Source organism: Pedobacter sp. Leaf132 (assembly GCF_920984695.1).
In the GTDB taxonomy this organism is placed as follows: Bacteria; Bacteroidota; Bacteroidia; order Sphingobacteriales; family Sphingobacteriaceae; genus Pedobacter.
In genome coordinates, this window is sequence record NZ_CAKLBO010000002.1 from 634,387 (window position 1) to 692,057 (window position 57,671).

Genomic DNA, 57,671 nt, shown 5'->3' on the forward strand with positions numbered 1-57,671 from the left:
CGCTGCAAGCGATGTGTATAAAGGTTGTATTGCCGATTTAGATAAAGCAATTGTTGACATTACAGCCGGACAGGCAAATGCTGCAACAGCAAAAGTTGCTGCCAGTGCCGACCCACTTTTTGCAGGCGACATGAATAACTGGAAAAGATTGGCCAATACGATAAAATTAAGAATGCTGATTAAAATGGCTGGTGTACCAAGTTTACAAACTTACACAACTCCAGCATTTAGCAGCTTTAATACAACTATTGGTGTGCTTACAGCAGATGCGATTGTTCAACCTGGTTATGTTAAAACAGATAGACCAAATCCAGTTTACAATTCAATAGGATTTACGACAACAGGTACCAACACAACAACAAGCAGAATTCCTACAAAATGGATATACAGCTTTTACGACGGTAACAAACTTTCTGATGCTTTCAGAGGAAAAGTTATCTACAGAGGTTTCCCATCTAACATTATCAACCAGTTAGGTGATGAATCATCTTCAGTTCCTGCTGCTGCTGCTGCTGGTTCTGCATGGATTACCGGAGGTGCTTCTGATGGCGTATCTGGAACACCTCTGTTTGGTGTTGTTAAAGGCCCAACAATGGGAACACCAATAATTTTAGCAACTGAGGCAAATTTCTTATTAGCAGAAGCTTACACCAGAAATTATCTTGCCGGCAACGCGGAAACTGCTTTCTACAATGGTATTACCCAATCGTTTAATTATTTGTACAAAGATTTTTCAAATACTGTTCCTGGCACAAAAGATGTTGCTACTGATGTAGCCTCATACAGAACGCTGAATGCAACAAGTCCTTTGGTAAATTTCTCGTTGGCTGCAACTACAGACCAAAAAATTGAAGCAATCATCACTCAAAAATATATTGCTTTAAATATGATTTCAAATGATGAAGCATTCAATGAATTTAGAAGAACAACGTATCCTAGAATTGTAAATACTTCAACTAATCCGATTGCAACATTTGCATCATTAAAATCTATTTCAACCCACGTTGATAAATTGCCTACCAGAGTTTTATATCCTCAACAAGAGTATAATTTAAACCCAGCTAATGTTCCGGCTAACATCAATAAATTTACATCATTAATTTTTTGGGATCCTAATTAATCGAAAAATGAAAAAAATCATATTTAATACACTATTAGCACTTACAATTGCTACAACACTTTCTTCATGTTTGAAGGATAGTGTAACAGATCTTGACCCTTCTAAAGGTGTAAATGTTATCGAGTTTGCTAATCCGGCTGCTATTGTAAAAACCGGTGCACCATACTCTTTATATACCTTTGCTTATGCAACAACTGAAACACCTAGTTTACCAATTACGGTAAGCTATTCTGGTCCGCAGGAATTTGCGCCGCAAGATATTACAGTTAATATTGGCTTAGCCCCGGCTAGTACAATTGATACTTATAATACAGCGATAGGCACAACTTATTCAATGTTAAACGGCAATGGCTATACCTTTACCGGAACAAGTGTAGTTATTAAACAAGGTACTAACAAGGCTACATTTACAATTCCTTTAAAACCGGGTCAGTTCGATTTTAGTAAACAAGAGGTTTTGCCTATTACCATTTCTTCAGCATCATCAGGAGTAATTAGCGGTAATTTTAGAACCATACTGTTAAACGTAAACGCAAAAAATGCTTACGACGGCATTTATACACCTCAGGAAGGTAGTTTTGTTCAGCGTTATTCAAACCCGACCACACCAACTACCGGTGATGCATTAAACGGCCCGACTGGTACAAACCCTGATGTTACATTAACTACAGTAAGCTTAACGACTGTACAAATTGGTAACTTAAGATGGTCTGGTGGGTCATCAGGTGTAGGTGGTATTGATAACTTACAAGCTACAGTTGACCCGGCTACAAACCTGGTTACAATGAAAGCCCTAGGTAATGCCACATTAGCAAACATACCTGGTTCTGTAAACAGATACGATCCGGCTACAAAAACTTTTACATTAAACTTTGATTGGAATCAAACGTCAACCAAACGCGTTTATTCTTTGAAAATAAAATATAAAGGTTCTAGATAACCGATAAAAAGGATTACCAATATGAAGTTTTTTTAGCTTCAAACATAAGAAAGCGACCAAGTATTTTATTTGGTCGCTTTCTCATTTACTTAGCATATTTTGCGCAACTGTGCACATTGTACACTAAATTTATTCTATCTAAATTATTTAAATTTTAAAATATGAAAAGCTCACTTATTACCACGGTCTCAACACTATTTTTAAGTGTTTTAACATTTAACGTTGACAAAACGGAGAAACTAAAAGATAATTCGGTGGCGAATTATCAGCTCGATGAAAACGGTAAAAAATCCGGACCTTTTAAGATTACAAGCTCCAAAGGAGGAATTTTGCTAAGCGGTAGCTACAAAAATGGCAATCGGGCAAACGATTGGTATTGTTTTGATAGAAACGGAAATGTGACTTTAAGGTATAATTACAACCTAAAAAAACTGATTTTGTTATCAGAAAAGCAAATTGCGGATTACGAATTTAAAGTGGATGACAGCAATGCCGAAGTGCAGGAAAAATTTCAGGCACCCTTTCCTATCTGTTCTGCAGAACAATTTAAAGGCTTATTGATTTCTGAATTCATTCAACAAATTCCTGCAAAGCAGAAAACATCAAAAGCTAATTTAAAGGGTGAAGTTACTGCCCTCATCAGTGAAACAGGTCGTGTAAAATATTTCGTAAAATATGTTTTAGATGGTTACGAATACAAAACAAGTGTAGACCTCGACAATAAAGTTTTTAATGTGGAATGGATTCCGGCTACTTATAAAGATAAAACTTACAAATCAGAAGCTAAGTTTAATATTGACGTGGCAATTGACCCAACAACTGAAAGAAGATTTATTTGGAATTATTGAGAAATTAAGCCAGATTTTTACACTAATAATCAAATTAAGTTATTAAGGCGAAACCATCCGGTTTCGCCTTAATGTTTTTATCAAACTAACATAATTTCAATAATTATAGCGCATAAATAAATCCAAAAAGCTGATACTACAATCTCAACTCCTGTTATAATTTCTTTAAGCTTCTGCCATAATTACATAACAATAATATAGAGAATTTAAATAATATTACATTTTGATATTGCTCAAAATCTATTGCATTTTAACGTGTATAGTCATAATTTTAAATGCATAGGCATCAAGCATTTAACAATTGTTAAAGTGTATTAAGAGCTTGATAGAATATTTAGATTTAAATCAATGCCTCCAGAACTAAAAATTTCAATTTGGAGGATATTTATCTTCCTTCGATAGTATTACAAAGAATTGAGGATGAGGATAACATCTTCAAACATGGATTTTATTTGCCGATACAGAAAGTAGAGTAACTTTGATTATTAGGTAGTTAACTAAGGTACAAAAGTTAAAAATTTACATATTTTTAAATAAAACGTTATATCGGCTTTCTAATAGAATTTGATACTTTTTTTTGTATTCTTCTGATAAAAAGGAACGCCTAATCCAATCTTCTGCTAAAGGTTTAAATTTAACAAAGCGCTTAAACACGTTGTTGATTTGCTTTTTATTAAGCTCAAGCTTATTTCCCAAATACTGAAAATGCTCCACCCCTAGTTTTTTCTTCTTGCCTTCCAATGTTAAAGCTAGTTCTTCTTTATCTTCAGGGTTCACGATTGCCACATTTAATAAATCGTAAGCCGGAGATAAACTCCACCTATCATTATCTAATAGTAACGAGAAATTTTTAAGGTGCATATCATTATTACCTGTCAAAAAACTAAAAACAGTTAGCTCAAAATAATAAAGTTGGTCAAATGCAGTACGATTGGAATATTGCCCTATTGCTTTACCCACCTTCTCCATGGAACCTTTATATTTATCAAAGGCTTCCAAAATTTGAAACATATCAATCATATGTTTCTTTTCACCCAAATCAGTTCGGTCAAATCTTTTGGTGATGTAAGAGAGTTCCCCAGATTTCAAACGAATTAAACTAGATTTTGCAGTTTTCATTCCAAAAGCTTTAGCCATTCGCATTGTTAAATGTTCATTTTGTGGCATCTCTCGAAATATTGACGAAGGTGGTTTAAATATATAATTACCTCCCAAAGCACCAACTACAGTAAGCCTACCGTTCTTGCCATCATCTAAGGCAGAATTTACCATCGTCAAAGATAACTTTGGCTGTACCCCAGGAACTGCGATACTTCTTTCGATAACATGCTGCGCCAACTCGTCCATTTGCTCTAAAGAATATGAAAAATCCGGCTGTTCTTTTGTACCAAAAAAATCTAAAGTACAATCCTCGTGAAAATCTCCTTTTGTTCCTTCTAGCAGTTGATTATAACAATATAAACAGTTCTTATTCATCGGTTGCATTTACGGGTTTAACACTCACAGCACCTATACAATTTTGGCAACAGGCCAAAAGTAGACCCATTCTATCGTTGGGATTAATTTTCCAGTTTTTTGATGCAATGTCCAAAAGCCATCCCTCTGGAATTAAGCCTTCAAAAAATGGAAACAATCTATTCTCTTTATATTTTCCTATAACTACTGGCATAGAAAAAGTAAGAAATTGATTTGGATAGTTTTCGATATAATCCTTATCGTATTCAAACGTATACTCTCCATCATTTGTCTCAATGAGTAATCCTGCCAATATATCTTGATAAAATATTTCAGCTACTCTCATACTTCATTATTTTGAGAAACACGATTTTCTTCAATTGGAACTAACACGTAGCCAAACATTTTTAGTACTTGATTTACGCTAGATAAATTTAGATTTTGTTTTCCCTGTTCAATCTTACGTATCACTGTAAGGGCAACACCTGCCCTATCTGCAAATTCTTCTTGGGTTAACTTTTCTTCTCTGCGCTTCGCTTTTATAAACTGTGAAAGATTTTCCATTATATGCAATTACTCGTATTTCAATCAAATATAGTTAATTATATTCAAAAAGATATAAAATAAAACATTTCACCCAACTATATGCAAATTCATATAATAATTAAGGATAAAATTATTTTTCGTTCCTTCAGTGAAAATATCTAATTCATATATTTACGCATGTCAAGGTCTAAAAGAAAAAATAAAATCTTTTCTATACTACAGCGGAAACCGAAAAACATGATAAGAGACGCTGGAACAAAACGTTCAGGAAAGTATCCAAAAACTCAATAAACAAAGAAAAAAGGCTCATGCTCACCTAATGGCAGTTCACTTATGCAGATGTAAGCTATTGAACCATTGTTTTTAATATTTAATGTTCCAGACATACTCAGAAATAAGAAATTGTTGTACTAAACTTAACTGATAGGGAATGGTTTATTGGTAATTATTTTCCACAGAAAACCTGTTAACAGGTTCTAAAAACCCATCCTTTCAAACATATCACGTTACAGTAATTATCGTATAAACCTTATAACCCTCACCCCCACGCAAGTTTACAGATAAAGCGTAGATAAAGTAGGGATAAAGCATAGATAGAGTACTGTAATAGTACTAAATTGATTTTTCAGCTTTTTAAATCCAATATTTATGGAGATGTGTTCCGCAAAATCGAAGATGATGTTTAATTAATTGGATGCTATTTCCCGATACAAAACTTGGTGAAAATATTTTCCAATAAATCATCCGTAGTTACCGTTCCCGTAATTTCGCCCAGATAGTGAAGTGCCTGTTTAATATCCATTGCTAAAAAGTCAGAAGTAACCGGATTATCTACATTATTCAATACCCTTTGCAAAGCATTTTCCGTTTGTTTTAATGCTTCAACATGGCGGATGTTAGTTACTAATGTTTCGCTGGTATTAATGTGGTGTAAATTCACTTGTTCTAACAAAGTTGCCTTAAGCTCTTCAATACCATGATTTTCCCTTGCAGAAATAAAGACAACACTTAAATCCTTGTAAGCTTTTTGCTGCTCTTCACTGATTAAGTCGGCTTTGTTCAATAAAATCAAATAAGGAATATCAAGCTGAACCAAACCATGGATTTGTTCTTCAAGCTCTGCAATACTTTGGCTGGCATCTGCCATATAAATAATCAGCTTGGCCTGCTTCATTTTTTCGAGCGTACGCTCCACGCCTAACGCCTCAATAATATCAGCAGTATCGCGAATCCCAGCCGTATCTATAAATCTGAACACCACGCCGCCAATCGTCAATTCATCCTCAATTGTATCACGGGTAGTACCGGCAATATCCGAAACAATGGCTCGTTCTTCATTTAAAAGTGCATTCAAAAGGGTCGATTTACCAACATTAGGCTTACCGGCAATAACCACAGGCACACCGTTTTTAATTACATTACCCATTTCAAAAGAAGAAATCAATCTACCTAAAACCTGATTGATTTTAGTAACTAAGGCACGTAATTGTTCGCGATTAGCAAATTCTACATCCTCTTCCGCAAAATCGAGTTCAAGCTCAATCATCGATGCAAAATGAATTAACTGCGCTCGTAAAGCTTTTAGTTCGGTAGCAAAGCCGCCACGCATTTGTTGCATGGCTACATCGTGAGAAGCTTTAGAATTTGAAGCAATTAAATCGGCAACTGCCTCTGCCTGACTTAAATCAAAAGCGCCATTCAAGAATGCCCTGAGCGTAAACTCACCGGGTTTAGCAGCCCTCGCACCTTTACTAATCAGCAGGTTAATAATTTGTTGAATAATGTAGTTAGAGCCATGACAGGAAATCTCCACAACATGCTCTTTAGTATAAGATTTTGGCGCCACATACAATCCCGCAACAACCTCATCAACAATGCTTTCGCCATCTTTAATTAAACCAAAATGTAAAGTATGACTGGCCTGCTCCTCAAGGTTTTTACCATAGAAAACAGCATTACTCAAGCGTATGGCATCAGGGCCTGATAAACGTATAACGCCAATAGCGCCCGAACCTGGTGGCGTTGATAATGCAATGATAGTATCCTGATTGTCCATGTCTTATTTTAATGCAAGCGCAAAAATAATTTAATAAATGATGAATAGTATGAGGATAAAGTAATAATTTAAGGAAAATAAATCGCACTGGGTTTAACTTGCTAATACATCAATTAGGTAAAAGCCAATTATTAATAACCAATTAAACAAATTTTCAATGTACAAAGGAGCAAGTGAACAATAACTAGTTAGACAAATTTTCAATATCTAAAGGATTAAATAAAAACAATATCCTATTAAAAAAAAATTTCAATGTTGAAAGGAATTAAACATTAACAAACTCAATTATCATTATTCTTAAAACATTTAGATGCAATGGATGTTTATCTGAAAACCTCAAAACTATGACTAATAATTTACCTTTAACCGTTAAACGTTCGATTGAATTACTAGGCCTAATCGCTTTGGTAGCGGTAATGGTGGTCGGTCGCGACATTATAATGCCGATTTTAATGGCATTTTTCATAAGCATTATGCTACTTCCGGTTTATCGCTTTTTAAAAAGTAAAAAGTTCCCGGAAACCTTATCTATCATTTTGCCAATTTTATTGATGGTATTCTTTGTCGGATTAATCATCTGGTTCTTTTCCAATCAGATTGGCATCCTGGCAGAGGATTTCCCGCAAATAAAGCAAAACGTTAATCAACATATTTCATCATTGAGCGAATGGATAAGCAGGGTTTCTAAATACGATACCAACCAACAAAAAGCCTTTATCCAGGACAAAAGTGATGATTTGATGAATATGGGCACATCAATGGCTGGTGGTGCGGCAGTAACCTTAAGTGGTGTATTTGTATTTATTGGTTTACTGCCAATTTATATCTACTTAATGCTTTTTTATAAAGATATTTTACTAAGATTTATCTTTATGTGGTTCAACACAGAACACCATCCAAAGGTTAAAGATGCTATTTACGAAACAGAATCTATCATCAAAAGCTACCTGATAGGATTATTGATTCAGATTACTTATATGACTATTTTACTGGGTGGAATTTTGATGTTAATCGGCATAAAACACGCCTTGCTAATTGGTGTAATCTTCGCCATATTAAATTTAATACCTTATGTAGGCGCATTAATCGGAAACCTGATTGGCGTACTGCTAACACTTACCTCATCGCAAGAATTATGGCCGGTATTAACGGTTTTAGGAGTTATCGCATTCGTTCAATTCTTAGATAACAATATTCTGATGCCACGCATTGTTGGTTCTAAAGTAAAAATTAATGCATTGTTTGCTATTTTAGGGGTATTTATTGGGGGAAGTATAGCCGGCGTCTCCGGTATGTTCCTAGCCTTGCCGATAGTAGCGGTGTTAAAAATTATTTTCGACCGCACCGATATATTCAAACAATGGGGTGCCCTATTGGGTGATGAAAGACCTGCAAAAAGCCCGATGAGTTTCCCAACATTCAGAAAAAAGAAGGCTGTAGCTGTAAAACAAGATTAAAGAAGGTTAGCAAAGGTTAACAAATTTAAACTGTTGTGCTCCTAAAATACTTGCCGACAATTAATTGAATGTTGCGCAAATACGCTATCTATTAAAGATTGGAAATTGTTTGCCGCCTTGCGGGCATTGGGTAAGGAGCAACGTGTATTGAATCAATAATAAGTAAAACCTTTGATGTTATATATTAAATATTGATTATTAGATATTGAAAATTGGTTATTAATTATTTGATAATTGATTACAGATCATTTTAATAAAACATCATAAGCAAACCTTAATATTGTACCAAAAACAACGATTAAGAAAAAGATTCGTATAAATTTATTTCCTTTTAGCAAAGCTAATTTAGTACCAAAATATGCTCCACTAATATTAAATAAAGCCATTGGAATGGCATATTGAAATAAAATATGTCCGGTTGAACTAAAGTATAATATTGCAGCTAAATTGGTTGCAATATTTACAACTTTAGCATGTGCACTTGCCGCTACAAAATCAAAACCAAGCACGGCTATAAAAACTACTATCAAAAAAGAACCTGTGCCCGGGCCAATTAATCCATCATAAAAACCAATAACTAGTCCAAAAAGTATAGCCATTAAAACCTGCTGTTTTATAGAATGAGCTTTAGCTTGATGAATACCAAACTGCTTGTTGAAATAGGTATATAACGCAACCAAAATTAAAACAATCAGAATAACAGGCATTATAACCGAATTATCAATCCTGCTCACCAAAAATGCACCAACTAAAGCAGAAAAAAATGCTGTAATTGCACAAGCCACCAAAACCTGGTAATTAAATTTTACAGGTTTAGAATATTTAATGGCAGCTAGAGTGGTTCCGGCAATCGATGGAATTTTAGTTGTGCCCAACAAGGTTGCTACCGGATAATTTGGTAGAATAAGCAAGGTAGCGGGCGTCTGTAATAAACCGCCACCACCTACAATTGCATCTATAAATCCTGCAGCAAAGGCTGCAATGCAAAGCAAAATTAATTCATACATACAAGTTGATTAAAGATTTCAGGAAAAAACTCCCTAAAATACATCTCCTATCAAACATCTTCCATTTTACATCTTCCATCAAACATCATCCATCTTCCATCTTCCATTTTACATCTTCCATTGCACATAAAACAACATGCATACCTCTTACATCCTTTCTGGCGAAGTAATTCCCAGAATCAACATACCTTTATAGATAATATTTGCTGTTTTCTTGCTCAGGTTAAGCCTGAATTGTTTGCTTGCGCCAGCTTCCGTTTTTACAATCGGCGGAATCTCATGGTAAAATTTATTGAATAACTTAGCTAGTTCATATAAATAGTTTGCTAAACTCGCGGGACTATGCGCTTTGGCCGCTATCTCTATCTCTGAGGGATATTTTGCCAGCAACATCATCATTTCCAATTCTACAGGTAACAACGCACCAGCATCCGGACTAACCACTTCAGGTTTGTATGCAGCTTTACTTAACAATGATTTTATTCTGGCATGCGTATACTGGATAAATGGTCCGGTGTTACCCTGAAAGTCAATACTCTCATTTGGGTCGAAAAGCAAACGCTTTTTCGGCTCTACTTTAAGTAAAAAGTATTTTAAAGCACCTAAACCAATATTTTTGTAAAGCTCTGTTTTGTATTCATCCGAAAAATCATTGATTTTACCCAATTCTTCCGTTTTTTCCTGAGCAGTTGCAATCATATCCGCAATCAGTTCATCCGCATCAACTACGGTTCCCTCACGGCTTTTCATCTTACCGTTTGGTAAATCAACCATACCATAAGATAAATGATATAATCCTTTTGCCCAGCTTTTACCCAGTTTATCTAAAATTAAGAACAACACCTTAAAATGATAATCCTGTTCATTTCCAACAACATAAATAGATTCATGCATTTGGTAATCATCATATTTCATTGCAGCAGTTCCTAAATCCTGAGTAATGTAAACCGATGTTCCATCGGCACGTAAAACCAGTTTTTGGTCCAGGCCATCGGCAGTTAAATCAATCCAAACAGATCCATCTTCCTTTTTAAAGAAAACACCTTTCGCTAAACCTTCATCAACCGTATCTTTCCCTAATAAATAGGTATTACTTTCATAATAAAATTTATCAAAATCAACACCCAGATTTTTATAAGTAACGTTAAAACCCGCATAAACCCACTCGTTCATGGTTTTCCAAAGCGAAACTACTGCTTCATCGCCTTGCTCCCATGCCAGCAACATTTGCTGTGCTTCTTTAATTAACGGTGCATTTTTCTTTGCTTCTTCCTCAGTTTTTCCTTCAGCTTTTAGCGCATCAATCTCTTTTTTATATTCCTTATCAAAAATCACATAGTATTTACCAACTAAATGGTCGCCTTTTAAACCCGAGCTTTCCGGCGTTTCTCCATTACCCCATTTTTGCCAGGCCAGCATCGATTTACAAATATGGATTCCTCTATCGTTAACCAGGTTAACCTTTACAACATCATACCCGTATGCTCTTAGCAATTCAGAAACCGAATAGCCTAGTAAATTATTCCGAACATGACCAAGATGCAGCGGTTTATTGGTATTTGGAGATGAGTATTCTACCATTACCTTTTTTCCGTTTGCTTTAAAAACCCCGAAATCATCAGCAAGGGTTTCTTCATTAAACTGTTTTAAAAAATAACTTTCTGAAATGCTCAGGTTCAAAAATCCCTTTACAACATTAAAAGCAGTAACGTCTTCAACATTTGCAACTAAATATTCGCCTATTTCGTTGGCAGTTTGTTCTGGAGATTTCTTAGAAATTTTAGTAATCGGAAAAACAACAATAGTAACCTGTCCCTCAAATTCTTTGCGGGTTTCTTGTATATTGATAACACTTTCAGCTATTTCTTCGTTATAAAGCGCTTTAACAGCATCAAGCGTAGCGGTAATAATAAAATTCATGACGCAAAAATAGGTATTATAGCGGAAAGCTGAAAGACCAAAGCTTGAGCTATAATATTTAAATTTTGGAAAGCAATTTCAGTACGCTTGGCGCACATCAGTCCTCCTATCCGCTTTAGTCCCGATTTATTTCGATGAAAAATCGAAAATCGGGCGCTGCCGTTGCTATGAGGTTTAATTAACCCGGGCTTATGCAATAAACCAAGTACCTTCTTACTGCGTGCATATCCAGCTTTGTGCATCTAAATGCTGAGTTAACGCCTCGGTTTGTGTCTCCACAGACCGAAATACATCTTTTATCAAACTAAATTACATGTAAAGACACAGACCATGGTAATTGAAGGTTTAGTTAATCCGGGCTTGTGCTATAAAGAACCGTTATTGTGCAGCACTATCTCAAATCTATAATCTCAATTCTCATATCTGAATAATTCTAATAAATTTGCAATAACTAACTTATATATGAGCGCAGAAAATCAGAATTTTAAAGTAAACGTAAAAACCGAAATCGGTCGGTTGCGTAAGTTGTTAATTCACAGTCCTGATAGTGGTTTAGGAAAAGTTGTGCCATCAAAAGCACAAGATTGGCTTTTTGAAGACATTGTGCACTTAGATACCATCCGCAAAGGTGAGTACGATTACTACATAAAGTTGCTCATGTATTTCCTCGATCCTGAAAAAATCAGAGGAAAGCTTGCACAAATCGATTCGGAAGAAGGAAACCGAAACTTTTATAAACCAAACCATCCAGATTTTCACAGTTCTAAATCTGTTATCGAGATTCAGAATTTATTAAGCGAAATGTTGGAAAATGAATCAATTAGAAAAAAATTGGTTGCAGCCGTTTGTGCAATAGAAGGTGTTACTTACAAAGTTCAGTTAGAATTAATTGATACCGACCCTAAACAATTAGCCGAAATCTTTATTTCCGGAACTTTAGGCAACGATACGATGATTTTTGCACCAATCCCTAACTTAATTTTTACCAGGGATGTTGGCACCACGATTAACAATCATATACTTTTAAATAAACCGGCAAAAAAAGCCCGCGTTCGCGAAACGCTTTTAATGCGTTATATATTCTTTAACCATCCGCTATTTGAAGCTTATCGCAAAAATGTACTCGAAATACCTGATGTTACCATGCATTTCCTTCGCCCCGGCGATGAACCTGCTTTTAGCACTACGCTTGAAGGCGGCGATGTAATGATGGTGAGCGAAAATCATGTACTGATTGGTTGTAGTGAGCGAACATCAGAACATGGTGCAAATGAAGCTATTAAATTGCTGTTCGAGAATAATGTTGTAGAAAAAGTAACGGTGGTTAAAATCCCTAGTAAAAGAGATTATATGCACTTGGATACGGTTTTTACGCAAGTAAACCGAAACACATGGGTAATTTTAAATAGCATCGCACATTCTCCGAAATACAACCCACATGAGCCTATTAACTTCTTGAAAGAGCCTGAGCAACTTGAAGCCACAACAGCAATTCAATTCACGAAATCAAACCCAGGTCAGCCTAAAGTGTTCGAACACGTAGAGGCGCTACTGAACGACATCAGTCAGAACGATTTAAAAAGTGATAAACCAACCAAAATTATCTACAGCGGAAACAATACTTTTCCTTATGATTCTCGGGAACAATGGACAGATTCTTGCAATCTTTTAGCCATTAAAGAAGGCGTTGTTTTGGGTTACGACAGAAACGATAAAACAGTTGAAGCCTTTAAAGCAGCCGGATTTGATGTGGTGGATGTTAAAGATTTGATACAGGATTTAGAAAGTGGGAAAGTAGATACCGAAACCATTACCGATACCTTAATTTTAATGCCTTCGGCAGAATTATCTCGTGCTCGAGGAGGCTTCCACTGTATGAGTTTACCAATTTTAAGAGACGAATTGAGTTATAGGTTTTAAGTTATACGTATTACGCACCGATTAACTTAACAACAACTTACAATATCAAACTTACAACCTATAACGTAAAACTTACAACTTAAAAATGCAAACAACAAACCACATTTTAATGATACGCCCGGTTGATTTTAAATTCAACGAGCAAACGGCAGAAAATAATAAATTTCAGGTTGCCTCAACCGAAAGTGATGTGCAAGTTCAGGCTTTGAAAGAGTTTGATGGTTTTGTAGATTTATTAAGAGCCAAAAATGTTGATGTAACGGTTGTTGATGATACCTTACAACCAGATACGCCGGATTCTATTTTCCCAAACAATTGGGTTTCGTTTCATGAAGATGGAGCTATTTTTCTCTATCCAATGTTTTCTGAAAACCGCAGGTTGGAGCGTAGACAAGAGATATTAGATGGTTTGAAAGATAAATTTGAAGTTAGTTATATTAACGATTTAAGTTTTTACGAAACTGCCAATATTTTCCTTGAAGGTACCGGTAGCATGGTATTAGATAGGATAAACAAAATCGCTTACGCATGTTTAAGCATCCGAACCGAAGTAGAGGCGTTTAATAATTTTTGCCAGTTAGCCGGTTATAAATCGGTTATATTTAATTCAGTTGATGCAAGTGGGTTCCCGATATACCATACCAATGTGATGATGTGCATTGGTGATAGGTTTGCCGTAATCTGTTTAGATTCAATTCCAAATCTTTATGAACGCGATTTTGTTCATAAAGTACTCACATCAACTGGTAAGGAAATTATTACGATTAGCTTTGACCAGATGAACCATTTTGCAGGTAATATGCTGCAAGTTGCTACTGGAGACGGAGAAAGTTTGTTAGTAATGTCTGAGCAAGCTTATCGTTCATTAACAAAAAATCAAATTGATACATTAGAAAAATATTCGCGGATTATTTATGCACCGCTTTACACCATAGAAAAAAATGGTGGCGGTAGCGCAAGGTGTATGTTGGCTGAAATTCATTTACCTGAAATTAAGCATTAGACTATTTGCGTCATTGCGAGGCAAAGCCTGCCCCAACAATTCGGGGAAGCAATCTTTTAGAGAATCTATGGTCCAAAATTGCTTCCTTCCTCGCAATGCTGAATCTAAATTAATTCATCCTCTCTATCAGCTGATGTCTCACTGGCAGGAACAAATGTGATATACCTCACAATCCATTCAAGATAGTTTTATTACTTTCGCCGAAAATCCAATATCAAAATGTCTTTAATACAAGAATTGCAAAAACGTGCTGGCAACCAATGCGAATTATGCACCGCTGAAAATAATTTATCTGCTTACGAAGTTCCTCCAACAAGCAACGCCAATACAGATAACAGCATTTTAGTGTGCAAAACTTGTTTAGATCAAATTGAAAAAACTGAACAACTTGATGCTAATTATTGGAAAATATTAACAGAAACGATGTGGTCTGAGTTTCCGGCGGTACAAGTTGTAGCGTGGAGAATGTTAAGTAGATTGAGAAATGAAGGCTGGGCGGCTGACAGCTTAGACATTTTGTACCTTGAGGATGAAACACTGGACTGGGCAAAGAAAACCGGCGACCATGAATTGGATGGTGCTGTTGAATTTCACCAGGATAGCAATGGCGCCCGTTTATTTGAAGGCGATACGGTAGTGCTGATTAAAACACTGGATGTTAAAGGCTCTACATTAAGTGCAAAATTAGGCACTGTGGTTAAAAATATCCGTTTGGTACATGATAATACCGAACAAATTGAAGGCAAGGTTGAAGGGCAAACCATTGTGATTTTAACAAAATACTTAAGAAAAGGGTAAAAATAAATATTCAGGTCATTGCGGGGCACAGCCTGCCCCGACAATTCGGGGAAGCAATCTTTAGTAAAGTTTATTAATAAATTGCCTCTTACCTGGCATTCACGATCAATTCCCTACCAAACCGGCGGTGCATAAAAGTTCTGCAAATTCTCGCAATTGTAACCGAATTTAGTTAATAGCGAAACCGCATCGCCAATTTTATCTACGCTAGAATCTATTCTGAGTATTTTATCGCAGTCGGCCAAATCTACACTCCAGCTTGCACCAGACAATAAGTTGTTTAAATGCTGTGCAATTTGATTTAATTCAACTCCTGATTGAATATTGGTTTTAAATATCGAAATCATATTAAAGATATTTACAGATGTAATGTTTAAGGTTTTTTAATGAAGACGTTTGATAGAAATAATTACTTTAAAAAAACTAAACTATTATTTAATATACTGATTTAAAGATAATTAAAATTTAAATCAACTACATATCTAAAAATTTTAATTTGCTGCAACATCTATTAAGGACGAAGATTTTGGCATTTAAAAAAAACATAAATAGTAATAACTAACTGCGTAATTTAAACCTGACAGCAGCGACAGCCCCGAGTTTTTTACGAGGGCTACAGCGAATGGCAGGGCTTTCGGGAGCGATGAGCACTGAAGTTGCTTTTCAAAAAAAATCGCTTGAAGATATAAAATGATAAGGCAGATTTAAAAAACTACTCTGAAAAGCCTGCTTTTTTTCGCAGAAAGAATACTGCATGTTATGAGATGACTTAAACACGAATTTAATTAAAAAATTTACAAATGAGGTGATGAAGGCTATTGCCAAAAACTATTGCGTTTCTATACAGTAAAAATATTTTCAATAAGGATTAATTCTCGATTTAAAATTACATTTTTGCAAAAATTATTTAATTATAAATGCAGAGTTACTCAGAATTTCTTGATCTAAGTGTTGGCTTTCCGCAAGAAGGCTTTGATGTTATAGATGATGAATTATATTTTCAGGATTTAAACCTGATGGAAATGATTGAAACTTACGGTACTCCCCTACGTTTCACATACTTACCTTTGGTGAGCAAGAAAATTCAGCAAGCGAAAATTCTTTTCCAGACTGCTATTTTAAAGAACAATTACCGTGGCGATTACAAATATTGTTATTGCACAAAAAGTTCGCATTTTCGCCACATTGTAGAGGAAGCCTTAAAAAACAATATTCACTTAGAAACTTCTTCGGCTTTTGATATGCCAATGGTTGATGCTTTGGAGAAAAAAGGGCATTTAACTAAAGATACAACCATTATTTGCAATGGTTTTAAAACCTACCAATACAAGCAATATATTATTGATATGTTGCACGATGGTTATAAAAACATTATTCCTGTATTAGATAACAAAGAGGAATTTAACCTTTTTGATGATGAGGTTGATATTGATACACCTTGTAATTTAGGTATTCGTATTGCGGCTGAGGAACAGCCAGATTCGCAATTCTATACTTCGCGTTTGGGCGTACGTATGGAAGATATTATTGAATTTTACAATAATAAAATCGTTCATAACCCTAATTTCCGCGTTAAGTTATTACACTTTTTCATTAACTCGGGAATTACTGATTCGCCTTATTACTGGAATGAGTTAGAAAAATACGTAACGCTTTATTGCAAATTCAAAAAAATTAATCCGGATTTAGATACTTTGGATATTGGTGGCGGTATGCCATTTAAAGATTCGTTAGTTTTCGATTTCGATTACGAATACATGGTAAACGAAATTGTAAAAAGGATAAAAGAGATTTGTGCAATCCATGATGTGATGGAACCTGATATTATTACCGAATTTGGTAAATATACGGTTGCTGAAGCTTCTGGTATTTTATATAAAGTTTTAGGTAGAAAGCAGCAAAACGACCGTGAGCGTTGGTTAATGTTAGATGGTTCTTTTATTACTAACTTACCTGATGTTTGGGCTTTAAACCAAAAATATATCCTTTTACCTATTAACAATTGGGATGCTGAATACGAGCGGGTAAACTTGGGTGGTATAACATGCGATGGGCAGGATTATTACAACCAGGAAGCACACATGAATAGTGTCTTTATGCCTAAAACACGTAAAGTTCAGTATTTGGGTTTCTTCCACACAGGTGCTTACCAGGAAGTTTTAAGCGGTTACGGAGGCATTCATCATTGTTTATTGCCAAGTCCAAAACACGTATTAATTCGCAGAAACCGAGATGAAAGTTTTAATTTTGAGGTTTTTGGTGAGGAACAAAATAGTAAGCAGGTTTTGAAGATTTTAGGTTATTAAATTTAACCGCATAGAACTCAAAGATTTCGCAATGAGCGCTAAGTATTTACTTAGCGCTTTTTTTATGCTATGCGTCATTGCGAGGCACGAAGCAATCCAGTTCTTAGAGATTGCTTCGTGCCTCGCAATGACGTGAAACTTACTTTTCTTTACTAACTTAGCAAATAAATAAAGATTAACATGCAATTCGGTAAAGTAGACGACCCATCAATTATAGATTTCAAACTTCCTGAGGATGCTCCTGAAACAGAAGCTATCCTAAAAGCAAATAAATCAAAACAAAACTTTCAGGCCTTTATTGGTTGCGCTAAGTGGAATAAAGCAGATTTAAAAGGCTTTTATCCAAAGGGAACAAAAGATGAATTAACCTATTACTCTACTCAATTTAATTCGATTGAATTAAATGCAACCTTTTATGGAATGCCTATTAGTGAGCAGGTAATTACCTGGACTCAAAAAACACCAGAAAACTTTAAATTCTTCCCTAAATTAACAAACACAATTAGCCACTTTAAAAGGTTAATTAACGTTAAAGAACCGGTAGAACAATATTGTGATGCCATCAGCAACTTTGAAGAAAAGTTAGGAATGGCTTTCCTGCAATTGCATGATAATTTCAAACCTAAAGATTTTGACCGTTTGAAAACTGTAATTGAAGAATTTCCAAAGGTTATCCCATTAGGTGTAGAAGTTAGAAATGGAGAATGGTTTTCAAATCCCAAAATTGCTAAAGAATTTGAAAAATTATTCGAAGATAATGGCATTACCAATATCATTGTAGATACGGCCGGACGCAGAGATATGTTACACATGCGTTTAACAACACCTACCGCTTTTGTTCGTTACGTAGGCGCTAACCACGAGAGTGATTACGCAAGGCTGGATGAGTGGGTTGAACGTATCATTAAATGGAAAGAGCAAGGCTTACAAAACCTATACTTTTTTGTACACCAGAATGTAGAGTTGGCTTCACCATTACTATCAGCTTATTTTATAGAAAAACTGAACAAAGCTATTGGAACTGATTTAAAAGTCCCGGTAATGGGAAATGGTACCACACCAAATCCAACTCTTTTTTAAACCAGCTGTCTTAATGAGCTTGCCGAAGATTTAGTTAGAATATTTCGACAAGCTCAAATACGACAAACGATTGAAGGAGTTTAAATTCTCTTTAATATCTTTTCTGTTGCTTTTGCTTCTTCACCCTCTGGTGAAATATTATAAGCAGAGAGTATAATTTCATCTTTGCTTATTACCTCTAACGCAGTTCTCCAGCCCCAAAGCTTTTCACCATATTCCGGGTTGCCATAGGTTCCTAAAACAGAAAAACCCTTTTCAGTTGCATTTCCGCTTGAAAGCATTATTTGTGTGCCCATGTGGAAACTATCTATCCAGCTTGCTGTAAATTTTTGATAAGGTATATCAAAACCGATTATCATTTTGCCCGTAAGTGGTTTCCCGTCAAGGCTTCCATCATAATCATAAGAAATAAATCTGTTTTCTAACAAAGCGGTAATTTTTCCAGTAGTGGTTGATTCGTCTGCAAGCACATCTTTCTCAAACCAGGTTTTCGTTTGTCCTTGCCATTCGCCAATTAAGTTTTTTAAAATCCTATGCGAACCTTCTTCAAGTGATATTTCAAATTTACTTTTTGCCATAACCAAACTTAAAAAATTATTGTATCAATTTATCGAACTCAATAATTGTTTTTTGATAATTATTATTTCGCTATCTTGTTGTATGTTAAAGACATTGGACCTTAATCAAATTATGGTTATCGATATCGAAACCGTTCCTCAGTATGCACATTACAGCGATGTTCCACAGCACTTACAAGATCTTTGGGAACAAAAAACACATTACCAACGCTCGGCAGAGCAAAGCCCTGAAGATTTTTACGAGAAAGCAGGAATTATGGCCGAGTTTGGCAAAATTGTATGCGTTAGTTTAGGCATATTTTATACTCAAGATAAAAAGCAGCACTTACGGATTAAATCATTTTATGGACATGATGAATTAGATCTTTTAAAAGATTTTAATATGCTTTTAGAAAAGCAACCTGCCTCGCTCATGTTCTGTGCTCATAATGGTAAAGAATTCGATTTTCCATACTTATGCAGAAGGTTTTTAATTAACGGTCTCGACATTCCAAAACAATTAGAGTTATCGGGTAAGAAACCTTGGGAAGTGAATCACATTGACACGATGGAATTGTGGAAATTTGGCGACTACAAGCATTACACTTCTTTAAATTTGCTGGCGGCAATTTTAAATGTACCAACACCAAAGGATGATATTGATGGCAGCATGGTTAGACAAGTTTATTATGAAGAGCAAAACCTACCGAGAATTGTAACTTATTGCCAAAAAGATGTGATTACAACTGCACAGGTTCTATTAAAATTAAAAGGTGTTGAGGAAATTTCGGCAGAAAACATTACCATTGTAACCTGATGCTAAACGTAAGTAATTTAAAAATTGATTTTTATAACAGAGACGAAAAATCGTGGTTTAATGCAGTTAGAACTATAAGTTTTAAGGTTAAAGAAGGAACGGTTTTAGGTATTGTTGGTGAATCTGGTTCGGGCAAATCTGTAACCTCTTTTTCGATTATGCGTTTGCACGATGAACGCTCTACAAAAATATCAGGGGAAATTGACTTTGAAGCCACCAGCCTATTAAATTTAAGTTCAAATGAAATCCGTCAAATCAGAGGCAATCAGATTTCGATGATATTTCAAGAACCTATGACTTCCCTGAATCCGGTTTTTACTTGTGGAGAACAGGTTGCAGAAGCCATCATTCTTCATCAAAAAACAAATAAGAAAACCGCAAGAGAAAGAACGATTGCTCTTTTTAATGAGGTTCAATTGCCTCGTCCGGAAAAAATATTTGACAGCTATCCACATCAAATTTCTGGCGGACAGAAACAACGCGTAATGATTGCTATGGCTTTAAGTTGCAATCCAAAACTTTTAATTGCTGATGAACCAACTACTGCTTTAGACGTTACGGTTCAAAAAACAATCCTGCAGCTGTTATTAAAATTAAAAGAAGAAAGGAATATGGCAATGATATTTATTTCGCACGATTTAGGTGTGATAAATGAAATTGCTGATGAGGTTGCTGTAATGTATAAAGGTGAAATTGTAGAGCAGGGTGCTGCAAAATCTATATTCGAAAATCCCCAACATCCCTACACAAAAGGCTTACTGGCTTGTCGGCCCACGCCTGCTTTACAATTAAAAAAATTGCCTGTAGTTGCTGATTTCTTAACAGGAGAGGTTAAAGATGCTAATGCCCATTTAAATGCAGAAAATCAAATTACAGATAAAGAAATTTCGAGCCGAAGGGCGGCTCTGTATGCTCAACATCCTTTATTAAAAGTTGAAAAACTTTGCACATGGTATCCAATTAATAATGGTTTTTTCTCTAAAACCAAAGAATATGTTAAGGCTGTCGATTCAATTAGTTTTGATGTTTTTCCAGGTGAAACTTTAGGTTTGGTTGGAGAGTCTGGTTGTGGTAAAACTACATTGGGCAGAACCATTTTAAGACTAATCGAACCAACATCAGGGAATATTTATTTTGAAGGTAATGATATCACAACTATCGACAGAACATCTTTAAGAAAACTTCGTAGAAATGTTCAAATCATTTTTCAAGATCCTTATGCTTCATTAAATCCTAAACTTACTGTTGGCCAATCTATTTTAGAGCCGCTAATTGTACATAAGCTATATAATAATGACGCGGAAAGAAAGCAAAAAGTTGTTGAATTGCTGCTGAAAGTTGGATTAAAAGAAGATCATTATAACCGATATCCACACGAATTTAGTGGCGGCCAAAGGCAAAGAGTGGTTATAGCAAGAGCGTTGGCTTTACAACCTAAATTTATTATTTGCGATGAGTCTGTTTCTGCTTTAGATGTATCTGTACAGGCACAGGTTTTAAATTTATTAAAAGATTTACAAAGCGAATTTGGTTTAACCTATATTTTCATTTCTCATGATTTAGCCGTGGTAAAACATATTTCAGATCGTATTTTGGTTATGAATAAAGGCAAAATTGAAGAAGAGGGATTTTCTGAAGATATTTTCTTTGCACCTAAAGCAGATTACACTAAAAAATTAATTAATGCCATTCCTGGGAATTAAAAAACTTCGACTTATATTAATTGTTGGATTGTTTTGCATTGAATATTTTCAGGCTAATGCACAGAGAAATAGTGTTCAAATTATCTTATCAAAATACATTTTTGAAAATGCTCCTTTTGATGCTTGCCATGCATCTACCCTTGCGGAGATAGATAAAAATTCAATTATAAGTGCCTGGTTTGGTGGTAAGTATGAAGGCAGCAATGATGTTTCCATTTGGTCATCTGTTAGCAAAGATGGCAATTGGAGTGCGCCAATTGAAATTGCAAATGGTATTCAAAATGATAGCTTGCGTTTTCCATGTTGGAATCCGGTATTATTTAAAGCCAAAAATGGTATTTTGTATCTTCATTATTAAGTTGGTCCAAATCCAAGAGCATGGTGGGCAGAATTTAAAACATCAAAAGATAATGGCAAAACATGGTCGAAAGCTAAGAAACTGCCTGAAGGTTTTTTAGGTCCGATAAAAAATAAACCCATTCAAATTGCTAATGGAGACATTCTATATCCATCGAGTACAGAAAGTCTGGATGAAAAAAAATGGCTGATTCATATCGAAAAAACAGATGCAAATGCCCGAAACTGGAGAAAAATAGATATCGATTGCGATACTTTTGGTGTGATTCAACCTTCAATATTAACCTATCCAGGCGGTAAACTCCAGCTTTTATGCAGAAGCAGGCAAAACGTTATTTTTGAAAGCTGGTCTGCAGATAACGGTGAAAGCTGGACAAAATTAAAACCAGCAAATTTACCCAATCCAAATTCTGGTAGCGATGCAGTTACTTTAACCGACGGCAGGCAGCTCTTAATTTACAATCCGCTAGAATCTGGTAAAAACTGGTGGGAAGGCCGCTCAGTTTTAAAATTAGCCATTTCTAAAGATGGAAAAAGCTGGACAAATATTTACACATTAGAAGAACATCCCAAGGGAGAATACAGTTACCCTGCAATTATTGAGGCAAAGGATGGAACTATTCATCTCAGCTATACATCTTTAAGAAAAAAAATAAAGTATGTTAAATTGAGATTGAATTAATGAATGGATATAACATCATCAATCTGACATTTTACATCTATAAACCGCCTCTTTTGCATCTTTTCTGTATCTTCGGTAAAATACAATTAGCATATGGCAAAGAAAAAATCTGCGAATATAAAATTAGTTCTGAATCAACTGGTTAGCGATGTTTTCGAAAAAAACAGCAATCAACCCCTAAATTATAAACAGGTTTCTGCCAAATTAAATTTAACCGATCAAGAATCGAGAGAAACCATTCTCGAAATTTTAAAAGAAGGCAAAAGCGCAGGCATTTATCTGGAACCTGAAAAAGAAAAATTTAAACTTAAAGACCTGCAAAGCTTTATTATTGGCACAGTTGATATGACTGCCGATGGTTCTGCCTACATTGTTCCTGAAGATGAATTTGAAAAAGACGTTTACGTTGCACCGCGTAAATTAAAAAATGCGCTGCATGGCGATAAAGTTAAAGCTTATGTTTTTGCGAAGAAGAATGGCAGAAAAAATGATGGTGAGGTTATCGAAATCATTAAAAGAGCAAAATCAGATTTTACAGGCGTAATAAAAATATCGGATAGGTTTGCATTTGTAATTGCAGATGACAAGAAAATGCTTCATGATATTTTTGTTCCGTTGAGTGATATCTTAGGTGCGAAAAATGGTCAAAGGGTTTTAGTTAGCTTAACGGATTGGCCTGAAGGTGCAAAAAATCCAATCGGTACGGTTAAGCATGTACTTGGCGACCAAGGTGAGAATAACACCGAAATGAATGCTATTCTTGCACAATATGGTTTTCCCCTATCATTTCCTCCACAGGTAGAAAAAGAAGCCAACGCTATTCCTGAAGAAATTCCTTCAGCAGAAATTGCCAAAAGAAAAGATTACAGAAACGTATTAACTTTTACAATTGACCCTGCTGACGCTAAAGATTTTGATGATGCCATTTCTTTCCAAAAATTACCAAATGGGAATTATGAAATTGGTGTGCACATAGCCGATGTTTCTTATTATGTTGAGCAAGGAAGCGAATTAGATAAGGAAGCTTATAGTAGAGCCACTTCGGTTTACTTGGTTGATAGAGTTATCCCAATGTTACCTGAACGCTTAAGCAATGGTGTTTGTTCGCTTCGCCCCAATGAAGATAAACTTTGCTTTGCAGCTATTTTTGAGTTAGATGAACAGGCAAATATTAAATCTGAATGGTATGGCAGAACCGTAATACATTCTGATAGAAGATTTAGTTACGAAGAAGCACAAGAAGTTATCGAAAATAAAGCTGGAGATTTTGCTGAAGAAATTTTAAAATTAAATGAGCTTGCATATATTTTAAGAGATAGAAAATTTAAAGATGGTGCCATCAGTTTTGAGAGTACTGAAGTTAAATTTAAACTTGATGAAAACGGCAAGCCTATCGGAGTTTATGTAAAAGAACGAAAAGATGCACATAAGCTGATTGAAGATTATATGCTTTTGGCAAACAGAAAAGTAGCAGAATTTATTGCAAAAAAAGTTAAAGGTAAAAACAAACTCACATTTGTTTATCGCGTTCACGACTCACCAAACATGGAAACTCTGAATACTTTTGCCAACTTCGCATCCCGTTTCGGTTATAAAATTAATACAAAATCTGATAAAGAAATTGCTAAATCTTTAAACCATTTAATGGCCGATGTTGAAGGTAAGAAAGAGCAGAACATATTAACTTCATTAGCCATTCGCTCAATGGCTAAAGCTATTTACACCACAAAGAAAACCAGTCATTACGGTTTGGCTTTTGAATATTATACGCATTTCACTTCCCCTATCCGTAGATATCCCGATGTTATGGTACATCGTTTATTGCAAACTTATTTAGATGAAGGAAAATCTGCAGATGTAGAATTTTATGAAGTTGCGAGTGCACATTCATCAGCTATGGAAAAAAGAGCTGCTGAGGCAGAAAGGGCATCAATAAAATATAAACAGGCTGAATATTTAGAAGAAAACATCGGCACAGCTTACAAAGGTGTTATTTCTGGTGTTACAGAATGGGGGATGTATGTAGAAATTGAAGAAAATAAATGCGAAGGTATGATTAGACTTCGCGATATATCTGATGATTTTTATGTATTAGATGAGAAAAACTATTGCATCATAGGTCAGCGCAAAAAGAAAAAGTACCAGTTAGGAGATGAAGTAATGATTAGAGTGAAGAAAGTAGATTTAGCAAAACGCCAGATTGACTTCAGTTTGATTCAGGATTAATAAAATTAAAAATTTCAGACTAATCCGTTAGTAAAAATAAAATGCACAATACAGTAGAATTACAGCAAATTTTAGAAACAGCAATACAAAACCTAAAATATCCTGAAAGCCCTAAACAACTTTACCAACCAATAACATATATAATCAATTTAGGGGGCAAAAGAATCCGCCCTTTGCTGGTTTTAATGGCAACGGAGTTATTTGGCGAAGATGCTAATAAATCTATCCACGCGGCAATGGCGGTAGAGGTTTTTCATAATTTTACACTGGTGCATGATGACATTATGGATAATGCACCCCTACGCAGAGGCCAGGCTACCGTTCACGAAAAATGGAGCACAAATGTTGCTATTTTAAGTGGCGATGTTATGATGGTTGAAGCCAATAAAAATCTTGCAAAAGTAAATCCAATTTTCCTTAAAGATGTTCTGGATACTTTTAATGCCACAGCTCAAGGTGTTTGCGAAGGGCAAACATTAGATATGGAATTTGAAAATCGTGATGATGTAACTATCGAAGAATACATCAACATGATTCGACTAAAAACCGCTGTTTTATTGGGTGGTGCACTAAAATTAGGTGCCATAATTGCAAATGCATCTAAGCAAGATGCAGACTTAATCTACAATTTTGGCGAAAATATAGGTATCGCTTTTCAACTGCAGGATGATATTTTAGATGTTTATGCTGATCCTGATAAATTCGGAAAACAAGTAGGCGGAGATATCATTGCCAACAAAAAAACTTTTTTACTTTTAAAAGCTTTGGAACTGGCAGATAATAATAACTCAAATACATTACAAGATTGGATTTCTAAAGAAAACTTTGATAGCAGAGAAAAAATTGAAGCCGTAACAAATATTTATAATTCATTAGATATACCAAATGTTGCGAAACAAGCAATGGAAGGCTATTTGAGCAAAGCACTATCATACATGGAGCAAATAAGTGTGGCAGACAAGCAAAAGGAAGCCATTATGAGCTTAACAATGAGCCTAATGGCCAGGCAATACTAAGCATTGTATTATAAAAATATCGCTAAATTAGAGTTAGCGATATTTTTTGTCTTAAAATTTATTAAAACAAAAAAAACCATTCTGGAATTCAGAATGGTTTTTTTTTATGAATAGTACTAATTATTCTGCGGTTGCAGCTTCTTCAGTAGCTTCGTCTTTTTTAACAGCTTTTTTTGCTGGTGCTTTTTTAGCCGGTGCTTCTGCAACAACTTCAACAGCAGCAGCTTCTTTCTTTGCAGCTGGTTTCTTAGCTAATGCAGCTTCAATTTCTGAATCAGTGATAGGAAGAATAGATACATAAGATTTATTATCTTGTTTCTTTCTAAAAACTACAGTACCATCTACTAAAGCAAATAATGTATGGTCTTTACCTAAACCAACATTTTTATCTGGATGGTGTTTTGTTCCGCGTTGACGTACTAAAATGTTTCCAGCGATAGCTAACTGACCACCGAAAATTTTAATACCTAAACGCTTACTATGCGATTCACGTCCGTTTTTCGAACTACCGGCTCCTTTTTTGTGTGCCATTTTCTTATATTTTGTAACCCGCCAAAAAAGCGAATTATTAGGTTAACAATTAATTATAGAGTGATGTCAGAAATCTGAATCTTGGTGAAAAACTGGCGGTGACCATTTTTCTTTTTGTAACCTTTTCTACGTTTTTTGTGGAAAACGATTACTTTATCACCTTTTAAATGAGATACGATAGTAGCTGAAACTTTAGCACCTTTAACCGCAGGAGCACCTACAGTGATTGCACCACCATTATCAACCAACAATACATTATCAAATTCAATACTAGCGCCTTCATCTCCTTGTAATCTGTGTACAAAAAGGTGCTGGTCTTTAGCAACTTTAAATTGCTGCCCTGCTATATTTACTATTGCGTACATTGTTTAAATATTAGTTTTATAATTTTTATTTAACGAGGTGCAAATATAGAATAAATTCATTTAACACACAAACAGATATAGAAAATATTTAATAAAAATCTTTTACAGATGCAGCCCTCGTTGTTTTAAGTTCAGATAATTCCTAATCATTATAATTTGAAAAGCAATTAAAGTACAATTTAGCTTACCTCTGACATGCCATCCGCTTTACTTGCCTCATAAAAAGAATTCGGCTACGTGCTCGCTCCTGTCAGGTTTAATTTACGCAGGTTAGTAGTTCTATTGTGGTTAGCACCATGCAAATTTGGTCACACAAGTAAAAAACCAAAAAGCCTAAATAAAATAACTAATTGTATTCTATTTAGGCTTTTAATTAAGATGAAAACATCTATTTACCGCTGCGTCTTTCTGCTTGATTAATGGTTTCCTCTAAAATCTTTCTCATTTGCATTGCTGCGTCTAAAAGTTTAGGATTCCCATCAAAATCACCATAAACAACTACATGTTTGCTCTTTTCTTTATACTTAAAAAACATATCATAACGTGGCACCGACATCGATTTAGTGCTCTTCTTACCAATTGTATCCGGAAAATTCCATAATCCCAATTCGTTTGCTTTACTGTGTATATATAAAATATCATCGCCCTTTAAGCCAACTTTTTTTACAATAACAGAATCGCGACTGTTTACGTAACGATAAGAACTATCGGCCGAATTGTATTCATTTTCCAGTGTATCTTTTATCCCCCATTTGTAATCCAAAGAAACAAAATCCTTTTTTCTAAACGGAGCATTCTGAATGATTGGTTTGTAATATATGTAACAATAAATTATCATTGGTACAATGATGGTTAACGCTAAGAATATCTTTTTCCCTCTACTTGACACTTTTTTTTAATTATTGAATGAATGAATTTTTTAATGATTAATTTAAGATGAAGCGCAAAATTATGCGTCTTTTAACTCTCCCTCCCACTTGCTTACCACAGCAGTGGCAATACTGTTTCCTACAACGTTCGTAGCCGAACGGCCCATATCTAATAACGGATCGATACCGATTAATAACGCTAAGCCAGCCTCAGGAATATTGAAACTTGCGATTGTACCTGCAATAACCACTAATGATGCTCTTGGAACACCCGCAATACCTTTACTGGTTAACATCAAGATTAACAACATCGAAATTTGTTGCTCAAAACCTAAGTGAATGCCATAAGCTTGTGCAATAAACAAGGAAGCAAATGTCATGTACATCATCGAACCATCAAGGTTAAAAGAATATCCAAGTGGCAAAACGAAACTTACAATTTTATCTTTACAGCCGAAACGCTCTAGAAGCATCATGGTTTTTGGATAAGCAGCTTCGCTACTTGCGGTACTAAAAGCTAAAATAGCCGGTTCTTTCATATCATTAACAAGTTTAAAAACTCGCTTTTTGAGGATAAGAAAGCCCAGAAATATTAAAATACACCATAAAATGGCCAATCCAAAGTAGAATTCACCTATAAAAATGGCGTAGGTATTTAAAACAGATAGACCTTGTTTAGCCACGATGGCTGTCATAGCGCCAAAAACCGCTAAGGGTGCAAAATTCATTACATAGCCGGTCATTTTTAAGATAACATGTGCAATTGCATCAAAAGCTTTGATTACTACCTGACCCAAATCGCCTATGGCCGCTGTAGCAACACCAAAAAATAGGGAGAAAACAACAATTTGAAGAATTTCATTTGTTGCCATTGATTCGGCTATACTTTTAGGAAAAACGTGTGCAATAAAATCTTTTACACTCATTGCCGTTTTTTGAATTCCGGTATTCACTAACTGATCTGGAAGTGTCAGTTTCATGTGTTTTCCGGGTTCGAAAATGTTAACGAGGATTAACCCCAAAACAAGCGACATAAGCGACATAGCTACAAACCAACCTAATGTTTTACCTCCGATTCGGCCTACTGCTTTTATATCACCAACTTTTGCAACGCCAACAACTAATGTAGTAAACACTAAAGGCGCAACAATCATTTTAATTAATCTTAAAAAGATGTCACTTAGCAATGTAAAGTATTCAAGTTTTTTCTCGCGAATTTCTTCGTTTTCTTTCTTGATTTTAGCATTTACCTTTCTATCGGTTTTAAGTTGTGCAAAAACTGCAGTTGTGGTATCTGTAGATTTTGCAATACTAACCTCAATGCTTTTCACTTTAGCATCAGCATTTAGGATATTTTGGTTATAAACATCTATAGAGTTTACGTTTAGAATATATCCTAAAGCAATACCTGCTATCAGCGCTACAAAAATGAAAATTGTGAGTCTGTTTTTCTTCATAAAATAATAAAGTTAGTGGCTTTGTTAATTTGGTAAAACTACGATATTTACAGCGTGTAACAAATTCTCATTTTTCAACGATATTAAAATCTGTAGTTTTTTGTACCTCGGCTGTAACAAAAATTGAAATCAGCTATCTAAAACGCAATTACAACCCATTAAATGGAACAAAAAGACAAGTTATTTAAGCAGATCTTCGATTCAAATTCCAAAAAAATATTCCATTTGTGCTATGGTTATACAGGTGATACAGATGCCGCTAATGATCTCTTACAGGAAACTTTTTTAAAGGTTTGGCAAAACTTAGATAAATTCAGAAACAAATCGCTCATCTCTACCTGGATATACAGAATTGCAGTAAATACTTGTTTAACTTATTTGCGCTCAGAAAAAAGACAGGCAAAAGACGAATTAACGGAGAATATTATTGAAAATAAAATCGAAGAATTCTCTGAAAAAAATGAGCAGGTGGCACTTTTGTACACATGTATCTCAAAACTTGAAGAAAACGATCGTTTGATTATAACTATGGTATTAGATGAATTACCATACCATGAAATAGCAGATATTTCGGGCATAAGCGAAGGAAATTTGAGAGTAAAAATTCATCGTATTAAACAAAAATTAACAGAATTATATAATCAGTATGCAAGCGTTTGATCAATTACAGGAGCTGTGGCAAAAGCATGATGTAGAACTTAAAGTTTCTGCAGATGAGATGTTACAACAGGCAAAGAAAGAGGTGAATGGATTAAAGCTAAAATCTGCTTTAAATATCTTGGGCATGCTTGCATCATTTATTGCAATTGCAGCACTCTGGATATTTTTCCATTTCGAATCGTGGACTACACATGTTGGTATCAGCATAACAATTGTTGCCATTGGCGTTTATACCCTTATACTTTACCGCGATTACAGGTTAATTTCTAAAACAGACTTTACAGTTCATCCGAACGAATATTTAAACAACTTAAAAACCTATCAACTAAACCGTTACAAACTTTACAATTCTCTTTATTGGTTTTATACGGTAGCACTTTCATTAGGTATTTTATTTTATTTTATTGAGATTTTAGCCTATTTAAGTATCATACAAAAAACGTTGGCCATTGCATTAACTGCACTCTGGATTATCTTTTGTTCAACAATTTTGAGAAAGGCCGTTATTAAACGCGAAAAGGAAAGAATATCGTTACTGATTGAAAAATTTGAAAGAATAATTATGCAAATTTCTGAATAGAAATTATTAGGCACGGTTTTTTCAAGGAATTTTATTATGAAAAGCTTTGCTCTATTTTTATTAGTTACCGTTTCAATTTTTGCACTTTCGTTTAAGCGAGACTTTACTGAGCCTATTCAATTAAATTTTGAAACTCATTTTAAAGGCAAGCCTGATGAAAATTCTCCATATTTTGCGCTTACTGCCATGACCTGGAAGTACAGTTATGAATCTACTATTTACAGAAACCGAGTAGCCATTAATTTAAAAAATGAAGTTTCTGTTGATAAAAGCCGCTCGTGGGTTAAGTGGGATAAAATAAAAAATGAAGAAATTAAAGCCAGTTTGTTACACCACGAACAAGGGCATGTTAATATACATTACATTTTATTGTTAGAATCTGATAGAGTATTAAAAAATAGAACCTATTCAGTAAAAAATTATAAAAATCAAATTTCTGATTTAGCCAATCAAATAAGTCGCTACTTTGATACCATGCAACGCAATTACGATGAAGAAACCGAACACGGGAGTAATCATAAAATGCAGGCTCGTTGGGATAAAATTATTGATGATAAAATTGCAGAATCAAAGGCTGCAATGGTAGCTGAATCAGGAAAATAATTTCGGCAAGAATATAATCGCTCCAATAATAATCGCCACTATAGCAGCTACCAAAACTGCCCCGGCAGCCAAATCTTTAACAACTTTTATTTTAGGATTTATTTCTGTAGATACAACATCTGCAAGTTTTTCTATTGCAGTATTTATAATTTCGGCAACAAATACCAATGCTATTACAATTAAAACTGCTATCCATTCTATTGCTGAAATTTTAAGCCAAACTGATAATAATATAGCAAAAATAGCCCCGATAGCGTGAATCCTGGCATTATTTTCTTTTGCAAAAAAAAGGGCTAAACCATTAAAAGCATATCCAAAACTCTTAACTCTATCTTTTATCGAAAATTTTTTATCGTTCAAAATTTTAAGGTTTATTTTCCACAGTGGAGAAACTATTTCCCCTTAGTTTATATTGATAAGTTTTAGTAATTGTTTTGGTTTTATCTTGAGCATCTTCCGCCGGAAATGAACGGTACAATTCGCCACCTTTAACAAAAATTTTATCGTTGCCTTTATATCCTTTTTTCTGATTAGATGTTAATGATGGAAAATTAATTTTGTTAAAGCTTCCACCAGCGTATTCAAAAACATTTAAATCTAAAGCAGTTTTATTTTTTAAAATTTGAACATAAATTTCAGGGTTACCATCATTATCTAAATCCATATTCCAGGCGTCGTTTACAATGCCATTGCGTTCTACAGATAATGAACGATAATCTTTTTTAAGAGAATCAGACATTAAAATCTGATAACCTCCGATAGAATCTTTGCCTTTTCCCCAACTAAAAACTTCAAAATTAAGTCCGGGTTTAACTTCTATATCTGTGTAAAAAGGAAATGGATTTTTTCTTACAACTGGCGTTTCAACTGCAACTTCCTTTGTTTTTTCAGGTTCTGTAGTGCATGCAAAGCAAAACAGCATCCCTGCTAAAAGCAAAAGATGCTGTTTTGTTAAAGTTCTTATTTTCATTTCTTTTGGGACTTTGGTTCTAAAAACCAAATTAAGAAAATAAGATTTTCAAAGCAAGATAATTTATTTCTTTGCTTCTGCTTTTACAACAGGTGCACCATTATCTAAAATTGTTTCTGTTGTAACGCTTCTTTTGCCACTTGGGGCAATAACAATAGTTTTTAAAGTTCTTTTTTCACCTTGTGGAACTTTTACCGAAATGGGTTTTGTGTATAAAAATGCACTTTCCGAAGGACGAGATTCATCTAATGAATAATAAATTTTACCCCCTTTAATCGGTACTTTTAAATCAATGGTAAAATCGCCTCCGCTTAATGGTTTTTCGCTCTGACCAATTGGCGTTGGCACCCATAAATTCCAACCTTTTTTATCCAATTGAGCTAAATGTGTTGGCAAACGTTCTTCAGTGAAATTTTTTAAGTCTTTACGCTCAACTGGCGACCATGCAATTTCAGATAAAGCCAACAAACGTGGAAAGGCATGATTTTCGGCTTTTTCTGGAGTTTTAATATATTCAGACCACATATTTGCCTGAACCCCTTTGATATATTTTCTTTGCTCGGCTGTTAACACTTTTGGAATAGGATCATAAGCATATATTTTTTGGTACGGTGCATAACCACCAATAGTTACAGGTTCATCTGGCGAATTTGATTGTTTATGGTCGATGTATAAACCCATCGAACCCGGCGTCATAATCACTTCGTGATTTTGTTGAGCAGCGGCAATACCTCCATCTTCACCTCTCCAACTCATAACCGTAGCGTTTGGTGCTAAACCTCCTTCTAAAATCTCATCCCAACCAATTATAGAGCGACCTTTGCTATTCACATGTTTTTCTATCGTTTGGATGAAATAACTTTGCAACTCGTGCTCATCTTTTAAACCTTTTTGTTTCATTAAAGCCTGGCAAAAAGGTGATTCTTTCCAATAGGTTTTAGGCGCTTCATCGCCACCAATATGAATGTATTTTGAAGGAAAAATAGCAATAACTTCATCTAAAACATTATTTAAAAAGGTAAATGTATTTTCAGATGGAACAAAAATATCATCGAAAACACCCCAGGTTTGTTGTACCTGTTTACCTTTTCTGCTTCCAGACCAAGGAGTTTTATCGTTTATAAAAGTATCTCTATCAGGAAAACAGCTCAATTCTGGGTAAGCTGCAATTGCTGCAGATGCATGCCCGGGTAATTCTATTTCTGGTACAACGGTGATAAATCTTTCTGATGCGTAGCGAACAATTTCTTTAGCTTCATCTTGAGTGTAGAAACCTTTAACTTCTGTTAAATAATTGCCATTGCCTGGATAATGACCGATAATTGTTCCGTTCCTTGACGACGCAACAGCAGTAAGTTTTGGATATTTTTTAATCTCTAATCTCCAACCCTGGTCGTCAGTTAAATGCCAGTGAAAGGTGTTGATTTTATAATAAGCTAATTGGTCGATGTATTTTTTAATGAAAGATATTGGGAAATAATGGCGACTTACATCAAGCATGGTTCCACGGTAGCTAAAGCGAGGGTAATCGTTAATGGTTACCGCAGGAATACTAATTGCAGCTGTGCCTTTAGCGGGCATCATTTGCATAAAAGATTGTACAGCATAAAATAATCCCGCTCCTTTACCTACCAACTTAATTTGATTGGGTGTTACGATAATATTGTAACCTTCTGCAGAAAGTTTATCTGCACCTACAGAAGTTAAGACTATTGATTTTTGACTTGGCTGAGCAACCTTTGCCTCTCTTAAAGCAAAACCAGCATTACTAACAATAAATGCATTAAGCAAATCGGCAGATTTAGCGCCATCAATACTTTGATTAACTAAAATAGCTGTTTTATCTAAAGTAAAACTTCCACTACTTTTTGTAATAGAAACCGGAACTGGAATAATACCCAAATTTGGATCTGACTGAGCCAAAACTGATGTACTGATTAACAGGCCAATGAAAGTTGAAAATACTTTGTTCATAATAGAGATTAGGTTTTTTGTTAGGTTTTACCAAGATATAGATTAAACAAAGATTATAAATAACACATTTTTGTTACATTAAAAATCAAACGTTTGTTTTGCTATACTATTGATGCTAAAATAATGAATGGACTAAATTAATCCAAAACCTCCTGTTTGTGGTTAAATAAACCGGATTGAAGTGATATCCTTTTTGATGCAGCATTGTTAATTTCTGCCGGTACAATAACAAAAAGATTTAACGCAAAGCCGGACTGAAATAAGCTATGAAAAAGAAAATTGCTTTACAAAAAAGAGAAACCTTTGCTGATTTCTCCTTTTAAAAATATTTTATTAAAAAACTTTATGCTTCTACAGGATGCTCTTTAGCAGCAAGATACCTTTCGGCATCTAAAGCGGCCATACAACCAGAACCCGCAGCCGTAACCGCCTGGCGATAATACATATCTTGTACATCCCCACAAGCAAAAACGCCTTCGATATTGGTTAAAGTTGAACCAGGTTTAGTAGATAAATAACCGGTTTCGTCCATATCCAACTGACCTTTAAAAATATCAGTATTGGGTTTGTGACCAATAGCCACAAAAAAACCCTCGACCGGAATTTCGGAAGTGATATTTGTTTGATTATCAATAACTTTTGCAGCGGTAACATTCTTTCCGTTACCTAAAATCTCTTGTGTTTCGGTATTATAATGAACTATAATGTTTGGTGTAGCTAAAACACGGCTAACCATAGCTTTTGATGCTCTGAATTCGTCTCTACGAACCAATAAATGAACGGTTTTACAAAGTTTAGCTAAGTACGTTGCTTCTTCTGCAGCGGTATCTCCAGCACCAACAATTGCAACATCCTGGCCTTTGAAGAAGAAACCATCGCAAACAGCACATGCTGAAACCCCAAATCCGTTATATTGTTGCTCGCTTGGTAAACCCAACCATTTTGCGGTTGCACCAGTTGCAATAATTACGGTATCAGCTGTAATGGTTTTAATTTCATCAACTACAATTTTATGTGGGGTTGATGAAAAATCAACCAAACTAACGTAACCAAAACGGATATCTGTACCGAAACGTTCTGCTTGTTTACGGAAATCTTCCATCATTTCTGGTCCCATTATACCTTGCGGATAGCCTGGGAAATTTTCAACATCAGTTGTTTGTGTTAACTGACCACCAGCTTGCATTCCGGTGTACATAACAGGTTTTAAATCTGCTCTGGCTGCGTAAATTGCCGCAGTATATCCTGCCGGACCAGAACCAATAATTAAACACTGAACGTGTTCGTTTTCTTGTGACATTATATCGTGTGTTTGAAGTTCAATAATCGAAGCGCAAATTTAACGCTTTATATAATTGTTGGCAAGTGCGCATTGTCAACATAGTTTACTTATTAACAACTGAAAATTTTCTAAAGCATTATTTAAACTAACTCCCTTTATTCTCTCTAATCAATCTAATTACGTTTTCACCTAGAATTTTCTTTATATCAGCCTCAGAATAACCATTTTGCAATAATGCTTTGGTAATTTTAGGATAATCAGCCACGCTATTCATTCCTAGCGGAAAGGATTCTGCACCGTCGAAATCTGCCCCTAAACCAACATGGTTAATTCCAATGAGTTTTACTATATGGTTAATATGCTTTACCAATAACGAAATTGGCGGACGAATTTCATCAGCTTCTTTTTTGTGTTTTGCAATTAAAGTATCGATAGCAATACTTCGCCCAAATTTTGATGATAAAGTTTTAAGTTCTGCATCATACTTTGTTAAAAAAGCCTTTTGTTTACTTTTATAAGTTGAATCTAAAAATCCGCTGTAAAAATTTAAGCTAATAACACCGCCGTTTTTACCAATTGCTTTTATTTGATTATCTGTTAGATTTCTTGGCACAGGATTTAATGCGTAAACACAACTATGCGATGCAATGACAGGCTTTTTGGTGACGGCTAATGCATCAAAAAAAGTTTTTTCACCTACGTGAGATAAATCGACCAAAACACCAAGTTTGTTCAGTCGCATTACCACTTGTTTTCCAAAATCATTCAATCCGGCATTTTCAGGCTTTACTTTCCCCGATTTTTCTTCGGCTGCAGAGCTAGACCATGATGTACTATTGTTCCAGGTTAGTGTAAGGTAAGCCATGCCGCGTTTTGCTAAACTATCTACATAATCTAAACGGTTATTTATCATGTGTCCGCCTTCTACACCAATCATTGCAGCTAACATTTTGTCGTGTACTGCCTTTTCCAAATCAGTAGCGGTTCTTACTAATTTTATCCTATCGGGATATCTTTTTATCAAGCTATAAAGGGAATCAATTTGGCGATTGGCGATGGCATAATCTCCGGTTTCATCGCACCAAACAGAAAAAAACTGAACATCTAAACCGCCTCTTTTAGCCCTCATTAAATCGAAATTACCGGTTGACTGGAGTTTGCCGATATCAGTTCCAGACATAATTTGATTGTACAAAATATCGCCATGCGTATCAATTACAATCGCCTCCTGATGAATCTTGTTTGCATTTTGGGCAAATACATAGTTTTCAGCAAGCAAAAAGAAAAAGAGTATAAAATACTTCATCAATTAATATTTAATTTAAACCAAATTTAGGCAAAAGAACTGGTGGAAATTTTTAGGTTTGAATTATACCTACATTGAACCTCTTTTTAATTGGAGATTGATTGGCAGCTTCAATACCCATAGAAATGACCTTTCTGGTTTCTAAAGGATCAATAATTCCATCAACCCAGAGTCTGGAGGCAGCATAATATGGGGTGGTTTGACTTTCATATCTATCGGTAATCTCTTTCAATAATTCTGCTTCTTTCTCAGGTGTAATAACCTCGCCTTTGGCTTTTAATGATGCTTCCTGAATCTGCAATAGTGTTTTTGCAGCTTGTGCACCACCCATCACCGCAATTTTTGCGGTTGGCCATGCATAAATTAATCTTGGGTCGTAAGCTTTACCACACATGGCATAATTACCTGCACCATAAGAATTACCGATAACAATTGTAAACTTTGGCACTACAGAATTTGCAACAGCGTTGACCATTTTGGCACCATCTTTAATAATTCCGCCATGTTCAGAACGGCTTCCAACCATAAAACCGGTAACATCTTGTAGAAATACCAATGGAATTTTCTTCTGATTGCAGTTCATGATAAAACGGGAAGCTTTATCTGCGCTATCAGAATAAATAACGCCTCCGAATTGCAATTCACCTTTTTTAGATTTTACAACCTTTCTCTGGTTTGCAACAATTCCAACTGCCCAACCATCAATTCTTGCCAAGCCACATACAATACTTTGTCCATAGCCGTGTTTATACTCTTCAAATTCAGAATCATCTACCAATCGGTTAATAATATCCATTATTTCGTATTGCTTATCTCTGGTTTCAGGAATAATACCAAATAACTCTTCTTCCTTATCCTTAGGTTTTGATGGTTTAACTCTATCGAAACCGGCATTTTCAGGAGCACCTAATTTGCTCATAATATTTCGGATGCTATCCAAACAAGCCTCATCATTTGGATGCTTATAATCGGTAACTCCAGAAATTTCACAATGCGTTGTCGCCCCGCCCAAAGTTTCGTTATCAACTTCCTCTCCTATTGCAGATTTAACAAGATAAGAACCTGCTAAAAATACAGAGCCGGTCTTATCAACAATCATCGCCTCATCGCTCATAATTGGTAAATAAGCGCCACCTGCAACACAGGCGCCCATAATTGCAGAAATTTGCACAATTCCTTCAGAAGACATGATTGCATTGTTGCGAAACATTCTTCCAAAATGCTCCTTATCTGGAAAAATCTCATCTTGCATAGGCAGATAAACACCTGCGCTATCCACTAAATAAATTACCGGCAAACGGTTTTCCATAGCAATTTCCTGTGCCCTAAGGTTCTTTTTTGCAGTCATCGGAAACCAGGCTCCGGCCTTTACTGTTGCATCATTTGCTACAATCATACACTGCCTTCCACTAACGTAACCGATACCGCAAACCACTCCCGCAGATGGACAACCACCTTGTTCAGCATACATTCCATCGGCTGTAAAAGCACCAACTTCTAAAAAATCAGAGCCTTTATCAATTAAATAATTTATACGTTCTCTTGCTAAAAGTTTGCCTTTTTCCTTTTGCTTGGCAGCATTTTTTTCTCCACCACCCTGATAGATTTTTTTAAGCTTAACCTTTAATTCGTAAACTAATTGCTTGTTTACATCTTCATTCTTATTGAATTCGATATTCATGGCAGCAATTTAAATTTATTTTTACAAAAAGCATTGCGACTGATTTGGTTTCTGGTCTACAATGAATTTTAATCGAATGTTAAGAAAATGGATGGCACAAAGGTTTGAAGGTATAACTCAGAAACAGTTATTATCACTTTGTGATATACTGCGAGCAAACTGTTTAATTGCGAAATTTAAAAAAGCATACCAACTTGCTTTGCGTTCCTTTCGAAGAACTTAGTGTCGTTTGAGGTTAAATCAACAGAATATCCTTTTAAAATAATATTTTTGAATAAATCTAGAGAATGGAATTAACCATAAATATCCCTGCATTATTATTTCCGGCAATAAGCTTAATTATGCTGGCCTACACAAATCGATTTTTAGCCTTAGCCAGTTTGGTGAGAAGTTTAAAATCCAAATATGAATCTGAGAATAAAAATATCGCCTTGCATAAGCAAATTGCAAACCTTCGCTATAGATTAAAATTGATAAAAAACATGCAGGCATTTGGCGTTTTAAGTTTTGCGAGTTGCCTGTTTTGTATGTTCTTTATTTACCTTCAATCAAACACAATTGCAGAAATTTTATTTGCGCTAAGTTTAATTTTCTTCATGATTTCTCTGATTATTTCTCTTGTAGAAATTCAGATTAGCACAAAAGCTTTAGAACTTGAGTTAAGCGGATTGGAAGAGCTGGAAGATGAATCGCTCAGCGGATTTATTAAAAAGAAATTTAATAAAGATTAAAAACTGCAAGGATAAAATTTAGTATTCCTTGCAGTAAAAAGAAAATATTATTCTGTTATAAAATGATATAAGAATACAACTTCTCCGGTAAACGCAGGCTTCTTTTGGCCTTCAATTTCCATTTCTATACCCATGTGCACTTTTGTAACACCACGCAAATTTACAATTGATGCTAGTTTAGCTTTAAGTCTGATTTGGCTATCTACAATTACGGGTTGGGCAAAGCGCAAACTTTCTATACCATAATTTATCTCCATTTTTAAATTACGGATTTCAACAATTTCTTTCCACAAATAAGGAATTAAGGCAAGCGTTAAATAACCATGAGCAATGGTTGCTTTAAACGGGCCTTCGTTTTTTGCTCTTTCTTCGTCCGTATGTATCCACTGGTGATCCAAAGTAGCATCGGCAAATTTGTTTATTTGTTCTTGTGTAATTCTATGCCATGAAGACACACCTAATTCTTTACCTAAATGTTGCTCAAATTCTGCGTGAGAAGAAATAATTTGCATTGTTTTATTTTGTTTTATAGCCTTTGATAAACAAAAGCGGTTAATGTTTTTTATATAAGATTTCGTTCTTTAAACCACACTTCATCCGGCGTAGCCGAGAAATTATCCATTTTATCGATTAAAGTTTTAGCACTTTGCTCATTAAATACTAAATCGCGGTTTGCAGGCTTTAAAAAACGATGCTGAACCATAACTTCCATTTGCGCAAATAACGGATCGTAAAATCCATTAACATTTAAAACTCCAATAGGTTTATTATGCAAACCGAGTTGTAACCAGGTTAACACTTCAAAAAATTCTTCAAGTGTACCAAAGCCTCCGGGCAAAATAACAAAACCATCACTTAAATCGGCCATTTTTTGTTTACGCTGATGCATGTTTTCTGTCAGAATCATTTCCGTAAGGCCTTTATGCCCAACTTCTTTATCCATTAAAAACTGAGGAATAACACCGGTTACTTCACCACCTAATTCAAGAACATCATTGGCTAAAACACCCATCACACCAACACTTCCACCACCGTAAACTAATTTTATTTTCTGTTGAACCAAACTTTGCGCAAGTTCTTTAATTGCCGCTCTTAAACTTTCATCACCATTAAAATTTGAACCACAATACACACAAAGTGCTTTTATTTTATTCATCTGTAAAAATTTATCGAAGTTAAGATTTTCTATCTGCCTAATAAATTTTAATTCTGCACAAAACTGTTACAGTTATAATTTCAGCTGTTTTAAGGCCTAATACAGTAGCTTATTTCAAAATAAAGGCATCGATAAAATCGATGCATACTTAACCAAATATATAAAGAGAAAAGAATATTTATTTAAAAATTAAAGCGCAAAGTTGCTCCGTAAGTTCTTGGGTCGCCGAGTACACCAGCGTATAAGCCAGAATTACCCGCAGCCGCTTGCAATTGCTCATAATAATTTTTGTTCCCGATGTTTCTACTCCAAACAAAGAATGAGAATTTATCAGACCTGAATCCTAAACGAGCATTAAACAAAGAATATCCGGCAACATTTAGCACACTTGAAGGCGTTGCATTTGATGAATAATCCGAACGATAACTCACATCGCCTGCAACGAAATATCTTCCTGATTGAGTTGTTAAATTCCCAGCTGTACTTAATTCTGCCCCGCCAGATACATTCCATTTAGAAATACCTGGTAATCGGCCGCCTGATGCATCTTTAAACGCTACTTGTGTTGATACACCATTTATAATTTCTGTATGTCCGGTTTCTTCTAAAGGTAGCGGTGCATTTGTAAACGTTACATATTTGCCATCTAAATAAGATAATGCTGCATTTAAAGATAAAAATCTTTCTAACTGATAAGTTCCATCAATTTCTAAACCTTTAACATTTACTTTCTCAGCGTTAGCTAAATAACCCCTGTTAACCCCTAATTGTGGCGATTGTACATTGGTTTGATAATCTTTAATATCGGTATTAAAAGCCGTAATATTTAGTATAGCACCTTTAAATGGTTTTGTTTTCACACCCAATTCATAATGCTCTACATATTCGGGCTTTACAACCGCTAAACTCAAATCTGCCTGGCCATTTGCTGTAGTTGGTAAACCACCAACATTAACACCAACGGGTTTATAGGCGGTAGAGAAAGTTCCATAAACATTTAATTTGGTTGTTGGTCTGTATGAAACTGTAAGGTTGCCAGATAAATTATTATTTGATGTATTGGTATTGAATTGCTGATTACTGTAAACGGCAGCTTTTAGCGCTAATAAAGCCGCATCTGTAGTTTGTAAACCGCCATAGGTATTTCTATCATAATTTACATCTTTCTTATCATAAGTAAATCTTAACCCGGGCAACACGTGTAAATGTTCTAAAACTTCCCAATCTACCTGACCAAAAACAGCAGCACTTAAAGATTTTATAGTTGAGTTTGTTTTAATACCAAAGCCATCTAATAAACCTGGTGTAGCGTACAAAGCCTGCGCACCGGTATTAGCAGTCTGCACAAATCTCCATTGGTCTTTCCCAGTTTCTTCAGTTTGATTTAAACCTTGCAAATTTTGCCCTAGTGCAAAAACCCCAATTACACCACTTAACTTATCGGTAATGTTTCCTGCATATCTAATTTCTTGCGAATACTGATCGTGACGAGAATTTCCCTGAGATTTTGTAAGCGCTGCAACTTCCGAGAAATCCCTATCATTTGTTGGGTCCCAGTTCCAAAATCTCCAGGCTGTTGTAGATGTTAACGTACCACTACCAATCTTATAATCAACATTTACAGATAAACCACCAATCGATTGATTATGTCGCCATGGCGTATTTGTATTTATCTCTCTTGAAAATGGATCAATTTTAGGTTGTTGATAACCTAAATCAGAGATGATTCTGGCATACTGACGATAAGCACTCCTTTCTGTTTGCGCTACACCGGCAATAACCAATGGATAACCTGCCGGGTTTTGAACGCTTACATCTCCACTTAATAAAATCTGCAATCTATCTGATGGCGTAAAATATAACTGTCCTTTAAACCCAAGGTTGTTTTGACCGCTATACTTGCGCTCTTCTCTGGTATTCCATATTGTACCATCGCGTTGCGTACCGGAAATAGATAATTTTGCAGAAAGATTTTTAGTTAAGCCACCAGTAATAGATGCTTTGGCTTGCATAAAATTATAATTACCAACACTAATTTCAGCTTTTGCAGATGGTGTTTGACTTGGTTTTGTAGTGGTAATATTAAAGGCGCCGGCTGTTGTGTTTTTACCAAATAAAGTTCCTTGCGGACCACGAATAACTTCAATTCTTTCGATATCAAGAAAATCTGTTGAGGTTGCCGCCGGACGGGCATGATAGACACCATCTACATAAAAACCCACTCCCGGGTCAATTCCATCATTTGTTAAACCAAATGTAGAACCCAAACCGCGAATGTTTAAGGTTGTATTACGAGCGTTTGACGCATATAATTGAACGGATGGAACAAGTTCTTTTAATCGGTTAACGTTAAATGCGCCTGCATTTTCTGCTGCTTGTCCGCCAATAACGGTAATTGGAATCGGCACATCTTGCAAAACCTCAGAGCGTCTTCTTGAAGTAACCACAATTTCGTCCAGCTGTGTATCCTCAACCAAAATAAGTTCAACCGTATCCTGAACTTTTAAAATTTGAAAATCCTGAGGTTTATAACCTACTGAACTAACTTGGATGTAGAAAGGAGGGGCTTGCTTTGCATCAATCGTAAAAATCCCAAATTCGTTTGCTTTTGATGTTAGGTTTGTACCGCGTACTTTAGTTGTTGCGTTTGGGATAATTGAGCCGTTTGCTGCTTTTATTTTTCCTGAAATGGGATTTTGAGCGAAAGTATAACTTGAATAAAATAGTATTGAAAAGAATATAAAAATGCTTTTTTTCATGATTAGTTTATGGTGTTTGGATTAGATATTTTAAGGATTGAGCGCCGTTCGGAAAGTTTTTACATTATTGTTTTTACAGCAACAACAGCTTGATTGTGAGTAATTTTTAAAAGCCTTCATAAATTATTATATAAAATCTATAGATTTAGTAGGCAAATATATTAAAAAAATACTTTTACCAAATTTTATTTTGTAATAATTATTATAAATTATTGTCTGCGACATTTAATTTGCTGCAGAAACTGACGATAATCAGTAATTAATCGTTTTTGCCACGGAGACATGGATTGACACCGAAATATTTTGTCTTTGCCACAGATTAACAGATTTATGATTTTTAGATATTAAACAGAAAATTAGTTTCCTTTTAAAGAAAATTTAGAAAAGCAATTTCACAAGCTATGTTTTACTTTAATCGTGCTTTTCGCTAAATCTTTTAAATTACTTCTGTCAAATTGTGGAATAAAATATCCATGCCTACCGCAGGCAGGTGTTTCATCGGAGTGATATTAATTTCGTAGCTGCTCCACGGTCTTCGTGCCTCAGAGTGACAGCGTGAACGAAGTTGCTGCGATTTTTAAAAGGCTATCGCTTCAATCCCGTTTAGATGGCATGGCAATTACAACTATTTGCAGTTGCAGGGCGTTTTAAAACAAGCCGCTCATTTTAAATCCGACAGCCGCGAGCATCCCGATATTTCATCGGGATAAAGTGAATGGCGGGACTGCACAAAACGATATTGCAGGGCGTTCATTTCCAAAAAAATAAAATTTATTCTTTAAATTAAAAAACGAGGCTATCGCTACCGATGCCTCGTTTTTTATTATTTATAATCTAATTTAAAAGATTTACTTACGCTGAGCATTTAGTGGCTCTCCACTGCGCTCGAAATGACGATAGTGTTGGAAAATTTAAAATCTTTTTCCTTTTTGAATTTCGTGTTCAGACTTCTTCCTATCTCGTATAATTTGGCGCTTCTTTAGTAATTGTGATATCATGAGGATGACTCTCTCGCATACCCGCAGCTGTAATTTGAACAAACTGTGCTTCTTGTAAAGCTTCGATATTTGCAGCTCCGCAGTAGCCCATACTTGCACGTAAACCGCCAATATATTGATACATTACTTCGGCCAAAGTTCCTTTAAATGGTACGCGACCAACAATTCCCTCCGGAACTAACTTTTTAATATCATCTTCAACATCCTGGAAATAACGGTCTTTAGAACCTTGTTCCATCGCTTCGATTGAACCCATACCGCGGTAAGATTTAAACTTACGACCTTCGTAAATGATGGTTTCACCTGGAGATTCTTCAACACCTGCAAATAACGAACCTGCCATTACTGTGCTCGCTCCAGAAGCAATTGCTTTAGCAATATCACCTGTGTGTTTAATTCCACCATCGGCAATAACCGGAACACCTGTACCTTTTAATGCTTTGGCACATTCGTAAACCGCATATAATTGTGGAACACCAACACCTGCAATAATTCTGGTGGTACAAATAGAACCCGGACCAATACCAACTTTAACAGCATCAGCTCCTGCATCAGCTAAAAATTTTGCTGCTGCACCGGTTGCAATATTCCCAACAATAACCTGTAAATCAGGGTATTTTGCTTTAACTTCTTTTAATTTATCAACTACACCTTTTGAATGTCCGTGAGCGGTATCAATTGTAATTACATCAACACCTGCGTTTACTAAAGCATCAACTCTTTGCAAGGTATCAGCCGTTACGCCAACAGCAGCACCAACACGTAAACGTCCACGCTCATCTTTACAAGCAGCCGGATAGTTTTTCACTTTAGAGATATCCTTAAAAGTAATTAAGCCACTTAAAAAGCCATCTTTACTAACTACAGGTAATTTTTCAATTTTATGATTTTGAAGAATTTCTTCAGCTTGAACAAGGTTTGTTCCTTCTGGTGCTGTGATTAAATTTTCTTTAGTCATTACCTCAGCGATTGGTCTTGCCATATTTTTTTGGAAACGCAAATCGCGGTTAGTAATAATTCCAACTAACTTATTATCGCTGCTAACCACCGGAATACCGCCTATTTTATGCTCTTTCATAATTTTGAAAGCATCTGCAACAACTGCAGTTTCCAATAAAGTTACCGGATCTTGAATCATTCCACTTTCAGAGCGCTTAACCTTACGTACCTCATTGGCCTGCCTTTCGATGGTCATGTTTTTATGCAACATACCAATTCCACCATTTTGAGCTATTGCGATGGCAAGTTCAGCTTCTGTTACTGTATCCATTGCAGCGGATATTAATGGAACGTTAAGCTTAATTTTTTTAGTTAAAAAAGTGGCAGTATTTACATCGCGAGGCAGAATTTCAGAATAAGCGGGTACTAAAAGTACGTCGTCGTAAGTTAAACCTGTAGCAATAAATTTTGAGGAATCGAGTTGCATAGAAAATAAATTAGGATTTATTATATGCGGGGCAAAGATACAAAAATTACAGCAAAATAAAAGTTACAAAGCAAAATTACTTAAATATTAGGCTTGGCTGACAAATGATTTTGTTGATGGAGATTCTTCTTTTTATAACAGATTAACTATTATAGCTTATTCAAAAAATTCGTTAAATAAATTATGATAACAGAAAATCAATATTTTGATGGCAATGTGAAATCTTTAGGCTTTCAAACTGCTGAAGGCAAGGCAACCGTAGGCATTATAAATCCAGGTGAATATGAATTTGGAACTTCTCAGAAAGAAATAATGAATGTAATTGAAGGTCAATTATCAGCTTTGCTGCCGAATGAAAATGACTGGAAAATATACAAAGCAGGATGTAGTTTTGAAGTTAAAGCAAACGCTTCGTTTAAGGTTAAAACCGACATCCAAACGGCTTATCTTTGTGTTTATAAATAAAATATGTCATATTGAGCTTGTCGAAAAGTTATGAAGCATTTCGACAAGCTCAATATGACAGAATTCAATTTTATCTACTTCTTCCCTACCACAACTTCGGTAAAGCTTTCGGTAGTTAAATATTTATTGGCCAGCGCTAATAATTCTGTGGCGGTAATGGCTTTAACTTTTGAAATGTAATTTTCGTAATAACTGTAAGTTAAGCCAGAGAAATGAATATTTTTAAATTTATCAGCATGAGAGAAAACATTTTCTAAGCTTCCTAATAAAGAACCAAGCATGTAATTTTTAACTAAACTTAATTCTTCTTCACCAATTTCCTCAGCCTTTAGCAAATCAATTTCTTTATAAATTTCTTTCAATGCATCGGCACAAACATCGGCGCCAACTTCTGTACCGATAAAGAAATAACCAGAATTATGAAGCGATACAATTCCTGAACCGATTCCGTAAGTGTAACCCTTATCTTCACGAATATTTGTCATTAATCGAGAGCCGAAATATCCGCCTAAAACAGTATTTAAAATTTGAACGCCGGCAAAATCTTCATGCTTTCTATTGATTGAAAGTTGCCCGATTCTGATGGCCGATTGCAAAGATTCCGCTTTCTCTTTATAAACGATCTTTCTCTCGGGCGTTTTAAAGCTAAAGCTGTTTTTAATTACATTTCCATCAGCCCAATGTTGTCCAAATTGGGAATTGAGTAAATCGAAACCCTCATCACTAAATTTACCAGCAACAACAATGGTACAATTATTTGGAGAATAAGCATTCTTAAAATACTCTACTAAATCATCTCTTTTTAATGCATCGTAATGTTTTAACTGGATATCAACACCGTAGGCGGTAGCTCCAAATAATGCATGCGAAAACTCTTTTCGAGAAAGCACATCATTTTTCTGAAGATTTACCTGTAATTTTTGCTTCTGATTTTGAATATATATATCTAATTCTTTTTGTGGAAACTGACTTTCAGACAAAACATCTTTTACAATTGGCAATACCGATTTAAGATGTTTATTTAAAGTATACAGTGTTACTACAGATTGGTCTTGATTATATTCAGTTTGGAAAAAAGCACCATAGAAGTCAATTTTTTCGGCAATTTCTTTAGCCGTAAGCTTGTTTGTACCGTTATTAAGCATTGCACTTACTGCAATTGCCTGCAATGGTTTTTCTGCATTCCAATTTACGTTATTGAATATAAATTCAATACGAACCAAATCCTGCTCGCCAGAAAAAACAGTAAATACAGGTACATTATTATTTAAAACACGCTTTACCGGTTGAATAAATTCAATTTTATTTACCTGTTTAAAATCAGGTGCTTGAGTACGATTAAGCATGTTCTTCTGTTAAGTAATATAATGTTGATGATGAGTTTTTGTTAAATGTACTGTTTGATATCCTTTGAATGTCTTCAGCTTGAACTTGTAAGTATTTTGACGCTTCCTGATTTAAAATATCTGCATCGCCTAATAGTTCGTAATAAGCCAAATTCATAGCTTTATCTAGCAAATTCATTTCAGAAAAAACCAAAACTGATTCTACCTTATTTTTAACTTTAATTAATTCTGTTTCACCAACTGGTTCGTTTTTTATTTTTTCAAGTTCTGCCCAAATAGCCGCTTCTGCCCTTTCTACAGAAACACCTTCAACCAGTTTTCCTTCAACAATAAACAAACCCGGATCTAAACTACTGGAAATATATGCGTTAATATCACTAAACAATTGTTGCTCCTTAAGTAAACTATTGTGTAAACGCGATGATTTACCACCTGAAAGAATATCTGAAAGCAAATCAAAAGCATAATAATCTTTATCTAACCTACCCGGCATTTTAAAGGCTACATAAACAGCATTTAAAGGTACCGAAGCCTTAACCGTTTCTGCCCTTGCTTCTGTTTGTTTATCTTCCTGAATTAAATCTCGTTCGTATCTATCTCCAGATGGAATGGGCTCAAACCATTTCTCGGCCATTTTTTTTACATCTGCTGTTTTAACATTACCGCCAACCACAAGAATTGCATTTGAAGGGTTGTAATGTTTTTTAAAGAAGGCTTTAACATCATCCATTTTTGCATTTTCGATATGCGAAAGCTCTTTACCAATTGTAGCCCAACGGTATGAATGTTTTTTGTACGCCAGCGGGCGAAGTTTTAACCAAACATCGCCATACGGCTGATTCAAATAACGTTGTTTAAATTCTTCGCTAACAACATTAATTTGAGTTTCCAAACTCTTCTCCGAAAAAGCCAAACTCAGCATTCTATCGCTTTCCAGCCAAAACGCAGTTTCAATATTTTCTGCAGGTAAAGTGATGTAATAGTTTGTGATGTCGTTACTTGTAAAAGCATTATTTTCGCCGCCAACTCTTTGTAAAGGCTCATCGTAACTCGGAATATTTACCGAACCGCCAAACATTAAATGTTCAAATAAATGGGCAAAACCGGTTTGTTCGGGGTTTTCGTCGCGAGCACCCACATCATATAAAATATTTAAAACCGCCATTGGAGTTGTTGGATCTTCGTGAACCAAAACTTTTAATCCATTGGCTAGTGTAAAGCGATTAAAATCTACCATAAGCAACAAAGATAATTGAATTGTTGAATTGCTAAATTGTTTAATTATCTAAATGAAAATGTAGTATCAAATTTTACACAGTATTAATCAAGTTAAAAGCAATCAGGCTTTTTTTGGTTTTGATTGTATTGAAAATTAATTAATTTTATTAGCAACATAATAAAAAAATATGCTTACGTACGGTATAATATCGCTAGTCTTAGTTTCAGTCAGTCTTTTTCTACTAAATTTTAAGAGGGAAAGTCTTTGGAGAAAGAACAATAATGAAACATTTAGTTTTGTAATTTCACTTATTTCTACCTTCACAGGATTATTCATTGCGCTCGCAGTAAATACTTTTCTTGATAACATCAATAAGAAAAACAATCTGGTCAAACTGCTCAACACAACCAATTTAGCAATCGAAAATTGCCAGATGAAAACTAAGGGCATGTACTTGAATACTTCAAATTCTGGAGTAAATTTAACCGAAACGCTAAAAAAGACGCCTGTTGAATTGCCAAAACTATATCCACAGTTGGAAAATAATGATTTAGTAAATGATTATTTTAGTGCTAATGCTTTTCAAGCCTACATTGTTTGCATTGATAATATGGAAACCTTCGTTAAAAATTTAGCTAATGTAGAGCAAACAAATAATGGAACAAAAATTGAAGTGCTTAACAGTTACTTAAAGTATTTGGAATTTGCAAAGCGCATTAATAATTTAGAAATTGAAAGGCTTGATGGAAAAATAACTGATGAGCAAGAAACAAATTCATTAAAAAAAATAGTTGACCAATTTACAACATCGAAATAATATGAAATATATTATTGCACTTTGCTTTATATCATTCGGCTTAACCGCATGTAATACTTCCACAAAAGAAGAAAAAATTGATTTTACTAAATCGTACGAATCTGCTGCCTTGGCACTTACAGATGCGCAATTAGCCTATGATGCTGCTGTATTAAGTAATGATACGGCCAGAATATCTGCTGCGAAACTACAATTGGAAACAGCTAAAACCACTTACCTGAATAGCAAAACCTACTATACATCACACGGAGGGATAGTTAATAAAGATTACGAGCAATTACTTGCCAAAACAAATACATCTTTAGGTAAGCCTGCTAATGACACCACTAAAGTTGCCATTTCAAATACTGAAGTTATTACACCAAGTGATATAGAAAATACGCCAATAGCAGTTGCTACTAAGAAATTTATCGATAGCAGTAGAGTTAATGCCACTAAAAAAGTGAAGCAGGTATCTGATGCTGTGGTTACTGGCGAGAGAACGGTTAAACAGGTATCTGATGCTGTTGCAACCGGAGGAACTACAGTTAAGAAAAGTGTTGAGGCGGCTAATGAAAACTTTACAAAAGTTAGTGATAGTGCGAAAAAGCGTATAGAAGAATTAAAAAAGCAAGGAAATGATATCCGGAACTTATTTAAAAAGAAACCGGATACTAGCAAAAATAATTAATGGTTATTTTTTTATAAAACTGTGATTATAGTACTATATATTTCAAGTATTTTTGCTTCATGCAAACTGACGATTTATTACAACGAGCATTACACTTCGATTTTTTAAGCCTTGAAGAAGGTGTACATTTATATCATCATGCAGATACAGCATCGCTGATGTTTGTTGCGAACGAACTAAGAAAAATTCAAGTTCCGAGCGGCAAAGTTACCTGGCAAATAGACCGCAATGTAAACACTACCAATGTTTGTATTGCAAACTGTAAATTCTGCAACTTTTTTCGTCGCCCGGGCCATGATGAAAGTTACATTACAGATATTGAAACTTACAAAGTAAAAATCGAAGAAACATTTCGTTTAGGCGGCGACCAATTATTATTACAAGGCGGTCATCATCCTGATTTAGGTTTAGCCTTTTATGCTGATTTATTCAAAAAATTAAAAGAATTATATCCTGATTTAAAACTTCATGCTTTAGGTCCGCCGGAGATTGCTCACGTTGCTAAACTTGAAGGATTAAGCCATACAGAAGTTTTAAGAACATTGAAAGAAGCCGGAATGGATTCACTTCCGGGTGCTGGTGCAGAAATATTGAATGACAGAGTAAGAAGGTTAATATCAAAGGGTAAATGTGGCGGGCAAGAATGGCTCGATGTGATGCGTGCTTGCCATCAATTGGACATTACTACTTCTGCAACGATGATGTTTGGACATGTTGAAACCATTGAAGAACGTTTTGAACATCTGGTATGGATTAGACAAGTTCAAAGTGAAAAACCTGCTGATGCAAATGGATTTCTAGCCTTTATTCCATGGCCATTTCAGGATGATGGAACATTGTTGAAACGTTTAAGAGGCATTACTAACGATGTTACTGCTGATGAATATATCCGCATGATTGCTTTAAGCCGAATTATGCTTCCTAATATTAAAAACATTCAGGCAAGTTGGTTAACCGTTGGAAAAACAACGGCACAGCTTTGTTTGCATGCGGGCGCAAACGATTTTGGTTCGATTATGATTGAAGAAAATGTTGTGTCTGCTGCAGGAGCGCCGCATCGTTTTACATCGAACGGAATTCAGCAATCTATTAAAGCAGCTGGTTTTGAACCTCAATTACGTGGACAAAAATATAACTACCGAGATTTACCAGAACATTTAGAAGAACAGGTGATAACCTACTAATAACAACTGCTTTGGTTGTTTGAAAGGTTTTAACATCACTTGCTAAATAACCCAGGTTTTTAGCAATATTTTGAGTGAATTAAAACTTATTGTAGCGGCATCCTTTTTTGCTTTTTCTGCAAAAAAGATATAGCGTAAAGAAGGGCTGCCGAAAATTGAAACGCTAAACTTGCTTTTCAAAAAAAAAACATTTTATAATATCGTTAAACTCAAAGTAAATTGTGCAAATTATTTAGCACAAAAAAAGGGAAACAGAACCCAGTTCTGCCTCCCTACCTTAAACTAAACATTACCTAATCAATAATGTAGATTCTTGTTTTACGTTAATTTGGAACCAGTTCTGATGAACAAATTAGCGATATTTTTTACGGCAGCACCTGTTAAAAACTCATCAAAAGATTCTGCAGCTGCAGCTTTTGTAACACCTGTTGCAATACCTGTAATTTCTACGTTAGCTTGAATTGTGTTGTTTTCACCTGCATAAACCGCATCTACAGCAGCAATTCCGGTATCGTTAGAAACACCACCAGCACCTAAGCTAATCCATGGTTTTAAAGCCACACCTAAAGCAGCAGCAGTCATTTGGCGTAAGTGAGCCGCGTGACGAGCTTCTACAGAGTGAATTTGCAATGCAGTGGTTAGCACTGGCATGCCTTTTAAAACAGGCGCCTGACCTTTGTAAGCCCTAACACCTGTATCTTCAAAAGCTGTAGCAACTTTTAAGAAAGTTTGGTAGTTAGTGAAAACATCTCCAAAAGCACCACCAGCAGTAAAATCAAAGTTTGCTTCAGTTAAAGCAATTGGAGTAGCATTTGCAGCAGTAATTGCGCTTCTTAATAAGTTAACGTGTGCTAATTCGTGCGTACGAATAGTGGTAATTGCACCTGTTGCCGCACCTGCAGGAATTAAGCCTGTTGATAATAATGCACGATTGTAAAAATTGTATTCTAAATGCTCTAAAGCCAATGCAAAGTTTAATACTTCTACTACACTGCTTGGGTTAGATTGACCATAAGCTTTTTGGAACATTGAACCCAATGCTAATGGTAAAGCAGCTAATGAGATTTTTTTACCTGCATTGAAAAAACTTTTCATTGCAGCTCTGCGAGGATTTAATCTTTCGTAGATCTCTCCATCAACTTTTTCAATTTCGTCTAATATATTTAAGATATTCATGATTTCTGAGTTTAAAGATTAAAGGTTGATAACGTTAATTTTGGTTTTGATGAATGGACCAGCCAATGCTAAAACTTTATCTGGAGTTAATGCCCCGTCTAAACCATTTGCATCTGAAGCACCAAAAGCAGTAAGTGTGCCTAAATCTGCGAATGTACCGTTAGAAATTTGGTCTCTAACATAAGCAGCGTGACGAGCTTCAACGGAAACGATTTGTCCGGCAATAACTAAGTAAGCTGCATTAGTTAATCTTACACCAGCACCATTGTATGCTGCAACACCTAAATCTTCGAAAGTTTTTGCTGTAGCGAGTACACTTGCACCGCTATTAAAATCTACAGATGAGAAGTTAACTTCTAGACTGCCAATAGCTGCTGTGCCTAATGCTTTTTTGAAAAACTCTCTGTGTGCAATTTCATGAAATTGAACATCTTGAAAATATGCTTTTTGAGCTGCTGTGAAACCTGAAGGGTTTGAATTTGCAACCTGAATGTAGAAAGCGGCTTCTAATTGTTCTAAAGCATAAGCATAATTTAATACACCAAAATCGTCTTTAAAATCTAAAGTAGCACCATCCATTGTAAAATTGCGATCTTTTTTACAGCCTGCAGCAATTAAAGCTATACCAGCTGCACTTGCACCTGCATACTGTAGAAACGACCTACGGCCTACTCTACTTTTTAATAAACTTTCTTCTTGAAGTTCATCTTGTGTTTGTAGTTCATTGTTTTTCATATCTTTTTGTGTTTAGGGATATAATATGTTCTAGTTTGGTGATATATACGTGACAATTGATTGCCCGGTTTTTTGATTTTACATTTTTTTTTATTGGCCGATTTTGATACATTCACGAACCTATAAATATGACAGTACTAAAAGCCATTATTGTTGATGATGAAGAGTTTGCACGTTCATCACTTTTTTTTCTGCTGCAACAAAATTGTCCGGATGTAGAAATTACCGGCATTGCCCGTTCTGTAGCCGAGGCTAAAGATATTTTGGCTCACCATTCTATTGATTTAATCTTTTTGGATATAGCCATGCCAGGTGGAAATGGTTTTGAATTAATTCCGGATGCGCAATTACACAACGCAGCAGTAATTTTTACAACCGCCTATGACCAGTATGCGTTAAAAGCAATTAAGGCAAATGCCCTTGATTACTTGTTAAAGCCTATTGATATTGATGAACTTAAAACTGCCGTAGAAAAGGTTGCATTACACACTAAATTGCATCAGGCTAGCGATAATAAAGATCAGCGCATTACCAATTTAGCATCTAGCCTATCTAATAGAAATGAAATTAGAAAACTCACTTTGCCATACGGCCAGGGTTTTAAAATGGTTGATATCGACGACATTATATATATCGAAGCAGATAGCAATTACTCCGTTTTTCACTTAAGCAACCACGATAAAATTACAGTTTCGAAGGTTTTAAGAGAATTTGAAGAAATATTACCATCAGAACAGTTTGTACGTATACATAAATCAAGCATCATAAATCTTAACCATTTAAAAGAATATAATTCTAAAAATGGTTTACAAGCTTACCTTAAAAACGGCGAAAGCATAAATGTATCCAGAAGAAGGGCAAGTGACTTTTTTGAAAGAATAAAACATTTTACAAAATCTAATGGAGAACATTAGGCAGACCATAGCAAGCGATTTTGAAAAAAGTTTTTTTAAAACGGTATTGGTTTCTTCTTGCCTTATTTTTTTGCTTCTCTCCTGCGCCTGCTTTGCACAAACAACTTATTTGCCTCATTATACTTCTAAAAACGGTCTAGCAAGTAATAATTGTTATTATATCCATCAAGATAAAAAAGGTTTTATTTGGATAGCAACAGATGCAGGCTTAAGTAGATTTGATGGCACAAATTTTCAAAACTTTACCATTGAAGATGGCTTACCTGATACACAAATACTTCAAATTAAAGAAGATAGACAAGATAAACTCTGGTTCTTAGCCTTAAATGGGCAGCTTAGCTATTTAAAAGATGGTAAATTTTACAATGGCAACAACAGCGAACTTTTAAAAAAACTGAATTTTAACACGGTTATTGTTTCTTTTCTGGAAGATAAAAAAGGAAGAATATGGCTTGGAACAAATTCCAACCTTATTGTTTTGTGGGATGGAAAATCAATCAGCAAGTTTGTGTCGCCAAATATAAACCAGCAGTTTACCAACGCCTTCTTACATGAAGATGAGGCTGGCAATATATATGCCTACAGCGATGAAAGTACACAGAAATTTAATGGTAATACTTTTTCGCTGATAAGCAATAACGTTAATCCGTTATCTTATATGGCAGCATTTAATGCACCCGACAGGTCTTTATATTATTTGGATGGTTTTGGATTAAATCAATTTCAAAAAGGTAAAATAAATTCGATAATAAGAATACCTGATAATTTGCTTAAAAATATGTCGGGTTATTTTTATTACGATGCAAAAGAGCAGGAAGTTTGGTTGGCCAGTAATAATGGAGCACTGGCGCTGAGTAAAAGCGGTAAAACTGTAATGTATTTGCAGGGTATTTCTATTAATCAATCGATAAAAGATAATAGCAATAATATGTGGTTTGCAACAAACCAAGGTATTTACATGTTGCCAAACAATAACTCAAGATTATCCATTATTGATGCCGAATCCGGCTTGAGTAGTAATGTAATTAAAAGCATTGCAAAAGATTCGAAAAACAGGTTATGGTTAGGTACCGATGATGCTGTAATCGATATTTTAAACATTAGCAATTTCGAAATCGACGAAGTTGGAATGGATGATTACAAAAAATATAAAACCATTAAACAAATAACTTACGATCCGAAAAATCAATCGGTATACTTTGCTTCTGATTATGGTTTAGGTGTTTTTAGAAACATTTACAAAACCAAAGATGATGTTAAATACCTGAAAGAAACCAATAATTCGATGTTTGTGATTAAACATTTTAGCTTAAGTGAAAGAGACAATCATTTGGCCATTGCATTATCATCTGGCGTGGTTTTTTTATCCGATAGAATAAATCAATTGGAGTTTAATTCATTAAAATATAAAGAAAAAGAAGACTTCTTTAAAAACCGGTCATACCACGTGTTTTATGATAAAAATGGAAGTTTATGGTTTTCAAACATCAACGGATTATTCGAATTTAATAAGGGCAGCCTTATACATCACTACAGAAATAATACACTTTTAACTAAAAGAATTAATGATATACAACAATTACCAGATGGAACTTTAGTTTTAGCAACTGATGGTTATGGTGTTCTTTTCTATAAAAATAACAAGATTGTAAAGCAGCTCACCCAAAAAGATGGTTTAACAAATGATATATGCACAAAGTTATTTATTAAAAGCAAAGAAATTTGGGTGCTCACAAATAAGGGCGTTAATAAGATTTCAAATTATCAGCAATCTGATGTAACCAATTTTGATTATGGAAAGGATTTATTAACTGAAGATGTTAACAGTTTGTACATTGATGATAGCACCGCTTATTTTGCAACCAATAAGGGTTTAATCTTATTTAAGTACAACAACAAGAATTTACCGAGAAATCTACCTAAGGTTTACATCACCTCAATTATAAAGGATAAGGAAAGATTATCAATCGATAAAGATAATTTTGTATTTGAAAGTGGCAATAACACAATCCTTTTTACTTTCGGTGCGGTAGATTTTACAACAAGTGATATTACATACCGATATCGTTTAAATGAAACATCCAGTTGGGTAGAAACCCGAACAAGAAGACTTGATTTTTCGGCACTACAACCAGGAGATTACAATTTTGAAGTGAGCGCTAAAAGCCAAAATAACGCATGGGGATCATCGGCTAAAATTTCATTTACCATTAAAGCGCACTTTTGGCAAAGCTTCTGGTTCTTATCATTAATTATTCTGCTTGTTGGTTATATATTTTATCGCCTCGCGGTGTATATTACCCGCAGACAAAAAGATAAAGAACAAGAACAATTATTGCTTAAAAACAGGATTTTGATGTTAGAGCAACAGGCATTGCAGGCGATGATGAATCCTCATTTCGTATTTAACGTAATGAATTCTATACAACATTACATCAATACACAAAATACAACTTCAGCAAATAAAGTGTTAACAGGTTTTGCCAGGTTAATTCGTAAAAATCTTGAAATTTGTACCAAAAGCTATATCACAATAGAAGAAGAATTAGAATACCTTAATCTTTATCTCAAGTTAGAAAAAAACAGATTTGGGGATAAACTCCAATATATTATAAATGTTGATGATAATATAGATAAAGATGAAACTTTAATTCCATCTATGCTGCTACAACCTTATGTAGAAAATGCGATTTGGCATGGCATAATGCCCAAAGAAACTGGTGGAGAAATTCAAATTAACATTAAAATTGAGAAGGAAAACACTTTAAATATCGAAATTATTGATGATGGCGTTGGTATAGAAAATTCTTTAAAAGCTAAAAAAGATAAACACATTAGTAAAGGCATGCAGCTTACCAAAGAAAGATTAAATCTTTTAGGTCAGATTGAAGCAAAACCTATACAATTAAACGTACATCAAAACACCACAAATGGCACTTCTGTATTCATTTCAATACCATTATAAACAATATTTACCGTTTACTCAATTTTTAATACCACTCACTAAATAAGAATAACATTGCATGCTGTTTAGCCTTAAACTTGTATTAGAAATAAACGATAGTGTTTATCAAAGACGTTCTTATAGAATTGATATAGATATTTAATAACCTAACCTAAAACTATATCTTAATTCAGGTTTCATTTGTGTGTTAAAAGCGGTCTTGTTTTTTAAAAGCGAGACCGCTTTTTTTTTAGCCAAAAATTTTATTTTTGTTTATGTCTCTAAACAATCTTGCAAGGCACATAGAAGCATTAATTTTTTCATCTGTGCAAAGCATAAGCATTCAAGAAATTATTATTGCACTAAATGGGGCTTTTAATGAAGAATTTTCTGAACAATTAATTGAAAAGCAAGTAAAAATACTCCAGACTAAATACGATAACGCTGATAATGTTTTAGAATTGGTAAGCTTAAATAATGGCTTTCAGTTCTTAACGAAAAAAGATTATCACGAAACCGTAAATCAATTACAACTTCATCGTTCTAAAAAGAAGCTTAGCCAGGCCGCTTTGGAAACTTTGGCCATAATTGCTTACCGCCAGCCAATAACAAAGTTAGAGATTGAGCAAATTCGTGGTGTAAATTCGGATTACTCTGTGCAAAGACTATTAGAGAAAGAATTAATTAGCATTGAAGGTAAAGCCGAAACAACAGGAAGGCCAATCCTTTATAAAACCAGTGGTACATTTATGGATTATTTTGGATTAAATAATATATCGCAATTGCCACAACTAAAAGACATAAGCAAAGAAGAAAATGCTATTGGTGCACCAATTGATTAATATTTTTAATTTGTTTAAAAACAGCTTGTTATAAAAAAAAGTTTTTTCGTATTTTTATACTATAAAAGCAATTTTTATTTTTGTGATATGAAAGCGCCAAAGAAACTCCCGACTAAGCCAACTACCAAAAAACAGGTAGATGAAGATGATGATCTTGAAGATGACGACACCGTAAGCACTGGAAAGAAATCACAAGA

The 57,671-nt window shown here is 34.9% G+C and carries 51 protein-coding genes and 1 pseudogene (2 of these 52 only partly in view); 26 read left to right on the plus strand and 26 right to left on the minus strand.

The annotated features are described in order from the left end of the window. The 3 genes from LUA86_RS06520 to LUA86_RS06530 form a co-directional block, all read left to right on the plus strand. Positions 1 to 1,120 carry the 3' portion of a SusD/RagB family nutrient-binding outer membrane lipoprotein gene (locus tag LUA86_RS06520; RefSeq protein ID WP_231459807.1) on the plus strand. The gene continues 473 nt to the left of window position 1, outside the view, so 1,120 of the gene's 1,593 nt are visible here — the last part of the coding sequence; the start codon falls outside the window, past its left edge; the stop codon is at positions 1,118 to 1,120. Between the two features lie 7 nt (positions 1,121 to 1,127). Next, a complete protein-coding gene (locus tag LUA86_RS06525; protein WP_231459808.1) occupies positions 1,128 to 2,060 on the plus strand; it encodes a DUF1735 domain-containing protein in 933 nt (310 codons plus the stop codon). Positions 2,061 to 2,221: 161 nt separating this feature from the next. Then, positions 2,222 to 2,908 carry a hypothetical protein gene (locus LUA86_RS06530; RefSeq protein ID WP_231459809.1) on the plus strand — a complete coding sequence of 229 codons (687 nt, stop codon included), beginning with the start codon at positions 2,222 to 2,224 and terminating at the stop codon, positions 2,906 to 2,908. Between the two features lie 519 nt (positions 2,909 to 3,427). Here the strand turns inward: LUA86_RS06530 and LUA86_RS06535 are convergent. The 4 genes from LUA86_RS06535 to mnmE all read right to left on the minus strand — a co-directional run bounded on the left by LUA86_RS06535 (position 3,428) and on the right by mnmE (position 6,965). Beyond that, entirely contained in the window at positions 3,428 to 4,384 is a 957-nt protein-coding gene (locus LUA86_RS06535) for a HipA domain-containing protein (protein ID WP_231459810.1), read from the minus strand. Beyond that, the gene (locus LUA86_RS06540; RefSeq protein WP_231459811.1) at positions 4,377 to 4,709 is read right to left on the minus strand and encodes a HipA N-terminal domain-containing protein; all 333 of its coding nucleotides are present in this window, start codon (positions 4,707 to 4,709) and stop codon (positions 4,377 to 4,379) included. Before LUA86_RS06540 ends, LUA86_RS06535 begins: the two co-directional genes overlap by 8 nt. Then, positions 4,706 to 4,927, minus strand: coding sequence for a helix-turn-helix domain-containing protein (locus tag LUA86_RS06545; protein ID WP_231459812.1), 222 nt, complete (start codon positions 4,925 to 4,927; stop codon positions 4,706 to 4,708). Before LUA86_RS06545 ends, LUA86_RS06540 begins: the two co-directional genes overlap by 4 nt. A gap of 679 nt (positions 4,928 to 5,606) precedes the next feature. After that, complete coding sequence (mnmE, locus tag LUA86_RS06550) at positions 5,607 to 6,965, minus strand: tRNA uridine-5-carboxymethylaminomethyl(34) synthesis GTPase MnmE (protein WP_231459813.1); 1,359 nt, start codon at positions 6,963 to 6,965, stop codon at positions 5,607 to 5,609. 344 nt (positions 6,966 to 7,309) lie between these two features. Between mnmE and LUA86_RS06555 the strand changes: the two genes are divergently transcribed. Further along, complete coding sequence (locus LUA86_RS06555; protein ID WP_231459814.1) at positions 7,310 to 8,422, plus strand: AI-2E family transporter; 1,113 nt, start codon at positions 7,310 to 7,312, stop codon at positions 8,420 to 8,422. A gap of 245 nt (positions 8,423 to 8,667) precedes the next feature. Here the strand turns inward: LUA86_RS06555 and LUA86_RS06560 are convergent, their stop codons facing one another. After that, entirely contained in the window at positions 8,668 to 9,429 is a 762-nt protein-coding gene (locus tag LUA86_RS06560; RefSeq protein WP_231459815.1) for a TSUP family transporter, read from the minus strand. A gap of 147 nt (positions 9,430 to 9,576) precedes the next feature. Then, entirely contained in the window at positions 9,577 to 11,349 is a 1,773-nt protein-coding gene (gene argS, locus LUA86_RS06565; RefSeq protein ID WP_231459816.1) for an arginine--tRNA ligase, read from the minus strand. Between the two features lie 462 nt (positions 11,350 to 11,811). Here argS and LUA86_RS06570 point away from each other — a divergent pair, with 462 nt between their 5' ends. The 3 genes from LUA86_RS06570 (at position 11,812) to LUA86_RS06580 (ending at position 15,070) form a co-directional block, all read left to right on the plus strand. After that, a complete protein-coding gene (locus tag LUA86_RS06570; RefSeq protein ID WP_231459817.1) occupies positions 11,812 to 13,269 on the plus strand; it encodes an arginine deiminase family protein in 1,458 nt (485 codons plus the stop codon). Between the two features lie 85 nt (positions 13,270 to 13,354). Beyond that, positions 13,355 to 14,272 (plus strand): citrulline utilization hydrolase CtlX, encoded by a 918-nt coding sequence (gene ctlX, locus LUA86_RS06575; protein ID WP_231459818.1) that lies wholly within the window; start codon positions 13,355 to 13,357, stop codon positions 14,270 to 14,272. A gap of 219 nt (positions 14,273 to 14,491) precedes the next feature. After that, on the plus strand, positions 14,492 to 15,070 hold the full coding sequence (locus LUA86_RS06580) for an alkylphosphonate utilization protein (protein WP_231459819.1): 579 nt from the start codon (positions 14,492 to 14,494) through the stop codon (positions 15,068 to 15,070). 113 nt (positions 15,071 to 15,183) lie between these two features. Here the strand turns inward: LUA86_RS06580 and LUA86_RS06585 are convergent, their stop codons facing one another. Beyond that, a complete protein-coding gene (locus tag LUA86_RS06585) occupies positions 15,184 to 15,417 on the minus strand; it encodes a hypothetical protein (protein WP_231459820.1) in 234 nt (77 codons plus the stop codon). A gap of 570 nt (positions 15,418 to 15,987) precedes the next feature. On the opposite strand from LUA86_RS06585, the gene LUA86_RS06590 reads away from it, so the two are divergent. Next, complete coding sequence (locus LUA86_RS06590; protein ID WP_231459821.1) at positions 15,988 to 17,376, plus strand: arginine decarboxylase; 1,389 nt, start codon at positions 15,988 to 15,990, stop codon at positions 17,374 to 17,376. Positions 17,377 to 17,556: 180 nt separating this feature from the next. Further along, positions 17,557 to 18,456, plus strand: a complete 900-nt coding sequence (locus LUA86_RS06595; protein WP_231459822.1) for a DUF72 domain-containing protein — start codon at positions 17,557 to 17,559, stop codon at positions 18,454 to 18,456. Positions 18,457 to 18,536: 80 nt separating this feature from the next. Here the strand turns inward: LUA86_RS06595 and LUA86_RS06600 are convergent, their stop codons facing one another. Then, the gene (locus LUA86_RS06600) at positions 18,537 to 19,034 is read right to left on the minus strand and encodes a DUF1579 domain-containing protein (protein ID WP_231459823.1); all 498 of its coding nucleotides are present in this window, start codon (positions 19,032 to 19,034) and stop codon (positions 18,537 to 18,539) included. A gap of 82 nt (positions 19,035 to 19,116) precedes the next feature. On the opposite strand from LUA86_RS06600, the gene LUA86_RS06605 reads away from it, so the two are divergent. From LUA86_RS06605 to LUA86_RS06625, 5 genes and pseudogenes are all read left to right on the plus strand, one after another. After that, on the plus strand, positions 19,117 to 19,830 hold the full coding sequence (locus LUA86_RS06605; RefSeq protein ID WP_231459824.1) for a 3'-5' exonuclease: 714 nt from the start codon (positions 19,117 to 19,119) through the stop codon (positions 19,828 to 19,830). After that, positions 19,830 to 21,533, plus strand: a complete 1,704-nt coding sequence (locus LUA86_RS06610; protein WP_231459825.1) for an ABC transporter ATP-binding protein — start codon at positions 19,830 to 19,832, stop codon at positions 21,531 to 21,533. Before LUA86_RS06605 ends, LUA86_RS06610 begins: the two co-directional genes overlap by 1 nt. Continuing rightward, a pseudogene (locus LUA86_RS06615) lies at positions 21,514 to 22,572 on the plus strand (exo-alpha-sialidase). The gene LUA86_RS06610 and the pseudogene LUA86_RS06615 overlap by 20 nt, the downstream one beginning before the upstream one ends. Positions 22,573 to 22,665: 93 nt before the next feature. Further along, positions 22,666 to 24,798: a ribonuclease R gene (gene rnr, locus LUA86_RS06620; protein ID WP_231459826.1), complete on the plus strand. Its 2,133-nt coding sequence runs from the start codon at positions 22,666 to 22,668 to the stop codon at positions 24,796 to 24,798. 41 nt (positions 24,799 to 24,839) lie between these two features. After that, on the plus strand, positions 24,840 to 25,814 hold the full coding sequence (locus LUA86_RS06625) for a polyprenyl synthetase family protein (RefSeq protein WP_231459827.1): 975 nt from the start codon (positions 24,840 to 24,842) through the stop codon (positions 25,812 to 25,814). A gap of 120 nt (positions 25,815 to 25,934) precedes the next feature. Here the strand turns inward: LUA86_RS06625 and rpmA are convergent, their stop codons facing one another. From rpmA to LUA86_RS06645, 4 genes are all read right to left on the minus strand, one after another. After that, positions 25,935 to 26,345, minus strand: coding sequence for a 50S ribosomal protein L27 (rpmA, locus tag LUA86_RS06630; protein ID WP_231459828.1), 411 nt, complete (start codon positions 26,343 to 26,345; stop codon positions 25,935 to 25,937). A 53-nt stretch (positions 26,346 to 26,398) separates the two neighbouring features. Continuing rightward, positions 26,399 to 26,710, minus strand: coding sequence for a 50S ribosomal protein L21 (gene rplU / locus LUA86_RS06635; protein ID WP_010601215.1), 312 nt, complete (start codon positions 26,708 to 26,710; stop codon positions 26,399 to 26,401). A gap of 388 nt (positions 26,711 to 27,098) precedes the next feature. After that, positions 27,099 to 27,548, minus strand: a complete 450-nt coding sequence (locus LUA86_RS06640) for a hypothetical protein (protein ID WP_231459829.1) — start codon at positions 27,546 to 27,548, stop codon at positions 27,099 to 27,101. Between the two features lie 111 nt (positions 27,549 to 27,659). After that, positions 27,660 to 29,036 (minus strand): dicarboxylate/amino acid:cation symporter, encoded by a 1,377-nt coding sequence (locus LUA86_RS06645; RefSeq protein WP_231459830.1) that lies wholly within the window; start codon positions 29,034 to 29,036, stop codon positions 27,660 to 27,662. 162 nt (positions 29,037 to 29,198) lie between these two features. On the opposite strand from LUA86_RS06645, the gene LUA86_RS06650 reads away from it, so the two are divergent. The 3 genes from LUA86_RS06650 to LUA86_RS06660 are packed head-to-tail and all read left to right on the plus strand — an operon-like array spanning position 29,199 to position 30,879. After that, positions 29,199 to 29,696 (plus strand): RNA polymerase sigma factor, encoded by a 498-nt coding sequence (locus LUA86_RS06650; RefSeq protein WP_056872501.1) that lies wholly within the window; start codon positions 29,199 to 29,201, stop codon positions 29,694 to 29,696. Further along, positions 29,683 to 30,276 (plus strand): hypothetical protein, encoded by a 594-nt coding sequence (locus LUA86_RS06655; RefSeq protein ID WP_231459831.1) that lies wholly within the window; start codon positions 29,683 to 29,685, stop codon positions 30,274 to 30,276. Before LUA86_RS06650 ends, LUA86_RS06655 begins: the two co-directional genes overlap by 14 nt. Before the next feature lie 36 nt (positions 30,277 to 30,312). Further along, positions 30,313 to 30,879: a DUF922 domain-containing protein gene (locus LUA86_RS06660; protein WP_231459832.1), complete on the plus strand. Its 567-nt coding sequence runs from the start codon at positions 30,313 to 30,315 to the stop codon at positions 30,877 to 30,879. Here the strand turns inward: LUA86_RS06660 and LUA86_RS06665 are convergent. The 6 genes from LUA86_RS06665 to LUA86_RS06690 form a co-directional block, all read right to left on the minus strand. Continuing rightward, positions 30,868 to 31,239 (minus strand): diacylglycerol kinase family protein, encoded by a 372-nt coding sequence (locus tag LUA86_RS06665; protein ID WP_231459833.1) that lies wholly within the window; start codon positions 31,237 to 31,239, stop codon positions 30,868 to 30,870. The genes LUA86_RS06660 and LUA86_RS06665 overlap by 12 nt on opposite strands. 4 nt (positions 31,240 to 31,243) lie before the next feature. Continuing rightward, a complete protein-coding gene (locus LUA86_RS06670) occupies positions 31,244 to 31,849 on the minus strand; it encodes a PliI family lysozyme inhibitor of I-type lysozyme (protein WP_231459834.1) in 606 nt (201 codons plus the stop codon). Between the two features lie 63 nt (positions 31,850 to 31,912). Then, positions 31,913 to 33,823 carry a beta-N-acetylhexosaminidase gene (locus LUA86_RS06675; protein ID WP_231459835.1) on the minus strand — a complete coding sequence of 637 codons (1,911 nt, stop codon included), beginning with the start codon at positions 33,821 to 33,823 and terminating at the stop codon, positions 31,913 to 31,915. Positions 33,824 to 34,166: 343 nt separating this feature from the next. After that, positions 34,167 to 35,123 (minus strand): thioredoxin-disulfide reductase, encoded by a 957-nt coding sequence (gene trxB / locus LUA86_RS06680; protein ID WP_231459836.1) that lies wholly within the window; start codon positions 35,121 to 35,123, stop codon positions 34,167 to 34,169. Positions 35,124 to 35,250: 127 nt separating this feature from the next. Continuing rightward, positions 35,251 to 36,411 (minus strand): dipeptidase, encoded by a 1,161-nt coding sequence (locus LUA86_RS06685; protein WP_231459837.1) that lies wholly within the window; start codon positions 36,409 to 36,411, stop codon positions 35,251 to 35,253. A gap of 52 nt (positions 36,412 to 36,463) precedes the next feature. Beyond that, the gene (locus tag LUA86_RS06690) at positions 36,464 to 38,092 is read right to left on the minus strand and encodes an acyl-CoA carboxylase subunit beta (protein WP_231459838.1); all 1,629 of its coding nucleotides are present in this window, start codon (positions 38,090 to 38,092) and stop codon (positions 36,464 to 36,466) included. 287 nt (positions 38,093 to 38,379) lie between these two features. Between LUA86_RS06690 and LUA86_RS06695 the strand changes: the two genes are divergently transcribed. After that, a complete protein-coding gene (locus LUA86_RS06695) occupies positions 38,380 to 38,823 on the plus strand; it encodes a DUF2721 domain-containing protein (RefSeq protein WP_231459839.1) in 444 nt (147 codons plus the stop codon). A gap of 47 nt (positions 38,824 to 38,870) precedes the next feature. Here LUA86_RS06695 and LUA86_RS06700 read toward each other — a convergent pair whose 3' ends face one another. The 4 genes from LUA86_RS06700 to guaB all read right to left on the minus strand — a co-directional run bounded on the left by LUA86_RS06700 (position 38,871) and on the right by guaB (position 45,162). After that, positions 38,871 to 39,335, minus strand: coding sequence for a MaoC family dehydratase (locus LUA86_RS06700; RefSeq protein WP_231459840.1), 465 nt, complete (start codon positions 39,333 to 39,335; stop codon positions 38,871 to 38,873). Between the two features lie 50 nt (positions 39,336 to 39,385). Continuing rightward, a complete protein-coding gene (locus LUA86_RS06705; protein WP_231459841.1) occupies positions 39,386 to 39,979 on the minus strand; it encodes a TIGR00730 family Rossman fold protein in 594 nt (197 codons plus the stop codon). Positions 39,980 to 40,161: 182 nt separating this feature from the next. After that, positions 40,162 to 42,738 carry a TonB-dependent receptor gene (locus LUA86_RS06710; protein WP_231459842.1) on the minus strand — a complete coding sequence of 859 codons (2,577 nt, stop codon included), beginning with the start codon at positions 42,736 to 42,738 and terminating at the stop codon, positions 40,162 to 40,164. Positions 42,739 to 43,692: 954 nt separating this feature from the next. Further along, on the minus strand, positions 43,693 to 45,162 hold the full coding sequence (gene guaB, locus LUA86_RS06715) for an IMP dehydrogenase (protein ID WP_231459843.1): 1,470 nt from the start codon (positions 45,160 to 45,162) through the stop codon (positions 43,693 to 43,695). A 183-nt stretch (positions 45,163 to 45,345) separates the two neighbouring features. On the opposite strand from guaB, the gene LUA86_RS06720 reads away from it, so the two are divergent. Next, positions 45,346 to 45,627: a pyrimidine/purine nucleoside phosphorylase gene (locus tag LUA86_RS06720; RefSeq protein ID WP_231459844.1), complete on the plus strand. Its 282-nt coding sequence runs from the start codon at positions 45,346 to 45,348 to the stop codon at positions 45,625 to 45,627. A 74-nt stretch (positions 45,628 to 45,701) separates the two neighbouring features. Here the strand turns inward: LUA86_RS06720 and LUA86_RS06725 are convergent, their stop codons facing one another. Beyond that, a complete protein-coding gene (locus LUA86_RS06725; RefSeq protein WP_231459845.1) occupies positions 45,702 to 46,973 on the minus strand; it encodes a pitrilysin family protein in 1,272 nt (423 codons plus the stop codon). Further along, on the minus strand, positions 46,966 to 48,210 hold the full coding sequence (locus LUA86_RS06730) for a pitrilysin family protein (RefSeq protein WP_231459846.1): 1,245 nt from the start codon (positions 48,208 to 48,210) through the stop codon (positions 46,966 to 46,968). The genes LUA86_RS06725 and LUA86_RS06730 overlap by 8 nt, the downstream gene beginning before the upstream one ends. A gap of 415 nt (positions 48,211 to 48,625) precedes the next feature. On the opposite strand from LUA86_RS06730, the gene LUA86_RS06735 reads away from it, so the two are divergent. The 3 genes from LUA86_RS06735 to LUA86_RS06745 are packed head-to-tail and all read left to right on the plus strand — an operon-like array spanning position 48,626 to position 50,863. Further along, complete coding sequence (locus LUA86_RS06735; RefSeq protein ID WP_231459847.1) at positions 48,626 to 49,009, plus strand: hypothetical protein; 384 nt, start codon at positions 48,626 to 48,628, stop codon at positions 49,007 to 49,009. Between the two features lies 1 nt (position 49,010). Next, positions 49,011 to 49,679, plus strand: coding sequence for a hypothetical protein (locus LUA86_RS06740; RefSeq protein ID WP_231459848.1), 669 nt, complete (start codon positions 49,011 to 49,013; stop codon positions 49,677 to 49,679). A 59-nt stretch (positions 49,680 to 49,738) separates the two neighbouring features. After that, positions 49,739 to 50,863 (plus strand): CofH family radical SAM protein, encoded by a 1,125-nt coding sequence (locus tag LUA86_RS06745; protein WP_231459849.1) that lies wholly within the window; start codon positions 49,739 to 49,741, stop codon positions 50,861 to 50,863. A gap of 318 nt (positions 50,864 to 51,181) precedes the next feature. Here LUA86_RS06745 and LUA86_RS06750 read toward each other — a convergent pair whose 3' ends face one another. Both LUA86_RS06750 and LUA86_RS06755 read right to left on the minus strand, forming a co-directional pair. Then, positions 51,182 to 52,039, minus strand: coding sequence for a ferritin-like domain-containing protein (locus LUA86_RS06750; protein ID WP_231459850.1), 858 nt, complete (start codon positions 52,037 to 52,039; stop codon positions 51,182 to 51,184). A gap of 18 nt (positions 52,040 to 52,057) precedes the next feature. Next, positions 52,058 to 52,774, minus strand: coding sequence for a ferritin-like domain-containing protein (locus tag LUA86_RS06755; protein WP_231459851.1), 717 nt, complete (start codon positions 52,772 to 52,774; stop codon positions 52,058 to 52,060). A 128-nt stretch (positions 52,775 to 52,902) separates the two neighbouring features. Here LUA86_RS06755 and LUA86_RS06760 point away from each other — a divergent pair, with 128 nt between their 5' ends. From LUA86_RS06760 to LUA86_RS06775, 4 genes are all read left to right on the plus strand, one after another. Beyond that, entirely contained in the window at positions 52,903 to 53,688 is a 786-nt protein-coding gene (locus tag LUA86_RS06760) for a LytTR family DNA-binding domain-containing protein (RefSeq protein WP_231459852.1), read from the plus strand. Continuing rightward, on the plus strand, positions 53,675 to 56,653 hold the full coding sequence (locus LUA86_RS06765) for a sensor histidine kinase (RefSeq protein WP_231459853.1): 2,979 nt from the start codon (positions 53,675 to 53,677) through the stop codon (positions 56,651 to 56,653). Before LUA86_RS06760 ends, LUA86_RS06765 begins: the two co-directional genes overlap by 14 nt. 254 nt (positions 56,654 to 56,907) lie before the next feature. Next, positions 56,908 to 57,474, plus strand: coding sequence for an SMC-Scp complex subunit ScpB (scpB, locus tag LUA86_RS06770; RefSeq protein WP_231459854.1), 567 nt, complete (start codon positions 56,908 to 56,910; stop codon positions 57,472 to 57,474). An 87-nt stretch (positions 57,475 to 57,561) separates the two neighbouring features. Beyond that, positions 57,562 to 57,671: the 5' portion of a hypothetical protein gene (locus LUA86_RS06775; protein WP_231459855.1), read on the plus strand. It continues 82 nt past the right edge of the window; the window shows 110 of its 192 coding nt (coding positions 1–110); its start codon is at positions 57,562 to 57,564; its stop codon lies beyond the right edge, outside the window.

Excerpts from the sequence above, each read along its gene's own strand:
- LUA86_RS06740 (WP_231459848.1), top strand. The coding sequence starts at position 49,011 with ATGAAATATATTATTGCACTTTGCTTTATATCATTCGGCTTAACCGCA.
- LUA86_RS06590 (WP_231459821.1), top strand. The coding sequence starts at position 15,988 with ATGCAGAGTTACTCAGAATTTCTTGATCTAAGTGTTGGCTTTCCGCAA.
- LUA86_RS06695 (WP_231459839.1), top strand. The coding sequence starts at position 38,380 with ATGGAATTAACCATAAATATCCCTGCATTATTATTTCCGGCAATAAGC.
- LUA86_RS06730 (WP_231459846.1), bottom strand. The coding sequence starts at position 48,210 with ATGGTAGATTTTAATCGCTTTACACTAGCCAATGGATTAAAAGTTTTG.
- LUA86_RS06600 (WP_231459823.1), bottom strand. The coding sequence starts at position 19,034 with ATGGCAAAAAGTAAATTTGAAATATCACTTGAAGAAGGTTCGCATAGG.
- LUA86_RS06670 (WP_231459834.1), bottom strand. The coding sequence starts at position 31,849 with ATGAAAATAAGAACTTTAACAAAACAGCATCTTTTGCTTTTAGCAGGG.
- LUA86_RS06610 (WP_231459825.1), top strand. The coding sequence starts at position 19,830 with ATGCTAAACGTAAGTAATTTAAAAATTGATTTTTATAACAGAGACGAA.
- LUA86_RS06560 (WP_231459815.1), bottom strand. The coding sequence starts at position 9,429 with ATGTATGAATTAATTTTGCTTTGCATTGCAGCCTTTGCTGCAGGATTT.
- LUA86_RS06735 (WP_231459847.1), top strand. The coding sequence starts at position 48,626 with ATGAAAACTAAGGGCATGTACTTGAATACTTCAAATTCTGGAGTAAAT.
- LUA86_RS06755 (WP_231459851.1), bottom strand. The coding sequence starts at position 52,774 with ATGAAAAACAATGAACTACAAACACAAGATGAACTTCAAGAAGAAAGT.
- ctlX (WP_231459818.1), top strand. The coding sequence starts at position 13,355 with ATGCAAACAACAAACCACATTTTAATGATACGCCCGGTTGATTTTAAA.
- LUA86_RS06685 (WP_231459837.1), bottom strand. The coding sequence starts at position 36,411 with ATGAAGTATTTTATACTCTTTTTCTTTTTGCTTGCTGAAAACTATGTA.
- LUA86_RS06605 (WP_231459824.1), top strand. The coding sequence starts at position 19,117 with ATGTTAAAGACATTGGACCTTAATCAAATTATGGTTATCGATATCGAA.
- LUA86_RS06765 (WP_231459853.1), top strand. The coding sequence starts at position 53,675 with ATGGAGAACATTAGGCAGACCATAGCAAGCGATTTTGAAAAAAGTTTT.
- LUA86_RS06750 (WP_231459850.1), bottom strand. The coding sequence starts at position 52,039 with ATGAATATCTTAAATATATTAGACGAAATTGAAAAAGTTGATGGAGAG.
- LUA86_RS06595 (WP_231459822.1), top strand. The coding sequence starts at position 17,557 with ATGCAATTCGGTAAAGTAGACGACCCATCAATTATAGATTTCAAACTT.
- LUA86_RS06585 (WP_231459820.1), bottom strand. The coding sequence starts at position 15,417 with ATGATTTCGATATTTAAAACCAATATTCAATCAGGAGTTGAATTAAAT.
- LUA86_RS06710 (WP_231459842.1), bottom strand. The coding sequence starts at position 42,738 with ATGAAAAAAAGCATTTTTATATTCTTTTCAATACTATTTTATTCAAGT.
- rpmA (WP_231459828.1), bottom strand. The coding sequence starts at position 26,345 with ATGGCACACAAAAAAGGAGCCGGTAGTTCGAAAAACGGACGTGAATCG.
- LUA86_RS06640 (WP_231459829.1), bottom strand. The coding sequence starts at position 27,548 with ATGATAATTTATTGTTACATATATTACAAACCAATCATTCAGAATGCT.
- LUA86_RS06525 (WP_231459808.1), top strand. The coding sequence starts at position 1,128 with ATGAAAAAAATCATATTTAATACACTATTAGCACTTACAATTGCTACA.
- LUA86_RS06700 (WP_231459840.1), bottom strand. The coding sequence starts at position 39,335 with ATGCAAATTATTTCTTCTCACGCAGAATTTGAGCAACATTTAGGTAAA.
- argS (WP_231459816.1), bottom strand. The coding sequence starts at position 11,349 with ATGAATTTTATTATTACCGCTACGCTTGATGCTGTTAAAGCGCTTTAT.
- LUA86_RS06530 (WP_231459809.1), top strand. The coding sequence starts at position 2,222 with ATGAAAAGCTCACTTATTACCACGGTCTCAACACTATTTTTAAGTGTT.
- LUA86_RS06745 (WP_231459849.1), top strand. The coding sequence starts at position 49,739 with ATGCAAACTGACGATTTATTACAACGAGCATTACACTTCGATTTTTTA.
- LUA86_RS06645 (WP_231459830.1), bottom strand. The coding sequence starts at position 29,036 with ATGAAGAAAAACAGACTCACAATTTTCATTTTTGTAGCGCTGATAGCA.
- LUA86_RS06625 (WP_231459827.1), top strand. The coding sequence starts at position 24,840 with ATGCACAATACAGTAGAATTACAGCAAATTTTAGAAACAGCAATACAA.
- LUA86_RS06660 (WP_231459832.1), top strand. The coding sequence starts at position 30,313 with ATGAAAAGCTTTGCTCTATTTTTATTAGTTACCGTTTCAATTTTTGCA.
- LUA86_RS06690 (WP_231459838.1), bottom strand. The coding sequence starts at position 38,092 with ATGAATATCGAATTCAATAAGAATGAAGATGTAAACAAGCAATTAGTT.
- rplU (WP_010601215.1), bottom strand. The coding sequence starts at position 26,710 with ATGTACGCAATAGTAAATATAGCAGGGCAGCAATTTAAAGTTGCTAAA.
- LUA86_RS06760 (WP_231459852.1), top strand. The coding sequence starts at position 52,903 with ATGACAGTACTAAAAGCCATTATTGTTGATGATGAAGAGTTTGCACGT.
- LUA86_RS06650 (WP_056872501.1), top strand. The coding sequence starts at position 29,199 with ATGGAACAAAAAGACAAGTTATTTAAGCAGATCTTCGATTCAAATTCC.
- LUA86_RS06545 (WP_231459812.1), bottom strand. The coding sequence starts at position 4,927 with ATGGAAAATCTTTCACAGTTTATAAAAGCGAAGCGCAGAGAAGAAAAG.
- LUA86_RS06720 (WP_231459844.1), top strand. The coding sequence starts at position 45,346 with ATGATAACAGAAAATCAATATTTTGATGGCAATGTGAAATCTTTAGGC.
- LUA86_RS06580 (WP_231459819.1), top strand. The coding sequence starts at position 14,492 with ATGTCTTTAATACAAGAATTGCAAAAACGTGCTGGCAACCAATGCGAA.
- LUA86_RS06540 (WP_231459811.1), bottom strand. The coding sequence starts at position 4,709 with ATGAGAGTAGCTGAAATATTTTATCAAGATATATTGGCAGGATTACTC.
- scpB (WP_231459854.1), top strand. The coding sequence starts at position 56,908 with ATGTCTCTAAACAATCTTGCAAGGCACATAGAAGCATTAATTTTTTCA.
- rnr (WP_231459826.1), top strand. The coding sequence starts at position 22,666 with ATGGCAAAGAAAAAATCTGCGAATATAAAATTAGTTCTGAATCAACTG.
- mnmE (WP_231459813.1), bottom strand. The coding sequence starts at position 6,965 with ATGGACAATCAGGATACTATCATTGCATTATCAACGCCACCAGGTTCG.
- guaB (WP_231459843.1), bottom strand. The coding sequence starts at position 45,162 with ATGCAACTCGATTCCTCAAAATTTATTGCTACAGGTTTAACTTACGAC.
- LUA86_RS06570 (WP_231459817.1), top strand. The coding sequence starts at position 11,812 with ATGAGCGCAGAAAATCAGAATTTTAAAGTAAACGTAAAAACCGAAATC.
- LUA86_RS06705 (WP_231459841.1), bottom strand. The coding sequence starts at position 39,979 with ATGAATAAAATAAAAGCACTTTGTGTGTATTGTGGTTCAAATTTTAAT.
- trxB (WP_231459836.1), bottom strand. The coding sequence starts at position 35,123 with ATGTCACAAGAAAACGAACACGTTCAGTGTTTAATTATTGGTTCTGGT.
- LUA86_RS06655 (WP_231459831.1), top strand. The coding sequence starts at position 29,683 with ATGCAAGCGTTTGATCAATTACAGGAGCTGTGGCAAAAGCATGATGTA.
- LUA86_RS06725 (WP_231459845.1), bottom strand. The coding sequence starts at position 46,973 with ATGCTTAATCGTACTCAAGCACCTGATTTTAAACAGGTAAATAAAATT.
- LUA86_RS06555 (WP_231459814.1), top strand. The coding sequence starts at position 7,310 with ATGACTAATAATTTACCTTTAACCGTTAAACGTTCGATTGAATTACTA.
- LUA86_RS06535 (WP_231459810.1), bottom strand. The coding sequence starts at position 4,384 with ATGAATAAGAACTGTTTATATTGTTATAATCAACTGCTAGAAGGAACA.
- LUA86_RS06675 (WP_231459835.1), bottom strand. The coding sequence starts at position 33,823 with ATGAACAAAGTATTTTCAACTTTCATTGGCCTGTTAATCAGTACATCA.